Source organism: Streptomyces sp. XY431 (assembly GCF_001279805.1).
In the GTDB taxonomy this organism is placed as follows: Bacteria; Actinomycetota; Actinomycetes; order Streptomycetales; family Streptomycetaceae; genus Kitasatospora; species Kitasatospora purpeofusca.
This window is the reverse complement of the sequence record NZ_LGDO01000117.1, coordinates 1-57,671: the sequence shown is the minus strand read 5'-3', so window position 1 is coordinate 57,671 and position 57,671 is coordinate 1. Positions and strand designations below refer to the sequence as shown.

The window sequence follows — 57,671 nt, the reverse complement described above, 5'->3', positions numbered from 1 at the left end:
CGCCGTACTTGCCCCGGGTCTTCTCGTCGACGAAGTCTCCGGCCTTGTCGATGCCCTGTCCGGCCTGGTCCTCGTGTCCCTTGGGCATGTGCGCCATGTTGTCCAGAATCCCCATGGGGTCTCCTTCCGTTGGTTCCGGACGCCCGCGAGGGACAGAGGGATGTCTTCGCCACCTGGTCGGGTGGCGCGCGGAGTGCGGCCAACCGCTCCGCACGGTGGGTCTGCCCGGTCACCGCCCGGGGCCCATCGGGCAGGGGCGGCCCCTTCATCCGGTGGGTGAAGGGGCCACCCTGGTCAGGCTCCCAGCTGCTCGGAGGCGAGCGCGGTGCCCTGTACGCGGGCGCGGATCTTGGCGAACGCGGTGTCCCGGGAGGTGGAGGTGTCGTCGGCGAACGGTGCGAAGCCGGCGTCGTCGCAGGTGCCGAGCTGGTCGAGCGGGATGTGGCGGGCGGCTTGCAGGACGCGGTCGCGGACCTCCTCGGCCGTCTCCACGCGGGGGTCGATCGGGTCGGTCACGCCGACGAAGACGCGGATGCCCGGCCGCAGTTGGTCGGCGACGATGCCCAGGACCCGGTCCGGGTCGGCCTCACTGGCCAGCTGGAGGTAGAAGTTGCCCACGGTGAGCTTGAACAGGTGCGGCAGCAGCTCGGCGTAGTCGACGTCGAGGCTGTGGGTGGAGTCCAGGTCGGCCCCGGGGCCGGTGTGGACGCCGATCCGGGCGCGCTCGGCCTCGGTGAAACGGGACAGCACCGTGTTGTTCAGCTCGACGAGGTCGCGCAGCAGCTGACCGCTCGGGTCGAGCTTGAGTGACAGGCGGCCTTCCTCGAAGTCCAGTTGGACGACGTGCGCGCCCGCGTCCAGGCAGCCGCGGATGTCCGTCTCCGCCTCGCTCGCCAAGTCGTCGAGGAACTGTTCGCGCGGGTAGCCGGCGATCCCGTCGGGCGGGTAGAGCAGGCTCAGGGTGGAGGGGGCGACGACGGCCTGCTTCACCGGGAGATCCGTGTGCTGCTTCGCGGCCCGCAGGTACTCCTGCGCGTACGTCTTGTAGCGGAAGGGTCCGGAGGTCAGCCGGGGCAGCTGCCGGGTGTGGCCGTCGGCGAACGGGATGACGGCGCCGTCGGGGTCCAGGTCGGACAGCCCTTGGAGCGGGTAGGTGAGGAAGCTGGGCTTGGCCTGCTCGCCGTCGGTGAGCACCGGCGACCCGGTGGCCGCCAGCTTCTCCAGGGTCTCGCGAACGGCCTGGCTCCGGTTCGCGGCCAACTCGGTGTCGCTGCCGTGCCCGGCCCGGAGGTCCGAGGCCGCGACCTGTAGCGCCGGGGGACGGGGGATGCTGCCGATGAGTTCGGTAGGGATCACGGCGGCAGAGTAGAGGGATCGGAGGTGCAGGGCTCCGCCGACACGTGCGAGATGACCAGGTGAGCCACTTTCAGGGCATCGCGTACCGCTTGGTTGACGGCAGCGGATGCCTTCGTCGCGGATGGCGTCGCCCTGGACGGCGACCCTGACACCCCGCCGTGCGCAGGAGGTCGACCCCGCCGACTTCCTGCGCACGGTGTGCCCGCACCCGGAGGAACCCCAGCCGACGCACGACCGGGGTTCCTCTTCACACGGCGGGCGGCGGCCGGTGGCCTGCAGGCGAAGACGCGTGTGCCGCCGACCGGTCGTCCGGCAATGTGGCGCGGGTGTTGCGGATCGGGAAGGTCAGCGCTGCAGCGTGAGGAGCCCCGGTCGCCACGGCAACTGGTCGTAGGGGCCGCTCGCGGCGGGGGACTTGCCCTGGTAGAGGAGTTGCAGGTGGCAGGGGTCGACGGTCATGGTCTGGTCGGGGTTGTCGCGGACCAGGTCGCCGTGGCTGATGTCGTTGGTCCAGGTGGCGCCGCTGTTGGCCTTGCCGGCGAAGGGGCTGCTCTCGCTGCCGGCCTGCGGGGTCCAGGAACCGTTCAGGCCGGTGGCCGTGAAGGAGCGGAAGTAGCGCCCGTTCGCCCCCATCGCCTCGACGATCATGAGGTACTGGTTCCGGTCCTTGACCTTGTAGACCTGCGGGGCCTCGAACAGGTTGGCCGTCGAGTCGCTCATGACGGTCGTGTACGAGGAGCCGAAGTTGCCCGGGAAGTTCCCGATCGGCATGCTCGCCCGGTAGATGCTGCCGTTGTCACCGGCGAAGAACAGGTACATGTTCTGGCCGTCGGCGATCAGGGTCTGGTCGATCGGACCGGTGCCGGAGTTGGGGATGCTGCCGGTGAACAGCGGCTGCGGGGAGGACCAGCCGTTGGGGTTGGCGGGGTCGCTCGACGTGCGGTAGACGAAGGGCCACGCACCCCACTGGTAGGCCAGCACCCAGATGTTCCTGGGTGCGAAGTAGAACAGCGTGGGCGCCACCGCGGCCTGGCCCATCCCGGTCTGGCCGGTCGACGCCATGTCCGACCAGTTGGTGAAGGGGCTGAACATCATCGAGCCGTACGACGACCCGGAGACGTTCGAGGCGTAGACCAGGTGCTTGCCGTTGACCACGACGTCGGTGAAGTCCTTCACCGAGGCCCAGCCATTGGTGGGCTGCGCCAACTGACCCGTCGAGGACCAGCGGTACGTCGTCGGCAGGGGGCAGCTGCCGCCCGACGGGTCGCTCCCGGACAGGCCGGTCCACTGCTGGTTGCTGCGGCCGTTGCACGTCCAGATCTCCACGGCCGTGCCGTTGGCCGTGCCGGCGCCCGTGACGTCCAGGCACAGCCCGGACTCGACGCCGACGACCGTGCCGTCGGAGTTCACCCGCCACTGCTGGTTGGCGCCCCCGCTGCAGGTCCAGATCTGCACCCGGGTACCGGCCGTGGTGGCGTGGCCCGGTACGTCCAGGCACTTGTTGCCGTACACGGTCAGCCGGTTGTCGGACGTCGACGTCCACTGCTGGTTGGCGCCGCCCGAGCAGTCGTGGATCTGCAGGAACGCGCCGTCGTTCCGGTCGGCATTCGTCACGTCGAGGCACCGGCCGGAACCGGTGCCGTGCAAGGCGCCGCTGGTGGCCGCCCGGGCGGGGGCGGCGACGAGCATCGCCGCCAGTGCCGCCACCGCCGCGACCAGGGTGGTGAGCACCGTCGACAGCTTCCTGCGGCGGGAATTTCGTCTGCGCATGGGGACCTCCTCGGTGAACGGACAGAGCTGTCACACGGTTTCGGCGGCGCTCACACACGCGGGCCGCGGTGAGCGCGCGCCCCGCGGCTCAGCTCACTTGAAGTTCCAGTGCTGGTTGGCGCCGCCGTTGGAGTCCCAGATCTGGACGGGAGTGCCGTTGGCGGTCCGACCGCCGGGGATCTCCAGGGCCCGGCCGCTGGCGACGTTGGTCAGCGTGTAGGAGCCGTCGCTGTTCCGGCCGGCCCGCCAGTGCTGGTTGGCGCCGCCGCTGGAGTCCCAGACCTGCATCCGCGTCCCGTTGCCCGGCTGGTCGGCAGGCGCGTCCAGGGCCCGGCCGCTGGCGATGTTGGTCAGGGTGTAGGAGCCGTCGCTGTTCCGGGTGGCCCGCCACTGCTGGTTGGCGGCGCCGCCGGCGTCCCACACCTGGAGCGGGGTGCCGTTGCCGTTCTGCCCCGCGGGCTCGTCGAGGACGCGTCCGGCGGCCACGTCGGAGAGCGTGTAGACGGTGCCGGAGACGATGTCCCCGCTCGGCGTGCCGTTGCCGCTGCCCCCCAGGGCGGTGAGGGTCGCGCTGTAGGCGGGCTTCCTGTTGCCGTTGTTGTCGAACAGCAGGGGGTTCTCGCCGCCGCGCCAGGAGTCGCTGTCCCGGATGCCCCACACCGTGATGCCGGTGCAGCGGGCGACGTCGAGGCAGGCCCGGACGGTGTTGGCGTACGCGGTGGTGGACGCCTGGGCGATGTCGAGCTCGGTGAGCTGGACGTCGACGCCGAGCGCGGCGAAGTTGGCCAGGGTGGTCCGGAAGTCGGCCGGTGGGCCGCCGGCGCCGAAGTGGCTCTGGAGGCCGACGCAGTCGATGGGGACGCCGCGGGACTTGAAGTCCTTGACCATGGCGTAGACGCCCTGGGTCTTGGCGTCGGACCAGTTCTCGATGTTGTAGTCGTTGTAGCAGAGCTTGGCCGAGGGGTCGGCGGTCCGGGCGGTGCGGAACGCCTCCTCGATGAAGCCGTTGCCCAGCACGTTCTGGAACACGGAGCTGCGGTGCTGGCCGCTGCCGCCGTCGGCGAAGGCCTCGTTGACCACGTCCCAGGCGTAGATCCTGCCCTTGTAGTGGTTCATGGTCGTGGTGATGTGGTTGTTCATCACGCCGCGCAGGGTGGCGGCGTCGGTGATGGAGCCGACCCAGCCGGGCAGTTGGGAGTGCCAGACCAGGGTGTGGCCGCGCATGCGCTGGTTGTGCGAGGAGGCGTGGCCGACGATCGAGTCGGCGGGGGCGAAGTTGAAGTTGCCGCGCGAGGGTTCGACGGTGTCCCACTTCATCTCGTTCTCCGGGGTGATCACGGTGAACTCCCGGTCGAGAAGGGTGGAGTACGTCGCGTCACCGAGCCGGCCGGCGGCCACGGCGGTGCCGAAGTAGCGGCCGCTGTCGGCGGCGGCCGCGCCCAGCGTGGTCGCTCCGGCGGCATGGGCGGCGGGGCTCGCGGTGACGGCGGTGGCCGCACCGACGAGCACGCACGCGGCCGCCGTCAGGGCCTTGAAGGGGAGGGGGTTCCTGGTGAACCACGGCATGACGGATCGTTCTCCTCGGGTGGGGGGGAGGTCTGCGCGCCGGTGCGGGGCCGGCGCCCTGTGCTGACGGTGGTGCGAGCGGTCCTGCGGTCGGGCATCGTCCGCCGTACCTGTTAGCGTTAACAATCTTCGCGAACGCCAGCCCTGACGGCATATCAGGGCGGGATCGAGGGCGAAATCGAGGGTGGATCGAGGGGTGGGGCCAGGTCCGACGTCAACGCCCGGCGCGGTGTCGGGCCGTCGACATCGCCGCGCCCGAAGGCGGTTGGCGCGCGGGGGCCGGATCCAAGGCCGCTCGGACTTGTCGACGGCGCCAGTGTTGGCCGGAACCCGACAAGCTGTCAATGCTTTCGACAAGAACAGCGATACCTTCGCGGGGCATCGGAGTCCGCCCTGCCGGAGAAGCAGCTGGTCAGGGCCTGACGGTCGATGGGCGGCCCCGGGGCTCGACCATGGGCCACCCTGCGCCCTTCGAAAGTTTCGAAGACGGAGTGGGGCCGCTCCGTCAGGGACGGCCGGGGGCGACGGCGCTGGAGCGCACCACCAGGGTGGTCGACAGTTCGAGCCGGGTGGGGGCCGCCGGGGCCTCCTCGTTGCGGAGGGCGAGGATCAGGCGGGTCGCCTGTTCGGCCATCTCGCGCAGGGGCTGGCGGACGGTGGTCAGCGCGGGGCTGGTCCACTGCGCGATGTCCAGGTCGTCGTAGCCGACGACGGACAGGTCCTCGGGGACGCGCAGGCCGCGGACCCGGGCGGCCTCCATCACGCCGAGTGCCTGCAGGTCGCTGCCGGCGAAGATCGCGGTGGGCCGGTCGGGGAGGTCCAACAGCCGTTCGGCCCGGGCGAATCCGCCCTCGGCGTGGAAGTCGCCGAAGGCGGTCAGCGCGGGGTCGACCGCCAGGCCGGCCATCGACATCGCGGAGCGGTAGCCGTCCAGCCGGGCCAGTGAGCAGAGGGTGTCCTCGGGACCGGTGACGATGGCGATGCGCCGGTGGCCGAGCTCGATCAGGTGGCGGGTGGCGGCGAGGCCGCCGGCCCAGTTGGCCGAACCCACCGAGGGCACGTCAGGATCGGGGTTGCCCGCCGGATCGACGATCACGAACGGGATGGAGCGCGCGCGCAGTTGGCGCTTGAAATCGGGCGGCAGGCTGGAGAAGACCAGCACGACACCGAGGGGACGCCGCCGAAGCACCCCCTTGATCCACTCCGGCCCCGGGGCGCGGCGCGAACCGCTGTGGGTGACCACGACCGCCGCCCCGTGCTCGTTCGCCACGGCCTCGACGCCGCGCAGGAGTTCCATCGCCCAGAGGCTGTCGAGCTCGGGGAAGACGATTTCGACCAGGGGCGCCTCACCGCCGCTGCGCGCGGCGCGCCGGTAGTCGTGGTCGCGCAGGACCTGTTCGACCCGGACGCGGGTGGTCGGCGCGACATCGGTACGGCCGTTGAGGACCTTCGAAACCGTCGAAACGGAGACCTCGGCCTCACGCGCGATGTCCGCGAGGGTCACCCGTCCCAGTTCATCGACCTCTTCCATGGCTGCAGCATAGGGCACGGGCGGCGCAGGGCAGTTGGGGCAGCACGCCTCGGTGAATCTCGACCCGAGGGGTTGACCCGAAACATGTTCGCAACTTACCGTCCCCGCCATGCAGTTATTTCGAGAAGTAGATCGAAACTTTCGGAGAGCCTCGATGGGAAGGCGCACTGCAGCGGTCGCGCTCGGCCTGTCCGTGGTGATGGCAGGGGCGACCGCCTGCGGCAGCGGCGGTTCCTCCGCCGCCGGCGGGGGCTCGGGCACGATCCACGTGCTGGTCTACGGGGACGCCAGTAACAAGGTCGAGAAGCAGCTGGTCGAGACCTTCAACAGGACGTCGAAGGTCAAGGCCGTCCTGGACACCGTCCCCGGCGCGGACTACCAGGCCAAGCTCAACACCGTCATCAACACCCCGCAGGCGCCGGACGTCTTCTTCAACTGGGGCGGCGGCAGCATCCAGCCCTATGTGAAGTCGGACCTGCTGCTGCCGCTGGACGACATGATCGCCGCGGACCCGGGGCTGAGGAGCAACTTCCTGCCCTCGGTGTTCAACACCGCGGTGATCGACGGCAGGTCCTACGGCATCCCGATGCGCGGCACGCAGCCCGTGCTGCTGTTCCACAACAAGAAGGTGCTGGCCGAGGCCGGACTGGGCGTCCCGAGGACCTGGGACGACCTGCTGGACGCCGTCCGGGTGCTCAAGGCCAAGGGCATCACCCCGTTCGCCCTCGGCGGCGGCGACCAGTGGCCGACCCTGATGTGGTACGAGTACGTCTTCGACCGCGTCGCCGGTCCGGAGCTCTTCCGAAAGGCACTGTCCGGCGACCGGAGCGCCTGGCAGAGCGAGGACGCCAGGAAGGCGCTGGGCATGCTCAGGCAACTGGTCGACGCCGGGGCGTTCGGCTCGAACTTCGACTCGGTCAAGTTCACCGACGGCGGCTCCCCGGCCCTGCTGGCCAAGGGCAGGGCGGCCTTCGAGCTGATGGGGTCCTGGGAGTACGCCACCCAGCGGGACGCCGATCCCGACTTCGCCAAGGGCAAGCTCGGGTACAGCGAGTTCCCCGCCGTCGCCGGTGGCAAGGGCGATCCGGCCGACCTGGTCGGCAACACCAACAACTTCTACTCGGTGCTGAAGAAGAGCAAGCACCCCGAGGCGGCGGCCGCCTTCCTGAAGCTCATGTACTCCGACGAGTTCGTGAAGGCGCAGCTGGCGATCGGCAACCTGCCGACCACCACCAACACCGAGCAGTTCCTCGCCACCGCGGACGACCCCGCCTACTCGAAGTACCAGTACGACCTGGTCAAGTCCGCACCGTCGTTCCAGCTGTCCTGGGACCAGGCGTACCCGCCGGCCGCCAACACGCCGATCCACACCGCCGTCCAGCAGTTCTTCAACGGCAGGCTCGACGTGGACGGCTTCGTCAAGGCCATGCAGGCCCTGCCCGCCTCCTGAGACGGATCGCCATGAGTGCTTCCTCGTCCGTGCCCCGGTACCGTCGCCGCCTGCGGGCCGCAGGCCGCCGGACCGGCGTCGGGGTGACCCGCCCGGGCCTTCTCTGGGCGGTGCCCGCGACCGTGTTCTTCCTGGCGTTCGCGCTTCTGCCGCTGGTCCTGGTGGCGGTGCTCTCCTTCACCAGCTGGAACGGCGTCGACGCCCCCCGGTTCAACGGCCTCGGCAACTGGGCCGAGCTGCTGCACGATCCGGTGATGACGCAGAGCCTCGGTCTGACCCTGGTGCTGACCCTGGCCGGCGTGGTCGTGCAGACCCCGGTGAGCATCCTGCTGGGCGTGTGGGCGGCCGGTCGCCAACGCAACCGCGCCGTGCTGTCCGCGATCTTCTTCGTCCCGCTGCTGCTGTCCGCGACCGCGGTCTCGGTGGTCTGGCGTGCTCTCCTCGACCCCAACTTCGGCGTGCCCGCGCAGCTGGAAGGGGTCTTCGGCGACGGCAATCTGATGGGACATCAGGGCAGTGCCCTGGCGGTCCTCACCTTCGTCGGCATGTGGCAGTGGACGCCCATGCACGCCCTGCTCTACCAGGGCGGCGCCCGGGCGATCCCGCGGGTGCTCTACCAGGCCGCGTCGATCGACGGGGCGGGCAAGGTGCGGCAGTTCCTCCACATCACCCTGCCGCAACTGCGCAACACCATGATCACGTCGATGATCCTGATGGTGGTGGGCGGTCTCACCACCTTCGACACCGTCCTCGTCCTCACCCGGGGCGGACCGGGCACCGACACCACCAACAGCGCCTACTACATGTACCAACAGGCCTTCAAGAACTTCGACTTCGGCGCGGGATCGGCCATTGCCCTGGTCCTCGTGGTGGTCGCCACCCTGATCTCGCTCGTCGTCGTGCGCCTGTCCGGCTACGACCGGATGCGCAGCACCGCGGAGGGACTGTGACAAGACGGCGCCCCAACCACCTGGCCGGCTTCGGCGCCCTGATCTGGCTCGCCCTGGTCGGGTTCCCGCTGTACGTCCTGCTGATCTCGACGTTCCGGACCCGGTCCGACTACTCCTCGCGGGGGCCGCTGACCTTCCCCTCGCAGCTGACCCTGCGGAACTACGTCGACGACTTCTCCAACGGCTTCGGCCGGGACTTCCTCAACACGCTCCTCGTCACGGTGAGCGTGGTCGGGATCGTCCTGCTCGTGGTGCCCCCGCTCGCCTACGCGATCGTGCGGGCCCGGGGCAGGGTCATCGGCACGGTGTTCCGGATCTTCCTGCTGGGGCTGGCGATTCCGGCCCAGGCCGTGATCGTGCCGATGTTCTACGTCATCAGCAAGGCGGGCCTCTACGACAACCTGCTCGGCGTCATCCTGCCCACCGCGGCGTTCTGCCTGCCGGTCTGCACGCTGGTCCTCACCGGCGCCATGCGGGACATCACCGGCGAGCTCTACGAGGCCATGGCCATGGACGGCGCCACCCCCTGGCGGGTGTTCCGGCAACTGGTGCTGCCGCTGTCCAGGGGCGGCCTCTCGTCCGTCGTGGTCTTCGCCGCGCTGCAGGCGTGGAACGGCTTCCTGTTCCCCCTGATCCTCACCCAGTCGGAGAGCACCAAGGTCAGCACCGTCGGCCTGTACGACTTCCAGACCGAGCACGGCGTCGACGTGCCAGGTCTGCTCAGCGCCGTCGTGCTGTCGACGCTCCCCGTCCTCATCGTCTACCTGTTCGCCCGACGCGCCTTGGTCCAAGGCCTCATGGGCGTCGGAGGAAAGTGACCGGCAACATGAACCTGGCCCTCCCGCCCGCCGACCCGACCGCCCGCTGGCGCGACCGCGCGCTCAGCCCCGAGGAGCGCGCGGACGCCGTCCGCGCCGAAATGACGCTGCCGGAGAAGCTGGCCCAGCTCGTGGGCGTCTGGGTCGGCGCCTCCGAGGAGGGCGGTGAGGTCGCCCCGCACCAGCACGACATGGAGGATCCGCCCGTCCTCGACGATCTGCTCCCGTCCGGCCTGGGCCAGCTGACCCGGCCCTTCGGCACGCTGCCGGTCGACCCGGCGCTGGGCGCTCTCTCACTGGCCCGCAGCCAGCGGCGCATCGCCGCCGCGAACCGCTTCGGCATACCCGCCCTCGCGCACGAGGAGTGCCTGGCCGGCTTCGCCGCCTGGGGTGCCACCGCCTACCCGGTGCCGCTCTCCTGGGGTGCCACCTTCGACCCGGACCTGATCCGGCGGATGGCCGCGGCCATCGGCCGCGACATGCGGGCGGTCGGCGTCCACCAGGGCCTCGCCCCGGTCCTCGACGTCGTCCGCGACGCCCGCTGGGGCCGGGTCGAGGAGACCATCGGCGAGGACCCCTACCTGGTCGGCACGGTGGCCACCGCCTACGTGCAGGGCCTGGAGTCCGAGGGGATCGTCGCCACGCTCAAGCACTTCGCCGGGTACTCGGCCTCCCGCGCCGGACGCAACCTCGCCCCCGTGGGCATGGGCGCGCGGGAGCGCGCCGACGTGATCCTGCCGCCCTTCGAGATGGCGGTGCGCGAGGGCCGGCCCCGTTCGGTCATGCACGCCTACACCGACACCGACGGCGTCCCCTCGGCCGCCGACGAGGCGCTGCTGACCGGGCTGCTGCGCGACACCTGGGGCTTCGACGGGACGGTGGTCGCCGACTACTTCGGCATCGCCTTCCTCAAGGTGCTGCACGGCGTCGCCGGGGACTGGGCCGAGGCCGCCGCCCTCGCCCTGGCCAGCGGCGTGGACGTGGAACTGCCCACCGTCAAGACCTTCGGGGAGCCGCTGCTGCGCGCCGTCCAGGACGGCACCGTGCCCGAGGCACTGGTCGACCGGGCGCTGCGCCGGGTGCTGGTCCAGAAGGCCCGGCTCGGCCTGCTGGACCAGGACTGGGACGCCGTCCCGGCGGCACTCGCCGGTCGCCCGCTGGACGACCCGAACCGGCTGCGCGGCTCGGTCGACCTGGACCGCCCGGAGAACCGCGCCCTGGCCCGGGAGATCGCCGAGCAGGCCGTGGTGCTGCTGCGCAACGACGGCACCCTGCCGCTCCGCGGACCCCGCCGGATCGCGCTGATCGGCCCCAACGCGGACACGCCGACCGCGGTGCTGGGCTGCTACGCCTTCCCCGTGCACGTCGGCAGCCGGCATCCCGAAGTCCCGCTCGGCATCGAACTGCCCACACTCAGACAGGCGTTGGCGGCCGAACTCCCCGGCAGCGAGATCCGGACCGCGGCCGGGGCGAGCGTCGACGGGCTCGATACCTCCGGCTTCGCCGAGGCCGTCGAGGCGGCTCGGCAGGCCGATGTCGTGATCGTCGCCCTCGGTGACCGGGCCGGTCTGTTCGGGCGCGGCACCAGCGGCGAGGGCTGCGACGTCGAGACGCTGGAACTGCCCGGGGTCCAGCGGCAGTTGCTCGACGCGCTGCTGGACACCGGCAGGCCGGTCGTGCCGGTGCTGCTGGCCGGCCGCCCCTACGCGCTGGGACGCGCGGTGACCGAGGCGGCGGCCCTGGTGCAGACCTTCTTCCCCGGTGAGGCCGGGACCGAGGCGATCGCCGCGGTGCTCAGCGGCCGGACCAACCCCTCGGGCCGGCTGCCGGTCAGCATCCCGGCGCGGCCGGCCGTGCAGCCCTCCACCTACCTCGCCGCCCGTCTGGCCGGAGCCAGCGAGGTCTCCAGTACCGATCCGACCCCCGCGTTCGGATTCGGGCACGGCATCGGCTACACCACGTTCGCCTGGACCGATCTGGAGGTGGAACGGGCCGCGGCCACGACCGACGGCGGGTTCGGCCTCGCCTTCACCCTGCGCAACACCGGGGAGCGCAGCGGCACCGAGACCGTCCAGCTCTACCTGCACGACCCCGTCGCCTCGGTCGTCCAGCCGGTCCAGCGGCTGATCGGCTACCGGCGGATCACCCTCGACGCGGGCGAGCGGACCCGGGTCCGGATCGGCGTGCCCGCCGACCTCGCGTCCTTCACCGGACGCGACGGCCGACGCATCGTCGAGCCCGGCGCGCTGGAGCTGCGGGTCGCCGCCTCCAGCACCGACGTCCGGCTCACCGCCACCGTCCGACTGGACGGCCCGGTCCGAGTCCTGGACCACACCCGGCGCCTGCACGCGGACTTCCGCCGCACCTGACGCGTCACCGCGCCCGCCGCCGGAACCTTCCTCGCACTCCTCGCACTCCTCGCACTCCGAACCACCCGACGGAGAGGTCCCATGTTCCGATCCCGCTCGTTACCGTCCCGCCTCCTGGGCGTCGTCGCCGCGCTCGCCCTCGCGGTCGGCCTGAGCCTGCAGGCCGCCCCCCGGGCCGCCGCCGACCCGCCGGCCACCGCCGCGCTGCAGTCCGTCGCCACGCCGCCGGCCGCCGCCCCCCGGGCCGCCGCCTCGCTGACGCAGATCACGGACTTCGGCACCAACCCGACCGGTCTGCTGATGCACCTGTACGTGCCGACCGCCGTCAGGGCCGACCCCCCGATCCTGCTGGCGCTGCACGGGTGCCAGGGGACGGGGCCCTACATGTACTCCAGCACCGACTTCGGGTCGCTGGCCGACCGGTACGGCTTCCTCGTCGTCTACCCCTCGTCGAACCCCGCCAAGAGCTGCTGGGACGTCTCCTCCGACCAGGCGCTGACCCGCAACGGCGGCAGTGACCCGGTCGGGCTGATGTCGATGATCACCTACACGGAGCAGCACTACGGCGGCAACGCCGACGCCGTGTACGTGACCGGGGAGTCGTCGGGCGGGATGATGACGAACGTGCTGCTCGCCGAGTACCCCGAGGTGTTCAAGGCGGGCGCGGCATTCATGGGAGTCCCCTACTACTGCTTCCGCACCGGCTCCCCGCGCGGCTGGAACGGGGACTGCGCCCAGGGCAAGGTGGCCAGGACCCCGCAGCAGTGGGGCGGCCTGGTCCGCAACCCGGGGTATCCCGGCTACACCGGTCCCCGTCCGCGGGTACAGCTGTGGCACGGCACCGCCGACACCTCGGTGAGTCACAACAACCTCGGTGAAGAGATCAAGCAGTGGACGGACGTCCTCGGCGTGAGCCAGACGCCGTCGGCCACCGACACCCCCGTGGCGAACTGGAACCGCACGCGGTACAACAACGGCGCCGGAGTCACCCAGGTCGAGGCGTACAGCCTCGCCGGGGCCGGGCACGAACTCCCGGTCCAGGGTTCGGCGATGGCCGCCCACGCCGTCCGCTTCATGGGCCTGGACGCGGGGCCGTCCGGCGGCGGCACGACCGGCGCGCTGCACGCGGTGGCCGCGGGCAAGTGCCTGACCGACGCGAACAACGCGGGGGCGGGCACGCAGCAGCAGATCTTCGGGTGCAACGGCGGTGCGAACCAGACCTGGACCCGCACGGCGTCGAACCAGCTGACCGTGACCGTCGGCGGCAGCACCCTGTGCCTGGACGCCAACGCCAAGGGCACCACCGACGGCACCAAGGTGGTCGTCCGGTCCTGCAACGGCCAGACCAACCAGCAGTGGCGGCTGAACGGGAACGGGACCGTCACCGGGGTCCAGTCGGGGCTCTGCCTGGACGTGGCCGGCCTGGCCACCGCCGACGGAACGCCGGTCCAGCTGTGGAGCTGCAGCGGTGGCAGGAACCAGCAGTGGACGCTGGGGTGACGCGGGTGCGCGCCGGCCGCGCCGACCCGGCCCGGCCGTAACCGCGCGGGTCCGCCCGCCGCACCGTCAGGGTGCGGCGGGCGGACCCGCGCGGGCCGTGCTCAGGCGCAGTCGGCGCCGTTCAGGGTGAAGCGGGCCGGCGCCGGGTTGGCGCCGGAGTATGTCGCCTGGAAGCCGAGGCTCGTGCTCGCCCCGGCCGCCAGGCCGGCGTTCCAGCCGGCGTCCCGCGCGCTCACGGTGCGGCCGGACTGGGTCACCGTCGCGTTCCACCCCGTCGAGATCCGCTGGTCACCCGGGAAGCTCCAGCCGAGCGTCCAGCCGGAGACGGCCGCGGTGCCGGTGTTCCGCACGGTCACCGTCGCGGTGAAGCCGCCGCTCCAGGCGCTGTCGACCCGGTAGGACACCGAGCAGGACGCCGCGGGCTGCGTCGGTCCCGTCCGCCGTTCGGCGGCGAACGCGGCGAGCCAGGCCAGCGAGGCGTTCCAGTTGACCGCCACCTCGTTGGTCGAGTACGAGCCGATGTCGTCGACGTAGCAGGCCGCCGGTGCGCAGCCGGTCAGCCGTTCCTTCGCCACCGGATCCTCCAGGCCGGCGTCCGGGCCGCCCGCGAAGGAACCGGCCGGCGGGTGCGGCAGCGAGGCGTCGTTCTGGTGCGCCCAGAACCGGTGGTGCTGGTTCTCCGAGGCGCGCTCGCCGTAGCCGGTCACATAGGAGCGGTCCAGCGCGTTGCGGCCCAGCAGGTAGTCCAGCGCCTCCAGGGCGCCGGTCCGGTAGCGCGCGGCACCGGTCAGCTCGTGGGCGACGGCCAGCACCATCGCGTTGTTGGCGACCGAGCTGTTGGAGCCCCAGACGTAGCCGTCGGCGGCGATCGGCACCGCGTAGCCCTGTCCGGCCATGGTGGCCAGGTGGCGGTCGGCGGCCGTGGTCAGCAGGCCGCGCAGCCGCGTCACGTCGTCGCCGGGCAGGGCCACGCCGGGCACGGTGGCCAGGGTGATCCGGCCGAGCGTCGCGGTGCCGCCCCACCAGAACGCGTCGACCGGCTTGCTGTGGTGCGGCGAGGCGGTGACGGCGTCCCGGTACGTTGACTCGCCGGTGGTGGCGAGGAGTTCGGCCGCGGCCCAGTAGAACTCGTCGGAGACGTCGGCGTCCTCGTACGCGCCGCCGCCGGTGTTGTCGGTCGCCGGGGCGAGGAGGTTCGGGTTGGCCCTGGCCGCCGTCCAGGCGCGGCGGGCCGCGTCCAGGCAGCGGGTGGCGAAGGCAGCGTCGTACGGCGCGTACACCCGGGCGCACTGCGCGGCGGTGGCGGCCAGGTTGAGCGTGGCGGCGGTCGACGGCCGGTGCAGCTCACGCTCTGCGTCGTCGAGTTCGGGCCGGGTCGGCAGGCCGGTCCACTGCGCGTCATGCACCTTGTGGAAGGCCGTGCCGGCCAGCGGCCGGCCGTCCGGGACCTGCATCCGCAGCAGGAAGTCCAGCTCCCAGTGGGCCTCGTCCAGCACGTCCGGTACCCCGTTGCCGCGCTCGGGGACACGCAGGGTGGAGTCGCCGAGCGCCGCGTCACCGCCCGAACGGCGGGCCCGTTCGAAGGAGTTGACCAGCTCCCAGGTCGCGATGCCGCCGTTGACCACGTACTTGCCCTGGTCGCCCGCGTCGTACCAGCCGCCGCGGACGTCCGACCGGTAGTCGCAGACCCCGGCCTGGCACGGCACGCCGGTGTCGCCCTTGTTCGGCGCCACGCCCAGGTGGCCGGCGGGGCGCGCGTAGGCGCCGCCGACCAGGGCGGCGTCGATGGCGATGCCGCTGCGCTGCTGGTGGAAGAAGGACATGCTGTCGGCACGCAGCCCGTCGTACAGGGACGCCGAGATGTCGAACGGGTGGCTCGCCCGGCCGTCCACGACCAGGGTGTAGCCGGTGCCGGTGCCGGTGTACGCGCCGAAGTCCACCAGGTGCGTGGACTCGCCGGACGCCCGGTCGGCGCCGTGCACGGTGGTGGCGCCGGCGGCGGCCTGCGCGCCGGAGGCGTCGCGCAGCTGCCAGGTGAGCGGGGCGGTCGCGGAGCTGACCACGGTGGCCCGCTTGGGCCCGTCCGGCAGGTAGCCGAGCTGGTTCACGCGGACGGGGAAGTCGGCGGCGGGTCCGGCCGTGGCCGCCGCCGCGGTGGCGGTGGCCGGGGCGAACGCGGTGGCGGTCAGGCCGCCGGCGGCCAGGGCCAGGCCGGTCAGTACGGCGGCCGCGCGTCGGGGCAGGCTGCGGCCGGAGAGGTCGGGAGGCATGGGTGGGGGCCTTCCTTCGGGGGCGGGGAGTGGGAGCCCGGAATGTGGGAGCGCTCCCAGTGTCCCAATGAAGCCAGCCGTCCGTCAGGTGCGTCAAGGTGGGGTGAACAAGGAAGAGTTGACGTCGCATCAGGTCGGCCGCCGGTTTGGCGACGTGGGCCCCGTGGTCCTGGTCGGACTGGGAAGTCCTGGTGCGGCGAACGGCATTGACGGACTGTCGGACGGTGCCGGTGGGGCTGGTCAAGATTGGATAACGGGCTGTACCGAATCTTGTCGGGTCTGATTGTGAGCGCTAACAATCGAGCGATCGACGATCCCGAGAGGAAGTCCCGACATGTCCAAGAGAGCTGCGGCGGCCCTGGCTGCCGGCGCGATGGTCGCCGTCCTCACCTCCTGTGGCTCCGGTGGCGGAGGCTCTGCCGACAAGGGCTCCGGCCACCGGATCGTGGTGGGCTTCTCGCAGGTCGGTGCGGAGAGCGGCTGGCGCACCGCCAACACCAAGTCGGTCCAGGAGGCCGCGAAGAAGGCCGGCATCGAGCTGAAGTTCTCCGACGCGCAGCAGAAGCAGGAGAACCAGATCAAGGCGATCCGCTCGTTCATCCAGCAGAAGGTCGACGTGATCGCCTTCTCGCCGGTGGTGGAGTCGGGGTGGGACACCGTCCTGAAGGAGGCCAAGGACGCGCGCATCCCGGTCGTCCTGACCGACCGCGCGGTGGACTCCAAGGACGAGTCGCTCTACGTCTCCTTCCTCGGCTCGGACTTCGTCGAGGAGGGCAGGGCGGCCGGCGACTGGCTGGTCAAGGAGTACTCGGCCGGCGGCGGTGACGTGAACGTCGTCCAGCTGGAGGGCACCACCGGCTCGGCGCCGGCCAACGACCGCAAGTCCGGCTTCGCGGACGCCATCAAGGGGCAGCCCAAGTTCAAGGTCGTCGCCTCGCAGACCGGCGATTTCACCCGCGCCAAGGGCAAGGAGGTCATGCAGGCCTTCCTGAAGTCCCAGCCGAAGATCGACGTGCTGTACGCGCACAACGACGACATGGCGCTGGGGGCGATCCAGGCGATCGAGGAGGCCGGCAGGAAGCCCGGCACCGACATCAGGATCGTGTCCGTGGACGGCGTCAAGGACGCCTTCGTCGCGATGAGCCAGGGCAAGATCAACTTCGATGTCGAGTGCAACCCGCTCCTCGGCGACCAGCTGATGGACCTGGTGAAGAAGGTCGAGGCAGGTGAGCAGGTGCCCCGGCGGATCAAGACCGAGGAGGGCACCTTCACCCCCGAGCAGGCCGCCGCGGCCCTCCCGAACCGCCAGTACTGACCCACCCCGATCGTGCGGGGCCGCTCCTGCGGGCCGGCCCCGCACAGCCCGGACCGAACCGCCCGAGGGCGGGACGCGTCCGGGAGAGACGAGAGGAGAGCCCGGGTGCAACCGGTCCTGGAAGTCCGGGGGATCCGCAAGGAGTTCCCCGGGGTGGTGGCGCTGGACGGGGTCGACTTCCGGCTCTTCCCCGGCGAGGTGCACGCCCTGATGGGGGAGAACGGCGCCGGCAAGTCCACCCTGATCAAGGTGCTCACCGGTGTCCACCCGGTGGACGGCGGCGAGGTGGTGCTCGCCGGCCGGCCGGTGCGGATCGCCGGACCGGCACAGGCCCGACAGGTCGGCATCAGCACGGTCTACCAGGAGGTGAACCTCTGTCCGAACCTGTCGGTCGCGGAGAACGTCCTCATCGGGCGGGAGCCCCGCCGGTTCGGCCTGATCGACTGGGCCGCGGTGCGCCGCCGGGCCGCCGAGCTGGTCCGCGAACTGGAACTGGACATCGACGTCGGCGCGCCGCTGAGCAGCTGCTCCATCGCCGTCCAGCAGCTCGTGGCCATCGTCCGCGCGGTCGACGCCTCCGCCAAGGTGCTGATCCTGGACGAACCCACCTCCAGTCTCGACCGCGACGAGGTCCGTCAGCTCTTCACCGTGATGCGCCGGTTGCGGGACCAGGGGGTCGCCATCCTGTTCGTGTCGCACTTCCTCGACCAGGTCTACGAGATCTGCGACCGGATGACCGTGCTGCGCAACGGCCGGCTCGAAGGCGAGTACCTGACCGGCGAGCTGAACCGGACCGGACTGGTCTCCCGGATGATCGGTGCCGAGCTCGCCGGACTCGACGAGCTCGGTGGCGGCAAGCGGCGCGAACGCACCGGACCGGACACCGGCCCGGACACCGGCCCGGACACCGGAGCGGTGTTCCTCCAGGCCGACGGGCTGACCCGGCGGGGCGCCGTCGAACCGTACGACCTTGCAATCCGGTCGGGCGAGGTGATCGGACTGGCCGGGCTGCTGGGCTCCGGACGGACCGAGGCCGCCCGGCTGCTGTTCGGCGCCGACCGGAGCGACGGCGGCACGCTGCGGATCGAGGGCGCCGAGACCGCACTGCGCGGACCGCGCGACGCGATCGCCCACGGCATCGCGTTCTGCTCGGAGAACCGCAGGACCGAGGGCCTGGTCGGCGAGCTGACCGTCCGGGAGAACATCGTGCTGGCGCTGCAGGCGGCCCGGGGCTGGACCCGTCCGCTGTCCCGTGCCACGCAGGACGAGCTGGCGCTGCGCTGGACACGTGCCCTGGACATCCGCCCGGCCGACCCCGGGACGCCGGTGCGCAACCTCAGCGGCGGCAACCAGCAGAAGGTCCTGCTCGCCCGCTGGCTGATCACCGACCCCAAGCTGCTGATCCTGGACGAGCCGACCCGCGGCATCGACATCGGGGCGAAGGCCGAGATCCAGAAGCTGGTGGCCAGCCTCGCGGAGGACGGTACGGCGGTGCTCTTCGTCTCCGCCGAACTGGAGGAGGTGCTGCGGCTCAGCCACCGGGTCGGCGTACTGCGCGACCGCCGGATGGTCGCCCAGCTGGACAACGACGGCGAGCTCACCCCGGAGCGCGTCATGGCCGCCATCGCGAGCGGAGCGGAGCAATGAGCACGGCAACGGCGGAGCGCCCGGTGAAGGTGATGAAGGCGGTGACCCGGTACCGGCTGTTCTGGCCGGCCGCGGTGCTGGCCGTGCTCCTGCTCGCCAACCTCGCCTTCACCCCCGACTTCTTCGCCGTCCACCTCCGGGGCGGCCACCTCTACGGCTCCCTGATCGACATCCTGCACTTCGGCGCCCCGCTGATCCTGGTCTCCCTGGGCATGACCCTGGTGATCGCCACCGGCGGCATCGACCTGTCGGTCGGTTCGACCGTCGCGATCTCCGGCGCCACGGCCTGCCTGCACATCAGCAGTTCCGCCGACCCGGGCGGCGTCGGCACCGTGCTGACCGCCCTCGGTTACGCCCTCGGCACCGCCCTGGTGCTCGGCCTCGTCAACGGCGTCCTGGTGGCCGGGGCAGGCGTCCAGCCGATCGTCGCCACCCTGATCCTGATGGTCGCCGGGCGGGGCCTGGCCCAGCTGATCACCGACGGCCAGATCATCACCGTCACCAGCGAGCCCTACCGGCTGATCGGCGGAGGCTACTGGCTGACGGTGCCGTTCGCGATCCTGCTCAGCGGCCTGATCGCGTTGCTCGCCGCGCTGCTCACCCGTTCCACCGCGCTCGGCCTGCTGCTGGAGTCGGTCGGCGGCAATCCGGTGGCCAGCCGGCTGGTCGGCATCCGGGCGATGCGCCTGGTCGGCCTGGTGTACGTGTTCAGCGCGCTGTGCGCGGCGGTCGCCGGACTGATGGTCTCCTCCAACGTCTCGGCGGCGGACGGGAACAACGCCGGCCTGTGGATCGAACTCGACGCCGTCCTCGCGGTGGTGCTCGGCGGGACCTCGCTCAACGGCGGCCGGTTCTCGATCGGCGGCACCGTCCTCGGCGCGCTGATCATCCAGACCCTCTCCACCACCGTCTACACCGTCGGCATCCCGCCGGAGACCACCCTGGTGTTCAAGGCGTTCGTGGTGATCGCGGTGTGCCTGGTCCAGTCGCCCGCCTTTCGCGCCGAGCTCGCCGGCCGCGGCGCCCGGGTCCGGCGCGCCGCCCGGTCCCGGACCGCGGCCCCCACTCACCGAGAGGTCGGCGAATGAACGCCAACGCCCTGTCGGCCCGCCTGCGCGGGCAGATCCCGCTGCTGGTCACCGCGGTCCTGCTGGTGTCGATGTTCGGCGTCGGCTCGGTGGAGTACGAGGGCTTCCTCTCCGGCCAGGTCGTGCTCAATCTGCTGATCGACAACGCCTTCCTGCTGGTCGTCGCGGTCGGGACGACCTTCGTCGTGCTGACCGGCGGCATCGACCTGTCGGTCGGTGCGGTGGTCGCCCTGTCCACCGTGGTCTCCGCCTGGCTGGTCGAACAGCACGGCTGGCCGCCGCTGCTGGTGATCCCGCTGGTCCTGCTGACGGGCACCGCGGGCGGCTGGCTGATGGGCTGGGTCATCCACGTCCTGGAGATCCAGCCGTTCATCGTCACGCTGGCCGGCATGTTCCTGGCCCGCGGCCTGTGCTACACGATCAGCATCGATTCGATCTCCATCACCGACCCGCAGTACACCGCCATGGCGCAGACCCGGATCCCGCTCGGCAGTCTGTTCGTCTCGCCGAGCGTGGTGATCGCGCTGCTGGTGGTCGCGGCCGGATTCGTGGTCCTCCACCGCACCCGGCTCGGCCGCAACGTCTACGCGCTCGGCGGCAGCGAGCAGTCCGCGCTGCTGATGGGGCTGCCGGTCCGGCGGACCAGGATCACCGTGTACGCGATCAGCGGCTTCTGCTCCGCACTCGGCGGCGTCCTGCTCACCTTCTACATGCTCTCCGGCTACGGCCTGCACGCGGTCGGCCTGGAACTCGACGCGATCGCCGCGGTCGTCATCGGCGGCACCCTGCTGACCGGCGGCTCCGGTTACCTCCTCGGTACCGTGCTGGGCGTGCTGGTGCTCGGACTGATCCAGACCGTGATCAGCTTCCAGGGCACCCTCAGCTCCTGGTGGACCCGGATCGTCATCGGCGCCCTGCTGTTCGTCTTCATCGTCCTGCAGCGCCTGCTCACCGCCCGCCGGCGCTGACCGCCGGGCACGTCCACCCGAACCTCCGTCCGCCGCGCGGCCCCGCCCGCACGGCGGTACCCCCAACCGACCGGAGGACGCGTCCCGTCCCCACCCTCACCCCCCACCCCGATGAGGAGTCCCCGTGCGCCACTCGCTCCGTTCGCGTTCCCTGCTCATGGCCCCGATCCTGAGCGCCGCCCTGCTCACGCTCCACCCCGGGACCGCCCACGCCGCCGATCCCACCACCATGACCAACGGCTTCTACCTCGACCCCGACTCCTCCGCGCGGCGGTGGGTCAACGCCAACCCGGGCGACGGCCGCGCCCCCGCCGTCCGGTCGTCGATCGCCGACGTGCCGGCGGCGCGCTGGTTCGGCAACTGGAGCGGCGCCGTCGGGACGGCGACCGGCTCCTTCGTCGGCGCGGCCGCCGCCCAGGGCAAGCTGCCGCTCCTGGTGGCCTACAACATCCCCGACCGCGACATCTGCGCCGGCCAGTCCGGCGGCGGGGCGGGCAGCGCCGCCGACTACCGGACCTGGATCGCCGCCTTCGCCTCCGGCATCGGCAACCGGCCCGCGGTGGTCGTCCTCGAACCCGACTCGCTCGGCGACGAGAGCTGCATGACCCAGGCCCGGATCACCGAGCGCAACGCCCTGTTGACCAACGCCGTCGCGCAGTTCAACACCAAGGCCCCGAACACCTGGGTCTACCTCGACGCCGGCAACCCCGCCTGGCTGAGTGCCGGCACCATGGCCCAGCACCTGGCCGCGGCCGGGGTGGGCGGAGCGCACGGGTTCTCGCTGAACGTGTCGAACTACCTCGCCACCGCGGAGAACACCGCTTACGGCAACGCCGTCAACGCGGCCCTGAAGTCCGCGAAGGGCTTCACCAAGCCGTATGTCATCGACACCAGCCGCAACGGCAACGGCTCCAACGGCGCGTGGTGCAACCCGGCGGGGCGGCGGATCGGCCGGCCCTCGCAGCTCGGCGGTGGCGCCGAGATGCTGCTGTGGATCAAGGCGCCCGGCGAGTCCGACGGCAACTGCGGCGTCGGCGCCGGATCCACCGCCGGTCAGTTCCTGCCCGAGGTCGCCTACAGGATGGTCTACGGCTACTGACCCCAAACGACGGCCGGCCCCGCAGCAGTGGTCCGGGGCCCCGGGGCCGCCGTGGAACCCGCGTGGCGGGTGCCCTCCGGCACCCGCCACGTCCGCTCCGGTCCCCGCGGCGGCCCTACCCGCCGACCGGCGGGTGCAGCTCACCGCTCCGGGCCACCCCGGCGTACCAGCGGGCGCTGGACTTCGGGGTGCGGGTCTGGGTGGCGTAGTCGACGTGCACCAGTCCGAAGCGCTTGTCGTAGCCGTACGCCCACTCGAAGTTGTCCAACAGGGACCAGGCGAAGTAGCCGCGCACGTCCGCCCCGTCGGCCGCCGCCCGGTGGATCGCCGCCAGGTGGGCATGGAGGTAGGCGGTGCGCTCCGGGTCGTCGACCGTGCCGTCCGCGCCGACCCGGTCGTCGTAGGCCGCGCCGTTCTCGGTGACCATCAGCGGCAGCTCCGGGTGGCGGTGGGCCAGGCCGGTCAGCAGCTGGTGCAGGCCCGTGGGGTCGACGGCCCAACCCATCGCGGTCCGCTCGCCCGGCGCCGGACGGAAGCCGACCCGGTCCGCCCCCGGCCAGGGAGAGGCCGTGCCGCCGCCGTGGCCGTCCTCCCGGGCGGGGTCGGCGCCCTCGGCCGTCGCCGAGACGACGGTGGGCGTGTAGTAGTTGACGCCCAGCCAGTCCAGCGGCTGGTGGATCTGCTTGGGGTCCCCGGGGCGGACGAAGGCCCAGTCGGTGAGGTGGGCCGTGTCGGCCAGCAGGTCCTCCGGGTAGGCGCCCTCCAGGATCGGGCCGAGGAAGACCCGGTTGCCGACGGCGTCGATCCGGCGCACGGCGTCCTGGTCGGCGGCGGACGGGGTGAAGGGACGCAGTGCGTGCAGGTTGAGCGAGACCGACAGCTGTGCGGCGGCGGGCAGCAGGTCGCGCAGTGCCGTGACGGCCAGGCCGTGGCCGAGGTTGAGGTGGTGGGCGGCCCGCAGCGCGGCCACCGGGTCGGTGCGGCCGGGCGCGTGGACGCCGGAGCCGTAGCCGAGGAAGGCGCTGCACCAGGGCTCGTTGAGGGTGGTCCAGTGGCCGATCCGGTCGCCGAGGGCCTCGCCCACCAGCGCGGCGTAGTCGGCGAAGCGCTCGGCGGTCACGCGCTCGGGCCACCCGCCGGCGGACTCCAGCTCCTGGGGGAGGTCCCAGTGGTAGAGCGTGGCGACGGGGGTGATTCCGTGGGAGAGCAGCTCGTCGGTGAGGCGGCGGTAGAAGTCCAGGCCCTGCTGGACGGCCGGGCCGCGGCCGGTGGGCTGGACGCGGGGCCAGGAGACCGAGAAGCGGTAGGCGGTCAGCCCGAGCTCGGCCATCAGCCGGACGTCCCCGCGGAAGCGGTGGTAGTGGTCGACGGCGATCTCGCCGCTGTGGCCCTGGAAGACCTTGCCGGGGGTGCGGCAGAAGGTGTCCCAGATCGAGGGGGTGCGGCCGTCCTCCGCGGTGGCGCCCTCCACCTGGTAGGCGGAGGTGGCCGCGCCCCAGAGGAAGCCGGTCGGGAACCGGGGCGGTGCGGCGGTGGCGGGAGGGAGAGGGCCGGAGGGGGGAAGGGGCATGGGTTCGCTCCCGAGGGTGAGGGGTTCAGCTCTTGACGGCGCCGGCGGTGATGCCGCCCACGATGTGTTTGCCCAGCAGGGCGAAGACCAGCAGCAGCGGCACCGTGGAGATGAGCGCGCCGGTCAGCACGATCGCCTGGTCGACGCTGTGGTTGCCCGACCCGAGACCGGCCAGCGCGACCTGGAGGGTGGGGTTGCCGTCCGGGGTGAGGGCGATGAAGGGCCAGAAGAAGTCGTTCCAGGCCTGGACGAAGACCAGCATGCCGAGGACGGCCATGGCGGGCCGCGCCACCGGGAAGACCACGTGCCAGACGATCCGCAGACTGTGCGCGCCGTCCACCCGGGCGGCCTCGACCAGCTCCACCGGCAGGGCTTCGACCAGGTACTGCCGCATGAAGAAGACCCCGAACGCGGCGACCAGCGAGGGCAGCACCACCGACTGGAGCTGGTCCACCCAGCCCAGGTCCGTGATGATCCGGTAGAGCGGGATGACGCTGAGCTGGGGCGGGACGGTCATGGTGGCGACCACGAGGGCGAGCAGTGCGTTGCGGCCCCGGAAGGTCAGCTTGGCGAAGGCGAACCCGGCCAGGGTGGCGAACAGCACGGTGGACAGGGCCACCAGGCCGGCCACCACCGTGGTGTTGACCAGCGCCCGGCCCATGTCGACCTGGTTCCAGGCGAAGGTGAGGTTGTCGAGCAGGTGCGGGCCCGGCAGCAGCGGCGCCGGGGCCTCGACCACCCGCTCGCCCGTGTGCGAGGCGGCGACCAGGTTCCAGTACAGCGGGAAGAGCGAGACCAGGGCGGCGATCCCGAGCAGGACGTAGGTCAGCGGGCCGGCGTGGTGCTGACGCCCGGCGGACGGCCGCAGGCGGGTGCGGAGTACGGAGGTGGTGCGCACGGGTTCAGACCCTCCTTCGGCGGGCGCGGACGACGAGCCCCTGCACGGCCCCCGCGGACAGCAGCAACAGCAGCATCACCCAGGCGATCGCGGAGGCCTGGCCGAGCGCCCCGGTCACCCAGCCCTTCTCGTACATCAGCAGGCTGAGCGTCTGGAACTGGTTGCCGCTGCCGCCGCTGACCCCCAGGCTGCCGCCGAACAGCATCGGCTCGCCGAAGAGCTGGGTGGCGCCGATGGTGGACACCACGACGGTGAACAGGATGGTCGGGCGGATCGACGGGACGGTGACGCTGAGGAACTGCCGGGCCCTGGAGGCTCCGTCGATCGCCGCCGCCTCGTACAGCTCCTGGGGGACGGCCTGCATCGCGGCGAGGTAGATCAGCGCGTTGTAGCCCGTCCAGCGCCAGGTGACGATCGCCGAAATGGCGATCTGCGCGGGCCACTTGGAGGATTCCCAGTCCACCGGGTGGAAGCCGGCCCAGCCGATCACGGTGTTGATCAGCCCGTAGTCGCTGTTGAACAGCTGGGCGAACACCAGGGTGGCGGCGGCGATCGAGGTCGCGTACGGCGCGAGCACCGCGACCCGCAGGAAACCCCGGCCGCGCATCCGGTAGTTGAGCAGATGGGCCAGGCCCAGGGCCAGCAGCAGCTGGGGCACGGTGGAGACCACGCCGATGGTGAAGGTGTTGCCGAGGGCGTTCCAGAAGAAGTCGCTGTCCCACAGGCCGGTGTAGTTGCGCAGGCCGAGCCACTCGGCCTCGCCGCCGAGCTCGACCCGGTGCAGCGAGAGCCAGCCGGTGTAGACCAAGGGGAAGAGGCCGAAGGCCGCGAAGCAGAGGAAGAACGGTGCGACGAACGCGTACGGCGCGGCCCGGACGTCCCAGCGGTACAGTCTGCTGCGCCAACGTGGCCTGAGCGGCGGGGCGTTGGAGGCGATGAGGTCCACCGTGGCTACTTCTGGATCTTGTCGTCGACCAGCTTGTCGACATTGCTCCACGCCTGCGCGGGATCGGTGCCGCGTTGCTCGATGTCGAGGATGCCGTTGTCGGTGAGGAAGGTCTTCACCTGGCCGTCCCAGCGGCTGATCGGTACGGCCTTGATGCCGGCGGCGGCCTCCGAGTAGATCCGGCCGACCGGGGTGTCGCCGAAGAACGGCAGGGTGGCGTCCCGGACGGCGGGGGAGGAGAGGGTCTCCTTGGTGGAGGGGATGTTCCCGTTGACGGCGAAGACCTTCGCGTGCTGGGCGGGAGCTGTCAGCCAGGCGGCGAGCTCGGCGGCCTCCTTGACGTGCCCGCCGGACTTCGGGACGGCGAGGAAGGAGCCGCCCCAGTTGCCCGCGACCGGGGCCGGGGCGATGTCCCACTTGCCCTGGTTCTCCGGGCCGGCCTGGTCCTTGATGATCCCGGTCATCCAGCTCGGGCAGGCGACGGTGGCGAACCTGTTGTTCTTGAAGCCCGCGTTCCAGGTGCCCTTCTCGTCGAACTGCCGCAGCTTGGCGGTGATCCCGCCGGTGGCCGCGGTGGTGGCGATGGACCAGGCCTTCTTCACACCGGGGCTGTTCCGGTAGTCCAACTCGCCCTTGGCGTCGGCGTACTGGATCGGCTCACTGGCGACGACGGCGTTGAACAGTCCGCTGGCGGAGTCGTGGAAGGCGGTGCCCTCGGGCGCCTTCGCCTGGTAGCCGCGACCGGCTTCGAGGAACCTGTCCCAGCTGCCGGCCCAGAGCGCGCCGACCTGGGCGCGGTCGGTCGGCAACCCGGCCTTGGCGAAGAGGTCCTTGTTGTAGCAGATCGCCATCGGGCCGATGTCGGTGCCGAGACCGATCACCTTGCCGTCCGCCGTGGTGGCCTGCTTGGTCTTCCAGTCCAGGTAGGCGCCGAGGTCCGCGCCGCCGGTGCTGCCGAGGTCCACCCACTTGCCCGCCAGCCCGGGCCCGGTGGCCTCGGCGACGTAGCCGACCTCGACGGCCTGGATGTCGGCGAGGCCGCTGTCCCGGGAGAGCCGCAGCTTGAGCGTGTCCCAGTACTTCTGGCCGTCGGCCACGTTGGACTCGACGATCTTGATGCCGGGGTGCAGCTTCTCGTACTCGGCGTAGAGCTTGGCGCCGGTGTCGTTGTCGTAGCCGAAGGAGCCGAAGGTGCCGATCCGCAGCGTGACGGTGCCGCTGCCGCCGTCGGCCTTGGTGCTGCTTCCGCCGCTGCCGCTTCCGCTGCTGCTGCAGGCGGCCAGCAGGGCGGTGCTCGCGGCCAGGGCGGTGAGCGCGGTGAGGCGTCGGCCTCTGGCGGTGGTGGCGGTGGTGGCTGTGGTGGTGGTGGTGGTGGTGCGCATTCCACTCTCCTCGTCCGGGGGTGGTGCGGGGCTCGCGGGTGGCGGCCCCCAGCGGCGTGGGAGCGCTCCCACGCCGTAGTCGGAAGGTTCCTGCCTCGGCTGATCCGGTGTCAAGAGATGAAGCCGAATTGCTCTCCGGCGTAACGACGTTGGCCCACCACCGCCATTTCCTGAACGCGGCCGTGGCGGCGCCGCGCTCCGGTGACCTACGATCCTCTGCCAGGCGCCCCTCCCGGGGACGCGAGACCGAAGGCGGCGACGGAAGGCGCGTGGGCAGTGGGCGGACGGCAGACCGGAAGGCCGACCCTGGAGCAGGTCGCGGCCCGGGCCGGGGTCGGGCGCGGCACGGTGTCCCGGGTGATCAACGGCTCGTCGAGGGTGAGCGAACAGGCGAAGGAGGCGGTCGGCCGGGCCATCGCGGAGCTGGGCTACGTGCCCGACCGGGCGGCCCGGGCGCTGGCCGGAAGCCGGACGGACGCGGTCGCGCTGGTGGTGCCGGAGACCGAGGCCCGGTTGTTCGCGGAGCCGTACTTCCTGGACATCATCCGCGGTGTGAGCGCCGAACTCGGCACGGCGGACAAGCAGTTGCTGCTCACACTGATCCGCACCGAGCAGGAGCGGCAGCGCTTCGAGCAGTACCTCGCCGCGCAGCGGGTGGACGGCGTGCTGCTGGTCTCGGTCCACCGGGACGACCCGCTGCCCGACCAGGTGCGCGCACTGGGCCTGCCGGTCGTGCTGAACGGGCGCCGTTCGCCGCAGGAGCCGGTGGCGTACGTGGACTCCGACAACGTGGGGGCCGGCCGCTCGGCGGTGCGGCACCTGGCCGGGCGCGGCCGGCGTCGCATCGCCACCATCACCGGCCCGGCGGACATGGACGCCGCGCACGGCCGACTGGCCGGCTACCGCCAGGGGCTGGCCGCGGCCGGCCTGCCGGCCGACGAACGCCTCGTCGCCACCGGGGACTTCACGGAGGACGGCGGCCGGCGGGCGATGCGGGAGCTGTTGGAGCGCTGCCCCGACGTGGACGCGGTGTTCGCCGCCTCCGACCTGATGGCCGTCGGGGCGCTCGCCGTCCTGCGGGCCAGGGGACTGGACGTGCCCGGTGACGTCGCGCTGGTGGGCGTCGACGACTCGCCGGTGGCCCGCCACCTCGACCCCCCGCTGACCACCGTCCGCCAGCCGATCGAGGAGATGGGTCGCACGATGGCCGGGCTGCTGCTGCGGCAGATCGCGGGCGAGGCCGCGGAGCCGTCCCGCCTGGTGCTGCCGACGGAGCTGGTGGTGCGCGGGTCGTCCTGAACCGCCGGCCGTCCTGAACCGCCGGCCGTCCTGAACCACCGGCCGTCCTGAACCGCGAGTCGTCCTGAACAGCCGGCCGTCCGGAGCTCCGCGGGGCTCCGGACGGCCGGGGTGTTCAGCGCCGCGTCACAGTGCCGGATAGGCGTTCTTCAGCAGCTCCCGGAACTGGGCGGAGAACCAGTCGCCGGACAGCGGCGCGTCCGGCAGCGCACCGGACATGTGGTTGTTGTTCCTCGGGTTGCCGGTGTAGGCCGGGTCGCACATCCCGTCGACGCCCTTGCCGTCGTTGTTCGGGAGCGGCTTGCTGGCCCCGTCCGACTCGCCCGGCGGCTTCATCCAGACGTAGGCGTCGATCCCCGGCGTCGGGGCCGCCTGCGGCCGTTCGCCGAGGCCCGCGCCGGCCTGGTTGCACCAGTTCCCGGTGTTCAGCCGCCGGTCGTAGCGCCCGCCGTCGACATAGGCGTCGACGCTCGTCCGCGGTCCGGGGCCGGCCGGCCGGGCGGCACCGCCCCAGCCGTTGCGCGAGGTGTCGATCAGCATGCCGAGCCCGGGGTCGAAGCCCAGCGAGACCAGCTTGGTCCGCAGCCCCTGGGCGTAGGAGAGCTCGTCGACGTACCGGTTCCAGTCGACCCACTTGGACTGGCGGACGGAGGCGCCGTTGACGCTGTCGTCGATGGTGAAGTTGCTCTCCTTGAGCGCGCTGTAGTTCGCGGTGTTGACGATGAAGCCGAGGATGTTGGCGAGGGTGGAGCCCTCGGAGGTCGCCGCCTGCTTGAACAGCTCGGCGGACGGGCCGAGGTTGTCGTCCCAGCCCAGCCAGCCGTGGTGGCCGGCGTCGGCGTAGTTGTACACGTTGGGGACGGCGCCGAGCTTCTTGAGCGCGTAGCCGATGCCCTTGATGTAGTTGCCGTTGGCCTTCATCACGTCGCAGGCGGGGGTGGCGGTGGCGCGCGGCGTGGTGTTGGTGACCAGGTTCGGCAGCGAGTCGAGCTCGACCGTGGTGACGATCCGCAGGCCGGCGTACTTGGGGTCGGCGAGGACGGCCGCGATCGGGTCGATGAACTCCGTCCGGTACCGGTCGATCTCGGTCGGGCCGAGTTCGCCGTTGGAGGAGAGGGCGGCGCAGTCCCGGCCGGGCAGGTCGTAGACCACCAGCTGGACGACGAGTTCGCCGCTGCCCTTCTGGCGCAGCGCCTCGTCGAGGTGGGCGCGCAGCCCCATCCTGCCGTTGGCCCCGGCGATCGCGGCGATCCGGTCCAGCCAGACGCCGGTGGGCTGGTTGGCGACCTTGGTGCCGCCGGGTTCGGCGGCGGCGTTCGCGGACCACTCGGGGTTCACATAGACCTTGGCGCCGACGTACGGGTTGTCGACGCGGGTGCCGGGCGGGGTGGTGGGCGTACCGGTGGGGGTGCTCGTCGGGGTTCCGGTGGGGGTGCCCGTGGGCGTGGGGGTGGGGCTCGTGGTGGAGCCGTTGCAGGGCACCCCGTTGAGCTTGAAGGCGGCGGGCACCGGATTGGTGCCGCCGTAGGAGCCGTTGAACCCGAAGGAGGTGGAACCGCCGGTCGCCAGGCTGCCGTTGTACGAGACGTTCCGGGCGGTGACGGCGGCCCCGGACTGGGTGAAGGTCGCGTTCCAGCCCTGGGTGACCTGCTGGTTGCCGGCGAAGGTCCACTCCAGGGTCCAGGAGCTCAGCGGGTCGCCGGTGTTGGTGACGGCGACGTTGGCGCCGAAGCCGGTGTCCCACTGGTTGGTGACCTGGTAGTCGACCCGGCAGCCGGCCGCGGCGGCACCCGCGGAGGTGGACAGCACGGTGGCGGTGGCACCGGTCGCGGTGAGCAGGCCGAGAGCGGTGAGCAGGGCGGTCCGACTGCTGCGCAGTCGGCCGACGGTGGGTCGGGTGGGGGTGGTGGGGCTCATGGTGGGGTCCCTCTCAGTGTCCGTCGAAGGCGCGAAGGTGGTCGCGCAGTCCGAGGCCGAATGCGGTGGGGGTGCCGTCGTAGGCGCTGATCAGGGCGGGGCCGGAGGAGCAGTCCCAGGTGTTCCAGGTCCAGCCCAGGTACGAGAGCCCGTGGTCGTCGGACCACTTCATGACGCGGTCGACGAACGCGTGCCCGCAGGTGTTCTCGCCGATCTCGCCCGCCACGAGCGGGGCACGGGCGGCGACCGGGGCCAGGGTGGAGTTCCAGCAGGCCTCGTCGGCACAGGAGTTGAAGTTGTAGACGTGCCAGGCGGCGGCCGTATTGCCGGTCGGGTCCGAGGGTGCGTGGGCGAGCCAGCCGCTCAGGTCGTTCGCGTAGGCGACCCCCGGGACCAGGACGACATTGCGGGAGCCGGTGGCGCGGACGGCGTCCACCAGGTCCTGCATGCCGGCCACCTCGTACCCGATGCCCGGGCAGGTGCCGCCGTCGCGCCAGCAGGTCCAGGCCTGTTCGGCGGTGGCGGTCGCCCGGTCCGGGTAGGGCTCGTTGAACAGGTCGAACACCACCCGGGGGTCGTCCTTGAAGGTGTTCGCCACCGAGGTCCAGAAGGCCGGCGCGTACCGGGCGTCCGGCATCGGCTTCTGGCAGGAGGCGTGCACGTCCGTGCAGCCCGCCGAGTTGCCGGTGTACTGGCCGAACGTCCAGTGGAGTTCGACCACGGGGGTCATGCCGTGCGCGAGGACGCGGGCCACCAGCTGTTCGACGGCACCGATGTAGGCGTCGCCCCGGTACTCGGGCCGGATGTTGTCCAGGCCGAGCCAGCACTCCTCGTTGAGCGGGATGCGGACGGTGTTGGCCTTCCAGTCCGCGATGGCCCGGACGGCGGCGTCGTCGACCGGGCCGTCGAAGACGCCGTGGCCCTGGACGCACATGAACTCGCCGCCGGAGCGGTTGACGCCGAGCAGACGGCGGGTGGCGCCGCTCCGGTCGGTGAGTCGGTTTCCGCTGACGCCGAGCTCGGGTGCGCCGGCGGGCGGGGTGGGGGTGGTGGTCGGGCCGCTGGTCGGGGTAGGGGTGGCGGTCGGTGTCGGGGTGGCGGTCGGGCTGGGCGACGGTGCCGAACCGGTCGAGCAGGGAAGGCCGTTGAGGGTGAACCCGGTCGGGTCGGGGTTGGCGCCGGACCAGGAGGCGATGATGCCGAGGGTGACGCTCGCACCGGTCCCGAGCGAGCCGTTCCAGCTCTCGTTCGCGGCCGTGACACCGGTGCCGGACTGGGACCAGGCGGCGCCCCAGCCCTGGTTGAGGTGCTGGCCGCCGGTGAACCGGAAGCCGAAGCTCCAACTGTTCGTCGGTGCGCCGTGGTTGGTGATGACGACGGAGGCCTGGAAGCCGCCGGCCCACTGGTTGACCGTGGAGTAGTCCACGGAGCAGCCGAGCGGAGCGGCGGTGCCCGGGCCGGCGCCCGCCGCGGCGGAAACGGCGCTCACCATGGCGAGGACCGCGCCGCCGAACAGCGCTGTGAGGGGTGGGGGATGTCGCATGAGCGACTCCTTGCAGCGAGGACACGCCGCTCCCGGCGCGTCGACTGACGGAATCGCTCCCACTGGTGGGCACCGACCGTAGCGCCAACTGCCGCCAAGGAAAAGAGGAGTTGCAGGGATTGCTGAGCAGAGGTGTTCGACTCTTCAAGCCTCTTGACCCGCTCGCGGGGATCCCGCACAGTGGGAGCGCTCCCACTGGTCAAGCACTGTCGTACAACGCCGTGCGGCTGCCCGCACACGGTGAAGCGGGCGGGGAACGGCACGGTGCCCACAATTCACCGTGCCGTTCCCCGCCCGCGCTCGGGGGCGGGCCGGGTCAGGACCCGGCCTTGCGCTTGTTGTAGACGTCGAAGCCGACGGCGGCGAGCAGCACCAGTCCCTTGATGACCTGCTGGTAGTCGGTGCCGATGCCGACCAGCGACATGCCGTTGTTGAGGACGCCCAGGACCAGACCGCCGATGATCGCGCCGAGCACGGTGCCGACGCCGCCGCTCGCGGAGGCGCCGCCGATGAACGCGGCGGCGATCGCCTCCAGCTCGAAGTTGATGCCCGCCTGCGGGGTGCCGGCGTTGAGACGGGCGGCGAAGACCAGCCCGGCCAGGGCGGCCAGGACGCCCATGTTGACGAAGGCGAGGAAGACGACCCGCTTGCTCTTCACGCCGGACAGCTTGGCGGCCGCCTCGTTGCCGCCGATCGCGTAGGTGTGCCGGCCGAGGATCGAGTTGCGCATCAGGTAGCCGAAGCCGACCAGCAGCGCGCCGAGGATCAGCAGGACGACCGGGGCGCCGTGGTAACTGGCCAGCAGCAGTGTGAAGGTCACCACCGCGGCCGCGATCGCGCCGAGCTTCGCCAGGAACAGCCCGGTGGGGAGCGGTTCCAGCCCGTACGAGGTGGCCCGGCGCCGTCCGCGCAGCTCCTGGAGGACGGCGACGGCCAGCACCGCGAGGCCCAGCAGCAGGGTGAGGTTGTGGTAGTTCGTGTGCGGGCCGACCTCGGGGAGGAAGCCGCTGCTGATGTTCTGGAAGCCCTTGGGGAACGGTGCCACCGACTGGCCCTGGAGCAGGATCTGGGTCCCGCCGCGGAAGAGCAGCATGCCGGCCAGGGTGACGATGAACGAGGGAATGCCGAGGTGGGCGATCCAGAAGCCCTGCCAGGCGCCGGCCGCCGCGCCGATCAGCAGCGCGGCCACCAGGGCCACGGGCCAGGGGAGGTGGTGCTTGACCATCATCACCGCGGCGGCCGCGCCGACGAAGGCGGCGAGCGAGCCGACCGAGAGGTCGATGTGGCCGGCGATGATGACGATCATCATGCCGATGGCCAGGATGAGGATGTAGCCGTTCTGCTGGATCAGGTTGGTGATGTTGAGCGGCTGGAGCAGGATGCCGTCGGTCCAGATCTGGAACAGCAGGACGATCAGGGCGAGCGCGACCAGCATGCCGTACTGGCGCATGTTGCCGCGCAGCGCGCGGACCACGGCGTCGGCGGCGGACGGGCGTGGGCCGGTCCGCGCGTCGGGCGCGGTCTCTGGGGTGGTCTGGATCTGGGCCATGCCTCACACCTGCTTGTCGGGTCGTGCCGCGCTCATGGTCATGAGCCGCATGAGGGATTCCTGGGTGGCGTCGGCGCGGAGCACCTCACCGGTGATCCGGCCCTCGGCCATGGTGTAGATCCGGTCGCACAGGCCCAGGAGTTCGGGGAGTTCGGAGGAGATGACGAGAACGGCCTTGCCCTGGGCGGCGAGTTCGGCGATGACGGTGTAGATCTCCGCCTTGGCGCCGATGTCGATGCCACGGGTGGGTTCGTCGAGGATCAGCACCTCGGGCTCGGCGAAGATCCACTTGCTGAGGACGACCTTCTGCTGGTTGCCGCCGCTGAGGGTGCCGGTCCGGGTGAACACCGACGGAGCCTTGATGTTCATGGTCTTCCGGAAGGACTCGGCGACCCGGGTCTCGGCGTGCTCGTCGACCCAGCCCCGGCGGGCGACCTTGCCGAGGGCGCTGAGCGAGATGTTCCGGCTGATGTCGTCGATGAGGTTGAGGCCGAGCTGCTTGCGGTCCTCGGTGACGTAGGCGAGGCCGTGGCCGATCGCTTCCGGCACCGTCCGGGTGCGGATCTCCCGGCCGTGCAGCCGGACCCGGCCGCCGGTCCACTGCCCGTACGAGCGGCCGAAGACACTCATGGCCAGCTCGGTGCGGCCGGCGCCCATCAGGCCGGCGATGCCGACGATCTCGCCGCGGCGCACGGTCAGCGAGGCGCCGTCCACCACGGTGCGCTGGTGGTCGATCGGGTGCCGGACGCTCCAGTCCTCGATTTCGAGGGCGACCTCGCCGATCTCCGGGGAGCGCTCGGGGTAGCGGTGTTCGAGGTCGCGGCCGACCATGCCGCGGATGATCCGGTCCTCGGAGATGCCCTCGGGACCGATCGCGATGGTCTCGATGGTCCGCCCGTCGCGCAGGACGGTGACCGCGTCGGCGACCCGGGTGATCTCGTTCAGCTTGTGCGAGATGATGATGCAGGAGATGCCCCGGGCCTTGAGGTCGAGGATCAGGTCGAGGAGTTTGCGGCTGTCCTCGTCGTTCAGTGCCGCCGTCGGCTCGTCCAGGATGAGCAGTTTGACGTCCTTGGCGAGCGCCTTGGCGATCTCGACCAGCTGCTGCTTGCCCACGCCGAGGTCGGCGATCCGGGTGTGCGGGCTCTCGTCGAGGCCGACCTGGCGCAGCAGATCGGCGGCGTGGGTCAGTGTCCGGTGCCAGTCGATGACGCCCCGCCTGGCGTGCTCGTTGCCGAGGAAGACGTTCTCGGCGATGGACAGGTACGGCACCAGTGCGAGCTCCTGGTGGATGATGGCGATGCCGCGCTGCTCGCTGGCCCGGATGTCCTTGAACCGGCAGGGTTCGCCCTCGAAGTGGATCTCGCCCTGGTAGCTGCCGTGCGGGTACACGCCGCTGAGCACCTTCATCAGGGTGGACTTGCCGGCGCCGTTCTCACCGCAGACGGCGTGCACCTCGCCGGCGGCGACCGTGAGGTTGACCTCGGAGAGGGCCTTGACGCCGGGGAAGGTCTTGCTGATCGACCGCATCTCCAGCACGGGTCGGGCCATGGGTGTGCTTCCGTATCGTTCGGGGCGGTGCGGTCCGGCCGGGTCTGCCGGGCACCGCACCGCCGGTTGGGCTCCGGGCCCGTCGGCCGGACCCCGGGGGCTACTTGAGCTGGTCGGCGGTGTACTGGCCGCTGTCGACCAGGACCTTCTGGTAGTTGTCCTTGTCGACGCTGACCGGCTGGAGCAGCTGGGCCGGGACGGTCTTGGCGCCGTTGTCGTACTGGGTGGTGTCGTTGACCTCGGGCTTGCCGCCGGTCAGCAGTGCGTCGCCCATCTGGACGGCGGCCCTGGCCAGCTGGCGGGTGTCCTTGTAGACGGTCTGGGTCTGCTCGCCGGCGATGATCGACTTCACCGAGGCCAGCTCGCCGTCCTGGCCGGTGACGACCGGCAGTGACTTGCCGGAGCCGTAGCCGACGCCCTTGAGCGAGGAGATGATGCCGATCGAGATGCCGTCGTAGGGCGAGAGCACGGCGTCGACCCGGGCGGCGGTGTAGGACTTGCTCAGCAGGTTGTCCATCCGGGACTGGGCGAGGCCGCCGTCCCAGCGCAGCGTGGCGGCCTGGTTGAAGGCGGTCTGGCCGCTCTGCACGACCAGCTTCTTCTCGTCGAGGTACGGCTTGAGCACGCTCATCGCGCCGTTGAAGAAGAAGGTGGCGTTGTTGTCGTCCGGCGAGCCGGCGAACAGCTCGATGTTGAACGGGCCCCTGCCGTCCTTGAGGCCGAGCTTGTCGGCGATGTAACTGCCTTGCAGGACACCGACCTTGTAGTTGTCGAAGGTCGCGTAGTAGTCGACGTTCCCGGTGCCGCGGATCAGGCGGTCGTAGGAGATGACGGGGATGTGCGCGTCGGCGGCACGCTGCAGCACATTGGTGAGCGAGGAGCCGTCGATGGCGGCGATCACCAGGAGCCTGGCCCCCTTGGTGATCATGTTCTCGACCTGGGAGACCTGGTTCTCCACGACGTTGTCGCCGTACTGGAGGTCGGTCCGGTAGCCCTTGGCCTGGAACTCCTTGACCATGTTGGTGCCGTCGTTGATCCAGCGCTCCGAGGATTTGGTGGGCATCGCGATGCCGACCAGTCCGCCCTTGGCGTCGCCCTTGGCCGACCCGTCGCCGGCGCCGTCGGCGCTCTGGCCGCAGGCCGCCAGCGAGAGCGACAGGCCCACCGCGACGAGGCCAGCTGAAAGCTTCCGCACAGTTCCTCCAGTGATGATGTTCCGCGACCGGCGCAGAGCGACCCTGGCGGGCGACCGGGAGCGGTCGGTCGGGGTCGTCGGCCGCTCTCGGCCCCCCGCGCTGTGGAGCGGTGGGACCGGGATGGCCCTGGCCTGGCGTGACATGAGTGTTAACGCTCACAAGAGCGGCGTCAAGAGGCGTGGGAGCACCGTCGGACCCTCCGGGGCACCGAGTGCTGGTCCGGCCCCGGTTGTGCACCACCGGAGCGCGAAGGCCCTGGTGGCTCCGGCGTGAAGAATCGGCGAACCATGGGGAGATGTCCGGGTCGAGCGGTGACGTACCCCCTTCCTCGCGGCAGGGCGCCCCCGCGGCCCCGCGGCCCCGCGTCCCCGCGGCCCCGTCGCGGTGCCGGTGGTCCGGGTCCTCGCCGCCGTGGAAGGGACGGGAGGGAGAACTCGGCGGAACCGGCACCCGCCGCCGGCCCGAAGTGCTGGTATCAAGAGAAACCGCTGGTTGGAACCGAGGGTGACGGATTGGCCTGGACCTGGTCGCGTACTGTGGTCCCAGCCGAGGATGGGGACTGCGCGTGGGAACCGAGAGCACTGGGGCGGAGCATCGCCAGCCCGTGATGGCGGACGTGGCGAAGCTGGCGGGGGTGTCCCACCAGACGGTCTCCCGGGTGCTCAACGGAGCCCCGCACGTCCGGCCCGACACCCGGGACCGGGTGCTGGCGGCCATACGGGAGCTGGACTACCGGCCCAACTCCGCCGCCCGCGCGCTGGTCACCCGGCGCTCGCAGACCCTCGGGGTGGTGAGCTTCGACTCCACCCTGTACGGCCCCGCGTCGATGCTGGACGGCATCGAGCGGGCCGCGCGCAGCGCCGGGTACTTCGTCAGCGTGACGAGCCTGCGCTCCCTGGACGGCCGTTCGGTCCAGGAGGCCGTCGACAGGCTGCGCGACCAGGGGGTGGAAGGCGTCGTTGTGATCGCGCCGCAGATCTCCGCCGTCAGCGCGGTCGCCAGGCTCTCCAGCTCCGTGCCGCTGGTCGCGGTCGGTTCGGGCAACCAGACCCAGGTGCCGATGGTGTCGGTGGGCAACCGCGCGGGCGCCGAGGCGGCCACCGGGTACCTGCTCGACCTGGGGCACCGGACCGTGCACCACCTGGCGGGACCGGCCAACTGGCTGGAGAGCCAGGACCGTGAGGACGGCTGGCGCCGAACGCTGGAGTCGGCCGGCGCGTCGGTGCCGGTGGTGGAGCGCGGTGACTGGAGTGCCCGCTCGGGCTACCAGGCGGGGCTGCGGATGGCCGAACTGCGTGACGTCACGGCGGTCTTCTGTGCCAACGACCACATGGCCCTCGGGGTGCTGCGCGCCCTGCACGAGCTCGGCCGGTCGGTGCCGGGGGACATCAGTGTGGTCGGCTTCGACGACATCCCGGAGGCCGCCTACTTCATCCCGCCGCTGACCACGGTGCGGCAGGATTTCGGCGAACTCGGGCGCAGAGCCCTGGAACTGCTCGTCGAGGAGCTGGCGGGCGTGGCGCACGCCAGTGCCCATGTGCGGATCTCCCCGGAGATGGTGCTGCGGCGCAGCGCGGGACCGGCCGTCCGCCGTTGAGCCGGTAGTCGCTCCGCGGGATCCCCGGGGTCCGGTCCGGGTTCCGCCCGGTCCGGACCCCGCGCAGTTGTCTTGACATGGTGATTGTGAGCGCTAACAATCAATGTGAGCGTTAACAAGAACGCCCTTTCCGCTCCGTCGGCCGGGCCACCGAATCCCGCTTCCGTGTGCCCGGCCGACGGCTTCGCGTTCCGCCATTCTTGAGGGAGAAGCAGCGGAGCGAAGTCTGTCGCCGGTGCGCTCCGCCCTGCCCCGGCCGAGGACCGCACCGGCGACAGCGAGAACGCGGGCCTCCCGTACGAAGGATGAGCAAGTGACAGTGACCCCTGCCGCCCACGACACCGACCGGTACGTCATCGGCGTCGACTTCGGCACCCTCTCCGGCCGCGCCGTGGTGGTCCGGGTCCGGGACGGCGAGGAGCTGGGCACCGCCGTCCACGACTACCCGCACGCCGTGATCGAGCGCGAGCTCCCCGGCACCGGCCGGCCGCTCCCGCCGGACTGGGCGCTCCAGCACCCGGCGGACTGGCGCGAGGTGCTGAGCGTGGCCGTCCCGGCCGCGCTCGCCGCCGCCGGCGTCGATCCCGCCCGGGTCATCGGCATCGCCACCGACTTCACCGCCTGCACCGTCCTGCCGGTGCGCGCCGACGGCACCCCGCTGGCCGAGACGACCGCCTGGTCGTCCCGGCCGCACGCCTGGCCCAAGCTGTGGAAGCACCACGCGGCGCAGCCCCAGGCGGACCGGATCAACGCCCTGGCCCACGCCCGCGGCGAGAAGTGGATCGCGCGCTACGGCGGGCGGATCTCCGCCGAGTGGCAGTACGCCAAGGCGCTCCAGGTCCTGGAGGAGGACCCGGCTGTCTACGCGGCCTGCGAGCGCTGGATCGAGGCCGCCGACTGGATCGTCTGGCAGCTCACCGGCGCCGAGTCCCGCAACGCCTGCACCGCCGGCTACAAGGGCATCCACCAGGACGGCGCCTACCCGACCGAGGGCTACCTCGCGGCGCTCCACCCGGAGTTCGCCGACTTCGCCCGCACCCGCCTGGAGCACCCGCTCGCCCCGCTCGGCTCCCGGGTCGGCTCACTGACCGCCGAGGCCGCCGCCCGGACCGGCCTGCCGGAGGGCATCGCGGTGGCCGCCGGCAACGTCGACGCGCACGTCGCCGCACCGGCCGCCCGGGCCGTCGACAACGGCCGGCTCCTCGCCATCATGGGCACCTCCACCTGCCACGTGGTCAACGGCGCTGTGCTCGCCGAGGTCCCCGGCATCTGCGGCGTCGTCGACGGCGGCATCGTCGACGGCGCGTACGGCTACGAGGCCGGCCAGAGCGCCGTCGGCGACATCTTCGCCTGGTGGCTGCGCCAGGGCGTCCCCGCCGACTACCTGGCCGAGGCCGAGGCGAACGGCGAGGACCTGCACGGGCTGCTCACCCGCAAGGCCGCCGCCCAACCCGTCGGCGCCCACGGCCTGGTGGCGCTCGACTGGATGAACGGCAACCGCTCCACCCTGGTCGACCACCACCTGTCCGGCGTCATCGCCGGCCTCACCCTCGCCACCCGCCCCGAGGAGATCTACCGGGCCCTGCTGGAGGCCACGGCCTTCGGCACCAGGGTCATCGTCGAGGCGCTGGAGCAGGGCGGCGTTCCCGTCACCGAGTTCATCGTCACCGGTGGGCTGAAGAAGAACGCCCTGCTGATGCAGATCCACGCCGACGTGCTGCGCCGACCGGTCTCGGTCGCCGAGTCCGAGCAGGGCCCGGCGCTGGGCTCGGCCATCCACGCCGCCGTCGCCGCCGGGGCCCACCCGGACGTCCGGACCGCGGCAGCCGCCATGGGCCGGGTGCACCGCGGTGCCTACCGGCCGGACCGGGCCGCCGCCGACACCTACGACCGGCTGTTCGCCGAGTACCGGGCCCTGCACGACCACTTCGGCCGCGGCGCCGACAAGCTCCTGCACCGTCTGCGCGACATCCGCAACGCCGCCCTCACCGCACCGAGCGAGGCATCGTGACAACGACCGTCGACCTGATCCGCCGGCAGGTCAGCGACCTCCACCAGGAACTCGTCCGCTACGACCTGGTGGTGTGGACGGCGGGCAACGTCTCCGCCCGCGTCCCCGGCGAGGACCTGCTCGTCATCAAGCCGAGCGGCGTCTCCTACGAGGAGCTGTCGCCCCAGAAGATGATCCTCTGCGACCTCGACGGGAACGTCGTCGAGGGCGACCACGCGCCCTCCTCCGACACCGCCGCGCACGCCTACGTCTACCGCCACCTGCCCGAGGTCGGGGGAGTGGTGCACACCCACTCCACCTATGCCTGTGCCTGGGCCGCGCGCGGTGAGGCCGTCCCCTGCGTCCTCACCGCGATGGCCGACGAGTTCGGCGCCGAGATCCCGGTCGGCCCGTTCGCGCTGATCGGCGACGACTCCATCGGCCGGGGCATCGTGGACACTCTCACGGGCCACCGCTCACCGGCCGTCCTGATGCAGAACCACGGTGTCTTCACCATCGGCAAGGACGCCCGGGCCGCCGTGAAGGCCGCCGTGATGTGCGAGGACGTGGCCCGCACCGTCCACCTCTCCCGTCAGCTCGGTGAGCCCCTGCCGATCGCGCAGGCGGACATCGACAGTCTCAACTTCCGCTACCAGAACGTCTACGGCCAGCCCCAGGCCCGGTGAGGAGCCACCCCATGAAGAAGCCACTGGAGGGCCGTCAGGTCTGGTTCCTGACCGGCAGCCAGGGTCTCTACGGAGAGGAGACGCTGCGCCAGGTGGCCGAGCAGTCCAGGCGGATCGCCGAAACCCTGGACCGCGACTGCGCCGTACCGGTCGAGATCGTCTGGAAGCCCGTCCTCACCGACGCGAGCGCCATCCGCCGGATCTGCCTGGACGCCAACGCCGCGGACGACTGCCTCGGGCTGATCGCCTGGATGCACACCTTCTCCCCGGCGAAGATGTGGATCGCCGGCCTGGACGCGCTGCGCAAGCCGTTGCTCCACCTGCACACCCAGGCCGACGTCGACCTGCCGTGGAGCTCCATCGACATGGACTTCATGAACCTGAACCAGGCGGCCCACGGCGACCGCGAGTTCGGCTACATCCAGTCGCGCCTCGGCATCGCCCGCAAGACCGTCGCCGGACACGCCGCCGACCCGTCCGTGGCCGCCCGGATCGGCACCTGGGCGCGCGCCGCCGCCGGCCGCGCCGAACTGAGCGACCTGAAGCTCGCCCGCTTCGGCGACAACATGCGCGACGTCGCCGTCACCGAGGGCGACAAGGTCGAGGCCCAGCTCCGCTTCGGGGTCTCCGTCAACACCTACGGCGTCAACGACCTGGTCGCCGCGGTGGACGCGGCGGACGAGGCGGACGTCACCGAGCTGGTCGAGGAGTACGAGGACAGCTACCGCCTCGCGCCCGCGCTGCGGACCGGAGCGGAGCGCCATGCGTCGCTGCGGTACGCGGCACGCATCGAGCTCGGCCTCCGAGGCTTCCTCGAACAGGGCGGCTTCAAGGCCTTCACCACCAACTTCGAGGACCTCGGCGGTCTGCGCCAGCTGCCCGGCCTCGCGGTGCAGCGGCTGATGGCCGACGGCTACGGATTCGGCGGCGAGGGCGACTGGAAGACCGCCGCCCTGCTGCGCACCCTCAAGGTCACCGCCGGCGGGCTTCCCGGCGGCACCTCCTTCATGGAGGACTACACCTACCACCTGGAGTTCGGCAGCGAGCTGATCCTCGGCGCGCACATGCTGGAGGTCTGCCCGAGCATCGCCGCCGGTACCCCCTCCTGCGAGATCCATCCGCTCGCCATCGGCGGGCGGGAGGACCCGGTCCGCCTGGTCTTCGACGCCGAGCCCGGTCCGGCCGTGGTGGTGGGCCTCGCGGACCTGGGCGACCGCTTCCGGCTGGTGGCCAACGAGATCGATGTCGTCCCCGCACCGGAGCCGCTGCCCAACCTGCCCGTCGCCCGCGCGGTCTGGACGCCGCGCCCGGACCTGCACACCTCCGCCGAGGCCTGGCTGACGGCCGGCGGGCCGCACCACACCGTGCTCTCCGGCGCGGTCGGCAGCGAGGAACTGGACGACCTCGCCGAGATGCTCGGGGTGGAGCTCCTGGTGATCGACGACGACACGACCATCCGCCGGTTCACCAAGGAGCTGCGCTGGAACCAGGCCTACCACCGCCTGGCCCAGAGGCTGTGACCCCGCGCGAGAGCGCCCGCTTCCGCCTGCGCCGCACCGGCGACCACCTGCGGGTGAGCACCGACAGCCCGCACCCGTGGCAGCTGCGGATCGGCGGCCCGGACGGCGCCCTGCACCTCAGCCCGGCCGGTACCCACGAGGCCGAGCTGCCCTGCCCGGCCTGAGCGGGAGCGGGAGCGGGAGCGAGCGGGCCGGGCCGTGCGATCCGCACGGCCCGGCCGTGGCACCGTCAGCGGGCGCCGAGGAGGTGTTCGAGGGCCAGCTGGTCGAGCTGCTCGAAGGCCATGCCGCGGCGGGCGGCGGCTTCGACGTCGAACTCCTCGAAGGCGGAGGGGTCCGCGAGCAGTCCGGTGAGCCCGTCCGACGCCGTGGGGAGGGCGAGCTCGGGCAGGCGGGAGGCGGCGAGCGCGGCCCGCACCTCGGGGTCGGCCCGGAAGGCGCGGGAACGCTCGGCCAGCAGCAGGTAGTTGCGCATGCAGCCGGCGGCGGAGGCCCAGACGCCGTCGGAGTCCTCGGTGCGCGGCGGCTTGAAGTCGAAGTGCTTCGGGCCGTCGTAGCCGGCCGACTCCAGGAGGTCGACCAGCCAGAAGGCCTGCCGGAGGTCTCCCGCGCCGAAGCGCAGGTCCTGGTCGTACTTGATGCCGGACTGGCCGTTGAGGTCGATGTGGAACAGCTTGCCGTGCCACAGGGCCTGGGCGATGCCGTGCGGGAAGTTGAGGCCGGCCATCTGCTCGTGGCCGACCTCCGGGTTGACGCCGACCCGCTCGGGGCGCTCCAGGGCGTTGATGAACGCCAGGGCGTGGCCGACCGTGGGCAGCAGGATGTCGCCGCGCGGCTCGTTGGGCTTGGGCTCGATCGCGAACCGCAGGTCGTAGCCCTGCTGTTCGACGTACTCGCCCAGCAGGTCGAAGGCCTCCTTCAGCCGGTCGAGCGCGGTGCGCACGTCCTTGGCCGCGCCGGACTCGGCGCCCTCGCGCCCGCCCCAGGCGACGTAGACCGAGGCACCGAGCTCGGCCGCCAGGTCGATGTTGCGGATCGTCTTGCGCAGCGCGTAGCGGCGTACGTCGCGGTCGTTGGCGGTGAAGGCGCCGTCCTTGAAGACCGGGTGGGTGAAGAGGTTGGTGGTCGCCATCGGGACCTTCAGCCCGGCGTCGTCCAGTGCGGCGCGGAAGCGCTTGACGGTCTGCTCGCGCGTGGCGTCGCCCGCGCCGAAGGGGATCAGGTCGTCGTCGTGGAAGGTGACGCCGTAGGCGCCGAGTTCGGCCAGTCGCCGCACGGTCCCGACCGGGTCGAGGGCGGGGCGGGTCGCGTCGCCGAAGGGGTCGCGCCCCTGCCAGCCGACGGTCCACAGGCCGAAGGTGAACTTGTGCGCGGGGGTGGGGGAGAGGGTGTCGCTGGACATGGAGCGGCTCCGGATCGGTGCGGAGGGGTGTTTGTCATGACTCTCAACAAATTAGTATGCCGGGACGTCAGAAGGAACCCCATCGGAGGAACGCATGGCTGAACAGCGCGTGGTGATCGGCGTCGACAGCTCGACCCAGGCCACCAAGGCCCTCGCCGTCGACATCGACTCGGGCACGGTCCTGGGCGAGGGCCGCGCCCCGCACACCGTCAGCGAGGGAGCCGGCCGGGAGAGCGACCCCGAGCAGTGGTGGCGGGCGTTCGAGGAGGCCGTCACGCGGACGGGCTGGGCCGAACGCGCGGCCGCCGTCTCGATCGGCGGCCAGCAGCACGGCCTGGTCACCCTGGACGAGGCCGGCGAGCCGGTCCGCCCGGCGCTGCTGTGGAACGACGTCCGGTCCGCCCCCCAGGCCGCCGAGCTGCGGGCCGGGATCGGTCCGGCGGAGATCGCCCGGCGCACCGGCAGCCTGCCGACCGCCGCCTTCACCGCCCCCAAGTGGGCCTGGCTGCGCGCCCACGAGCCCGCCGCGGCCGAACGCGTGGCCGCAGTCCGCCTCCCGCACGACTTCCTGACCGAGCGGCTGACCGGGGAGGCGGTGACCGACCGCGGTGATGCCTCGGGCACCGGCTGGTGGGGACCGGACGGCTACGACAAGGACGTCCTCGACCGCATCGGCCTCGACGAGGCCCTGCTGCCGCAGGTCCTCGCGCCGGGCGCGCGGGCGGGCACGGTCCGCCCGGGGACGGCACTGCGCGAGGGGGCACTGGTCGCCGCCGGAACCGGCGACAACATGGCCGCCGCCCTCGGCCTGGGCCTGCGGCCCGGGCAACCCGTGCTCAGCCTCGGCACCTCCGGGACGGTCTACGCCGTCGGCCGGATCCGGCCGGTCGACCCGAGCGGAACGGTCGCGGGCTTCGCCGACGCCCTCGGCGGCTGGCTGCCGCTCGCCTGCACGCTGAACTGCACCCTCGCCGTCGACCGCTTCGCCGCGCTCCTCGGACGCGGGCGCGAGGAGGTCGAGCACGGCGGCTCCGTGGTGGTGCTGCCCTACCTGGACGGCGAGCGCACCCCCGACCTCCCCGGTGCCTCCGGTCTGGTCCACGGGCTGCGCCACGACACCACTCCGGGGCAGCTGCTCCAGGCCGCCTACGACGGCGCCGCCCATGCCCTGCTCACCGCCCTGGACGACGTGCTGCGTGCCGGCGGCACGGACCGGGCGAGTGAGGAGCCGCTGCTGCTGATCGGCGGCGGCGCCCGGGGCCGGGCCTGGCAGCGGACCGTGCTGCGCCTCTCGGGCCGGGCGGTCCGGGTGCCCGAGGCGCGGGAGCTGGTCGCGCTGGGTGCCGCCGCCCAGGCCGCCGCGCTGCTCACCGGCGAGTCGGCCGACGCAGTCGCACGCCGCTGGCGGACGGCCGAGGGCCGGACGCTGGAGCCCGTGGCGAAGGACGGCGACGCGCTCGAACGGATCAGCGATACCCTGCGTCGGGCCGGAGCGTTGCAGGGCGCCCCGGCCGGGGACCGGTAGGAGGAGCGGCGCGTGACGGCGGTCGGCAGTGCGATCAGGAGCCAGGACAACGGGCCCGCTTCGCTGCAGGACATGCGTCGGCGCAACCTCGCGCTCGTCCTCGGTGCGGCCGCCGAGCACAGCCCGCTCTCCCGCGCGGACGTCGCCGGGCGTGTCGGGCTGACCAGGGCGGCCGTCTCCTCCCTGGTCGACGAGCTGATCGGCCGGGGTGCGCTGACCGAGGCGGCGGCCACCGCCAGCGGGCGGGTCGGCCGGCCCGGACGGGCGCTGACCGTCAGTGACCACGGCCCGGCGGGGCTCGGTCTGGAGATCGGCGTCACCCACCTCGGCGCCTGCGTGGCGGACCTGCGTGGCGAGCCGCGGGTGTGGCGCAGGGTGGACCAGGCCAACGCGGGCCGGCCCGCCGGGCAGGTGCTCGCGGAGGCCGCCGCGCTGGCCGCCGAGGCGCAGGCCGAGGCCGAGGCCCTCGGGCTGCGGGTCGAGGGCCGCGTGCTGGCCGTGCCCGGGGTGGTGCCGAACGGACCGGCCGGGCTGGTGGAGCGCGCGCCCAACCTCGGCTGGTGCGGCGTCCGGCTCGCCGACCACTGGCCCGACCCGGAGACCGTGCCCGAGCCGGAGAACGAGGCCGACCTCGGCGCGCTGGCCGAGCTCTGGAACGCCGAACCGGCCGAGACCTTCGTGCACGTCTCGGCCGAAGCCGGCATCGGGGCCGCCCTGGTGATCGAGGGGCGGCTGTTCCGGGGTGCCCGCGGCTTCGCCGGCGAACTCGGCCACATCCCCGTCCACCCGGACGGTCCCGAGTGCGTCTGCGGCGCCCGGGGCTGCCTGGAGCAGTACGCGGGCCAGGAGGCCGTGCTGCGCGCGGCCGGTCTCGTTCAGCCCGGCGCGGGCGGTCCCGCTCAGCCCGGCGCGGGCGACGCGGTCGCCCTGCTGGCCGAGCGGGCGGCGGCCGGGCACGCGCCCACGCTGGCGGCACTGGACCGCGCGGGGCGGGCCCTGGGTCTCGCCCTCACGTCGGCCGTGCAGCTCGTCGATCCGGACGGTCTGGTCCTCGGTGGCGCCTACGCCGAGCTCGCCGACTGGCTGCTCCCGTCCGTACGCGCCGAGTTGGCGGCCCGGGTCACCGTGCGGCCCTGGGACCCGGAGGCGCTGCGTCCGTCCGGCCTGGGGCGGCGCGGACCGCTGCTGGGCGCGGCGCTGACGACGGTCCGTCGGATCATGGCGGACCCGACCCTGCTGCCCGTCGGCTGACCCGGGACCGGGCTGCGACGCCGGGGCACCGCCCCCCGGACCCGAGGCGACGGGCGCGGGGGCCGGAGGCCGGGGCCCGCGTCAGTTGTGCTCGACCACGACCGTCGCGTGCCCGTCCCCGGTGGTGACCCGTACGGGCCGCCGCGGGTGCGGTGGAGCGCCTCCCGGGCGGCGCCGTCGACCCGCTCGGCGACGACACCTTCCTCGACCCGGCCCGCCGCGCCCTGGACCGCCGCCTGGAACACGGCGGAGGCGGCACCGGCTGGAGCCTCGCCTGGGTCGCCGCGCTCGCCGCCCGCCTGGGCGACGGCCCGCTCGCCGGACACGCCGTCGAGCGTCTGCTCGCCACCTCGATCGCGCCCAACCTGCTCGACCTGCACCCTCCGCGGCTCTTCCAGATCGACGGCAACTTCGGCATCACCGCCGCCATCGCCGAGACCCTGCTGCAGAGCCACAAGGGCATCCTGCGCCTGCTGCCCGCACTGCCGCCGTCCTGGCCGGACGGCGACCGTGGCCTGCTGCGCTGCGCCGCCGGGCTCCCGCGCCGACCGCACCGACGGGCCGCACCGACGGGCCGCACCGACAGGCCGCGCGAGACCCTTCGCGAAGCCGTCCGCCCGTGCACCGCCGGTCAGAAGATGGACCAGCCGGTGTGGGTGGTGAGGGCGTCGAGCGCGGTGATGCCCGCGATCGAGTTGCCGTGGCCGTCGAGAGCCGGCCCCCAGGTGCAGAGCGTTCCGCGCCCCGGGATGACGGCCAGGATGCCCCCGCCGATGCCGCTCTTGGCGGGCAGGCCGACGCGGTGGGCGAACTCGCCCGCGGCGTCGTAGGTACCGCCGATCAGCATGACGGCGTTGACGCGCTTCGCCTCGCTGCGGGTGAGCAGCCGGGTGCCGTCGGCCCGTAGGCCGTGCCGGGCAAGGAACCCCGCGGCCAGGGCGAGGTCCCGGCAGCTCATGCTGAGGGCGCACTGCCAGAAGTAGTGGTCGAGGACGTCCGGGACGGGGTTGTCGAGGCGGCCGTGGTCGGCCAGCAGGTGGGCGAGGGCCGCGTTGCGGTGTCCGTGGTGGCTCTCGCTCCAGGCGACCTGGGCGTCGAAGTCGATGCGGGGATTGCCGCTCTCGGTGCGGAGGAACTCGCGCAGGGTTCCCCGGGAGTCCCCGGTGAGGGTGAGCAGCCGGTCGGTGATCACCAGCGCGCCGGCGTTGACGAAGGGGTTGCGCGGGATCGCGTTCTCCCGCTCCAGCTGGGCGAGGGAGTTGAAGGGCGACCCGGAGGGCTCCTTCCCCACCCGGGTCCACAGCGAGTCGCCGTCGGCGGCCAGGACCAGGGCAAGGGTGAACACTTTGGAGATGGACTGGATGGAGAACGGGACCTGCCAGTCCCCGGTGCCGCGCGACGGTTTGCGGGTGGCGGTGTCCGCGATCGCGAGGCCGAACCGGCGGGGGTCGACGGCGGCGAGAGCCGGGATGTACTGGGCGACGGTTCCCTCGGCCAGGACGGGGCGGACCGCGCGGTTGATGTGTTCGAACAGGTTCTCGTAGTCCATGCCGGCCCCCCCTCCGCGGGCGGGACGCCGTTGTCCGGCCCGGCATCAGCATGCGCCGGGGTGAGCGCGAGCGGAAGAGCACGGCCAGGAGGGCGGCCGGGCCACGGAGGGGCGTGACCCGGCCCGCACGGCCGGTTGCCTCGCCGGCGGGTGTCAGCCGAGGGCCGGGTAGTCGGTGTAGCCGGTCTCGCCGCCGACGTACATCAGGTGTGCGTCCCGGATCGGGTTGAGCGGTGCGCCGGTCTGCAGCCGGGTGACCAGGTCGGGGTTGGCCAGGAAGGCGCGGCCGAGGGAGACGAGGTCGGCACCCGCGTCCAGCAGGCGCTCGGCGGCGGCCCGGCCGCCGTCGGCGGGCAGGGGACCGGGCCAGGGGAGGGCCGGGTTCGCGATCAGCGGGCCGGACCAGGCGTCGCGCAGGGTGCGGAAGAGCGGCTGGTCCGGGTCGGCGAAGACGACGTGCAGATAGGCCGGACGGAGGTCGTCGAGGGCGTGGAGGAGCGCCGGGTAGACCTCGTCGACATCGTCCTCCGTCATGGAGTTGGCGGTGACGCCGGGGGCGATCCGCACGCCGACCCGTTCGGCGCCGATCGCCTCGGCGACCGCGCGGACCACCTCGACGGTGAGCCGGATCCGGTTGGCGACCGACCCGCCGTAGCCGTCGGTGCGGTGGTTGGTGTGGCGGGAGAGGAACTGGTGGAGCAGGTACCCGTTCGCGGCGTGGACCTCGACGCCCGCGAAGCCGGCGGCCACCGCCCGGCGCGCGGCGGCGGCGAAGTCGGCCACGGTGTCCCGGATCTCCTGCTCGGCCATCTCGCGCGGCACGACGTTCTCGCGGTGGCCGGACGGGGTGACGATCGTGCCGGGCAGCGGCACCGGCGACGGGGCGACCGGGTGGTGCCCGCTGGTCTCGGGGTGGCCGACCCGGCCGCCGTGCTGCAGCTGGAGGAACATCTGCCCACCCGCCGCCCGGACGGCGTCGGTCACGCGGCGCCACCCGGCCACGTGCGACTGGTCGTGGATCGCCGGGATGTTGGGGTAGGTGGCGCCCACCGCATTGGGGGTGGTGGCCTCCGCGATGATCAGTCCGGCCGACGCGCGCTGGGCGTAGTACGTGGCCATGATCGGGTCCGGTACGCCGTCGGCGCCCGCGCGGTTGCGGGTCATCGGTGCCATCACCAGGCGGTTGGCCAGCGGCAGGGTGCCGAGGCGGGTGGGCCGGAACAGCGGGGAGTCCGTGCCGGTGGCCTCGGTGGCCTCGGTGGCCTGGGACGGGCGGGCTGCGGTGTCCGTGCTCATGAGGGTGCTCCTTCGTGCTCGGTTGGTGCTGCCGACCGGTTCCTCCTGCCGACTGATCGAACGATCCCTCGACCCGCTTCGGGTCCGCTGACGGTTCGCTGACGGTCGTCCGGAAGCAGGTCCGCGGCGGGGTCGGAAGCGGGTCGGCGGCAGGGGCGGAAGCGGTCCGGCGGCCGACCGGGCCGATCGGCTGATGATCAACTCTGTGTAGGGTGCTGCCATGAGGTTCGGGGTGCTCGGCCCGTTGGCCGTGTGGGACGACGACGGTGTGCCCGTCCGGGTGCCCGAGACCAAAGTGCGCGCCCTGCTGGCCGACCTGTTGCTGCACGAGGGGCGGCCGGTGCCGGCTGACCTCCTGGTCGACGACATCTGGGGCGAGGCCGTGCCCGCCAACCCGGCCAACGCGCTCCAGGCCAAGGTCTCCCAGCTGCGCCGGGCGATCGGCCGCGACCGGGTGACCCACCAGCCGGCCGGATACCGGCTCCGGCTCGACGGGGGCGCCGCCGAGGTCGACGCCGACGGCTTCCGGGAGCTGGCCGGGCAGGCCCGCGGCGAGACCGACGCACGCGCCCGGGCGGCGGTGCTCACCCGGGCGCTGGCCCTGTGGCGCGGAGAGCCGTACGCCGACTTCGCCGACGAGGAGTTCGTCCGCCCGGCCGCCCAGCGCCTGGCCGAGGAGCGGCTCGCCGTCGTCGAGGAGCTGGCGGAGGCCCGGCTGGACTTCGGCGATCCGCTGCTGTTCGGCGAGGTGGCCGAGCTGGTGGACCGTCATCCCTTGCGCGAGCGCCTGCGAGCCGTACAGATGCGGGCCCTGTACCGGGCCGGCCGGCAGAGCGAGGCGGTCGCCGCCTACGGCGAGCTGCGGGCGCTGCTGGCCGAGGAGCTGGGGCTCGACCCGACGCCCGAGGTGGCGGCGCTGTACGAGGCGATCCTGCGGCAGGACGCCGTCCTCCGGCCTGCCGCCGTGGCGGAGCTCCGGCCCGCTCCGGCCCGCCCGCCGGTCGACTCCCCGAACAGCGGGACTGGGACTGGGACTGGGGCCGGGACCGACAGTGCTGTCGGAGGGGAGGCGGACCAGTGGGCCTTCCACGGTGCGGACCTGCCCGCCCCGCGGACCGCACTGGTCGGGCGCGGCCCCGCGCTGGAGGCCCTCGCCCGACTCGTCCGCACCGAGCGACTGGTCACGCTGACCGGCCCCGGGGGAGTGGGCAAGACGCGGCTCGCGCTGGCCCTCGCGCACCGCCTCGCGGAAGGTCCGGAGGCCGGTGCACCGGACGGGGTCCGGTTCGTCGAACTCGCGGCCCTGCCCGCCGATGCCGCCGACCTCGCCCAGGCGGTGGCCGCTGCGCTCGGTCTCCGCCAGGTCGCCGGACCGGCCGCGCACCGGGCCGGCCCCGTCCCGGCCTTGGCCGCTGTCCTGCGTGGCCGCCGGGTCCTGCTCGTCCTGGACAACTGCGAGCACGTCGTCGAGCCGGCCGCGGACCTCGTGGCGAGCCTGCTGGACGGCGCGCCGGGGCTGACCGTCCTGGCCACCAGCCGGGAGTCGCTGCGGCTGCCCGGCGAGGCGGTGTTCCCGGTGACCCCGCTCGATCCGGCCGCCGCCGCCCAGCTGTTCGTCGAACGCGCCGCGGCGGCCGCGCCCGGGTTCGTCACGCCCGCGGGGAACAACGGGGACGACGGGAACGACGGGGACAGCGGGAACGCCGGGCCGCGGGACGAGCGGCCGGGCGGCGAGGGGCCGGGCGGCGAGGGGCCGGCGGAGGACGGGGACGGGACGCGGGCCGCCGTGGCCGAGATCTGCCACCGCCTGGACGGCATCCCGCTCGCCCTGGAACTCGCGGCCACCCGGGTGCGGGCCATGGGAGTGCGGGAGCTGGCGGCCCGCCTCGGCGACCGGTTCCGGATCCTCGGCTCCGGGCAGCGCGGGCTCCCGGCCCGGCAGCAGACCCTGCGCGCGGTGATCGACTGGAGCTGGGACCTCCTCACCCCGCCCGAGCGCACCGTCCTGCGGCGGCTGGCCGTTCCCGTCGGGGGATGCACCCTGCCATCGGCCGAGGCGGTGTGCACGGGGTCCGGCATCGACGGTGACGACGTCCTCGACCTGGTCGGCCGGTTGGTCGACCGCTCGCTCGTCGAGGCCGTGCACGCCGGCGACGGTCCGCGCTACGACCTGCTCGAATCCGTCGCCGCCTACGCCCGCGACCGGCTCCACGAGTCGGGCGAGTTCCCGGACACCGCGGCGCGCCACGCCGGGTACTTCCGGGAGCTGGCCGCACAGGCCGGAGCCGGGCTGCGCGGACCTGGGCAACGGCTCCAACTCGCGCGGCTGGACGCGGAGTCCGCCAACATCCGGGCCGCCCTCGACCACCTCGTGCGGGTCGGCGACCAGGACGGCGCCGCCCGGACGGCCGCCGCCCTGTGCCCCTGGTGGCTGCTGCGCGGCCGCCTCCACGAGGCCCGGCGCACGCTCGCCGCCGTCCTGGCGGCCCTCGACGGTCCCACGGCCACGCCCACGCTCACGGCCACGCCCGCGCCCACCGCTCCCGCCTCCGCCGCGGCCCTCGCCGAACTGCGCCTGCTGCACGACGCGTTCGCCATGCTCACCGGCCACCGGCCGCCCGAGCGGGACTGCCCCGAGGCGGAGATCGACGACCCGCTGCGGCGCGGCCGGGCACTCTGGCTGTTCGCCTACGGCCTGCACCACGCGGGTGACCCGGACGCGGCGGAAGCGGTCGGAACCCGTGCCCTGGACCACTGCGCCGCCGCCGGCGACCGCTGGGGCACCGCCGCTGCGCGCGCCCTGCTGGCCCGCACCGCGCTGGCCGCCGGGGACCTCGTGGCGGCCCGCCGCAACGGCCGCGCCGCCGCCGAGGAGTTCCATGAACTCGGCGACTCCTGGGGCGAGTTGCAGTCCGTGCCGCCGCTCGCCGCACTCGCCGAGATCGAGGGTGACTACGCCGCCGCCGAGGCCCGCCACGCCGCCGGGCTGCGCCTCGCGGAAGAGCTCGGCCTGGCTGTGGAAGCCTCCGCCTGCCTCGCCGGCCTGGGCCGCCTCGCACTTCTCACCGGCGACTGGGAACGGGCCCGACTGCTCCACGAACGGGCCCGCCGTGCGGCGGCCGAGCAGGGACACGTCTTCGGCGAGGTCTTCGCGATCATGGGACTCGCACTCGGCGCACGCCGCGCCGGCGACCTCGACGACGCGGAACGCCACCTCAGGGCGATGCGGGACGACTACCCGTCGTCGACCGCGGGACGGCACATGATCGAGGTGGAACTCGGTTTCGTCGCCGAACTGCGCGGCCTGCCCGCGGAGGCCGCGGCCCACCAGGCGCGCGGCCTGGCGCACGCCCGGCAGTTGGCCGAGCCGCGCGCCCTCGCCCTCTCCCTGGAGGGCACCGCCGGCGCGGCCGCGGCCGCCGGTGGCACCGAGGGGTTCACCCGGGCGGCGCTGCTCCTCGGTGCCGCCGACGTCGCCCGCCGCAGCGCCGGCGGCCCGCTTCCGTCCGGCGAGCGCGCGGACGTGGACCGGATCACCTCGGCGGTCCGCACAGCCCTCGGCGCGGCAGGCTTCGCCGCCGGCTTCGACGAGGGCACGTCCCTCTCCCTCCAGGCTGCCGTCCGGACCGCCACCGGGGCCTGAACGGTCCGCCGTCCCCCCGTCGGCCCGGCGAGGCGTCAGGCGCGGTCGGCGGCGGGTCGGTGGCAGGTCGGTGACGGGTCGGTGACGGGTCGGTGACGGGTCGTTCGGGTGGGAGGCCGCTTCTCCCACGGGGTGTCGTGCTCGCGGCATGTTCCTGACGATCACAACCCTGGACCCCGCCGGAGGCGGGCCAGTACGGTGGGCGCGCCGCTGGGAGCCCGCCCCTGAACGCGCCTTCGGGCTGTCCCTTCTCGGGCTGCTCGACCGTGCGCGCAGCAGCGACGGCGAGAGCTGACCAGCGCTCGAAGTCGGATTGCACCGGGACGCCCGACAGGGCCGGTTCCGGTGTCGTGGCAGGTTCGGAGGGGGATCGACAATGGCGTCGGCGGGCACGTTCGGGATCGGCCTGGTTCATCGGGCGTTCGAGGAGACGGCGAGACGGGCTCCGGACGACATCGCCGTGGTGGCGGGGGCGGTCCGGACCACCTACGGGGAACTCGACCGGCGGGCCGGTGCGGTGGCCCGCGAGCTGCGCCGGTCGGGGGTCCGGCGGGGTTCGCTGGTGGGCGTGTGCCTGGAGCGGGACGAGTGGTTGGTCCCCGCGCTGCTGGGAGTCTGGAAGGCCGGTGCGGCGTACGTGCCGCTGGATCCGGCGTACCCGGCGAGCCGGTTGGAGTTCATCGCCGCGGACGCCGGGATCTCCCGTCTGGTCTCCTCGGCGGCCGTCCTCCGGCGCTGCGGCGACGTCCTCCGGGCCACCGGCGTCGGCGTGCTGGACGTCGGGACGGTGGGTTCGGGCGGCGACGAGCAGGCCGACGGCGCGGACGGCGAGGGCGAGCCGACGGACGCCGCGTACGTGATGTACACCTCGGGCTCGACCGGTCGGCCCAAGGGGGTGGTGGTCGAGCACCGCAATGTGGCGGCCCTGCTGCAGTGGGAGTCGTCCGTGTACTCGGCCGACGAGCTCCGCGGGATGCTGGCCGCGACCTCGGTCTGCTTCGACCCGTCGGTGACGCAGCTGTTCCTCCCGCTGCTCTGCGGCGGGACGGTGATCCTGGCCGAGAACCTGCTCGCGCTGTCCGCCCTTCCCGCGCGGGACCGGGTCACGATGGTCTACGGGACGCCGTCCGCGCTGGCCGCGCTGGTACGTGAGCCGCTGCCGGCGGGCGTGCGCACCGTCCGCGCGGGCGGCGAACCGCTCACCCGGGCCCTGGCGGACCGGATCCACGCCAACGCCGGTGTACGACGGGTCGTCCAGAGCTACGGCCCGACCGAGTGCACCGTGAGCTGCGTGACGCACGAGGTGCCCGCGGCCGGACGGGCGGAGCCGCCGATCGGGTCGCCCTACGCGCGGAGCGGACTCTCGGTGCGCGACGACGCCGGAAACCCGCTGGGAGACGGCGAGACCGGGGAACTCTGGGTGTCCGGTCCGCTGGTCGGCAGGGGCTATCTGGCCAGGCCGGAGCTGACGGCCGAACGGTTCGTCACGGACGCCGCCGGAGTCCGGCACTACCGGACCGGTGACCTGGTGCGGCGGGTCGACGGGCTGCACCACTTCGCCGGGCGGATCGACGACCAGGTGAAGGTCCGCGGCTTCCGGATCGAGCTGGGCGAGGTCGAGGCGACGCTCGCGGGGCATCCGGCCGTCCAGCACGCCGTGGCCCTGGCACCGGCCGACGAGGACGGCACCCGGCTCCTCCTGGCCTACGCGGAGTCGGCCGACCGGACGCTCACCGAGGCGGGGCTCCGGTCCTGGCTGCGGGACAGGCTGCCGGACCACCTGGTCCCCTCCCGGATCGCCGTCCTCGACCGGCTGCCCGTCGGACCGACCGGCAAGACCGATCGCGCCGCGCTGGCCGCGCTGGCGTTCGGCCGCGCCGTCGACACCGAGTACGCCGCCCCGCGCACCGGCACCGAGCAGCGGATCGCGGAGACCGTCGCCGGTGTCCTCGGCCTGGGTGCGGCGGAGGTCGGCATCCACGACGATTTCGGGGCGCTCGGCGGGCACTCGCTGGCGGCCGCCCGCGTCTGCGCCGTCCTGGGCCGCGAGTTCGGCACGGCCGTCTCGCTGACGGACTTCCTCGCCGCGCCCACCGTCGCCGGACTCGCCTCACTGTTGCGGGCCGGGTCGGCCGACCGCCCGGGCAGCGCACCGGAACCCGCGCTGGTCCGTCACACCGGGCGGGACAGCTACCCGCTGACGGCCGCGCAGCAGGGGATGTGGCTGCTGCGGCAGATCGGCTCCGGCGAGCGCGCCACCACCATCGCCTTCCGGCTGCGCCTGCGCGGACTGCCGGGCACGGCGCGGCTGCGGGCCGCGTTGGACGCGGTGGTCGAGCGGCACGAGGTGCTGCGCAGCGTCGTGCTGGCGGGTGGTGCGGTAACTGGTGGCGTGGTGCCCGGTGCCGTGGTGGATGCCTCCGGTCGGGCGGTCGACGAGGAACCGGTCGCCTCGGTCCGCCCGCCCGCCCCGGTGCCGTTCGAGGAGCACGATCTCCGGGGAGTGTCCGGGGCGGAGCAGGTGAAGCAGGCGGCCGAGCTGACGCGCGCGGCCGCGAGCCACGCGTTCGACCTCGCCACCGAGACACCGCTCCTGCGGGCCGCGCTGCTCCGGCTCGACGAGGACGAGGCCGAACTGGTCGTCGTGACCGACCATGTGGCGTTCGACGGCTGGTCGATCGGTGTGCTGATGTCCGAGCTGGTCGACAGCCTGGCGGGGAGGGCGGACGACCGGTCCGGCAACGGTGCGGGCCTCGCGCCGCCGCCCGTCCAGGTCGGCGACATCGCGCTGCACGAGCGCGCGCTCGCCGCCGGGCCCGACCGGGTCGAGGAGCTGCGGGCCTTCTGGGCCCGGGAGCTGGCGGACGCCGTCCCGCCGCACGACCTCCTCCCCGCTGAGTCTGCGGGCCCCGGTCGCCCGGGCGGCGAACGGCTGGCCCGTCCCCTCGGCGCCGGGACGGCGGCCCTGCTGCGCGAGCTCGCCGCCGACTGCGGATCCACTCCGTTCGCGACCTTCCTGACCGCGCTCGGCGTGCTGGTCGCCGGTCTCACCGGCCGGTCCGACGTCGTCCTCGGCGCAGCGGTGGCGCACCGGGCGCACCCCGAGCTGGAGGCGGTGGTCGGGCCACTGGTCGGGATCAGCCCGATCAGGCTGAGGCTGGCGGAGGGGGAGTCCTTCCGGAGCGCCGTCGGCCGCGCGGCTGCCACCACCGCCCGGGTCATGGACCACCCGGGGTTCACCGTGCAGGACGCCTTCGAGGCGGCCGGCATCGAGCACCCCCGGGGCACGATGGGCACGCCGGTCGTGCTCTCGCTCCAGCCGGCCGGCCTTCCGGTGGCGGTGGAGCACGAGGGCGTCCGGCTGGAACTGCTCGGTGAGGCGACCGGCGGCGGGACGCAGGCACCGCTGACCGTGTTCGTCAACGAGACGGTGCAGGGGCCCGAGCTCCGGATCGCCTACGACGCGGACCGGTTCGGCCCGGCCGATGCCGAGGCGTTCGCCGACCGGCTGCTGCGGATCCTGTGCGCCGCGGCGGCCGATCCGGACCTTCCGCTGTCGGCCCTGGAGTTGGTGAGCGCGGCGGAGCGGGCCGAGCTGCTCGCCGCCGGCACCGGGGTGCCGCTGCCGACCGACGGTCCGCCGACCGTGGTGGCGGCCGTGCTCGAACAGGCCGCCCGGCGGCCGACGGCGGTGGCCACCTCCGACTCGGCGGGCGAAGTCGGTTACGCGGAACTGGCCGAACGGTCCCGGCGCGTGGCCGAGGCCCTGCTCGCGGCGGCGCCGTTCGAGTCCGAGGTGGGGCCGGCGGCCGGACCCGAGGCAGAACCGGCGACGTCGTTCACCGTCGGGGTCTGCCTTCCCCGCGACCGCTACCTGCCCGCGGCCCTGCTCGGCGTCCTGCGAGCCGGTGCGGCCTACGTCCCCCTGGAGCCGGACCAGCCCGTGGAACGGCTGCGCGCCCAACTCGCCGACTCCGGCGCGACCGTCGTCATCGCCGCCGGGGAGACCCTCGCGCTCGCCGGTGAACTGGCCGGGACGATCGGTGCCGGCGTCCTCGATCTGGGCGGCCCGGGCAGCCCCGGGCCCGTGTGGGTGCACTTTGCAAAGTGCGCAGCGCACTTTGCAAAGTGTTCGGGGACTTTGCAAAGTCCACCCGCGGGGCCGGTGACGCTGCCCGAGACGGCGCCCGAGGGGCTGGCCTATGTGCTGTACACCTCCGGTTCGACCGGCCTGCCCAAGGGCGTGGAGGTCACCCACGCGAACCTGGCGGCCTTCGTGGCCGCGATGCGGATCACGCCGGGCGTCCGGCCCGACGATGTGATGCTCGGGCTCACCTCACCGGCCTTCGACGTGTTCGGGTTCGAACTCTGGGTCGGCCTGGCCTGCGGGCTCCGGCTGGCGATGCTGGACCGGGAGGCCGCGGTGGACGGGTATGCCGTCGCGCGGTTCATCGACCGGGCCGGGGTGACGCTGATGACCGCCACACCGACGACGCTTCGGATGCTGGTCGCCGCCCAGTGGTCCGGGCCGGGGGTGCGCGTCGTCAGCATCGGCGAGCCGATGGACCCCGGGCTGGCGGGCGAACTCCTGGCACGGACGGGCGAGTTGTGGAACGCCTACGGGCCCACCGAGAGCACGGTCTACTCGACCCTGGCACAGGTGGGGACTCCCGTCGGCGAGGCGGTGCCGATCGGCCGCCCGCTGGCCGGTGAGACGGCCTATGTGCTGGACGCCATGGGCCGGTTGGTGCCACCGGGAGTGACCGGCGAGCTGTGGATCGGCGGTGCGGGCGTCGCCAGGGGCTACCGCAACCGGCCCGACGCGACCGCGACGGCGTTCGCCGCGGACCCGTTCGCACCCGGCGGGAGGCGCTACCGAACCGGCGACCTGGCCCGCTGGCGGCCCTGGGGGTCCCCCCGGCCGGAGGCTGGGGGAGGGTCCCCCCGGCCGGAGACCGGGGGAGCCACCCTCGAATTCCGGGGCCGCCGCGACCAGCAGGTGAAGCTGCGCGGCCACCGGGTCGAACTCGGCGAGATCGAGACCGCCCTGCGCACCGAACCGGCGGTGCTGGACGCGGCCGTCGTGCTCCTCGGCGCCGGGGCGGACGCCCACCTGGTCGGCTACCTCGCGCTGGGCCCCTCGGCGGCGACCGCCTTCAGCACGCTCGCGGTCGAGGAGCGCCTGCGCGCCCGCGTCCCGGACCACATGGTGCCCCGGCGGTGGGTCGTGCTCGACGCCCTGCCCCTGACGGCCTCGGGCAAGGTGAACCGGGGTGCCCTCCCCGCGCCCGGGCTCGAATCAGGTCGCGAATCCGGCCGTGAACCCGGTCGCGACCGGATCGCCCCGCGCACCGATGCCGAGCTGCTGGCGGCCGAGGTGTGGGAGGCCGTGCTCGGTGTCGCCGAAGTCGGCGCCCACGACGACTTCTTCGCGCTCGGCGGGCACTCGCTGGCGGCCACCCGGGTCGCGGGCCGGCTGATGGCGGCGCTGGACCTCGCCGTGCCGGTGCGGCTGCTGTTCGAGCACCCGGTCCTGGCCGACTTCGCCGCCGGTCTGGAGGCGCTGCTGCTGGCCGACCTCGTCGCATCGCCCGACCTCGTCGCATCGCCCGGTCCCGTCGACTCGCCCGCATCGCCCGACCTCGCCACCCCCGCCTCCCACCC

37 protein-coding genes and 2 pseudogenes (1 of these 39 running past the window's edge) are annotated in these 57,671 nt (G+C 72.7%); 21 read left to right on the top strand and 18 right to left on the bottom strand.

Features of this window, described 5'->3' with window-relative positions; all coding sequences use genetic code 11:
- From ADK60_RS15350 to ADK60_RS15330, 5 genes and pseudogenes are all read right to left on the bottom strand, one after another.
- Window positions 1–115, bottom strand: the 5' portion of a protein-coding gene (locus ADK60_RS15350) for an antitoxin (RefSeq protein WP_053646496.1). The gene continues 125 nt to the left of window position 1, outside the view; 115 of the gene's 240 nt are visible here — the first part of the coding sequence; its start codon is at window positions 113–115; its stop codon lies beyond the left edge, outside the window.
- A gap of 179 nt (window positions 116–294) precedes the next feature.
- Window positions 295–1,356, bottom strand: coding sequence for a uroporphyrinogen decarboxylase/cobalamine-independent methonine synthase family protein (locus ADK60_RS15345; protein ID WP_053646494.1), 1,062 nt, complete (start codon window positions 1,354–1,356; stop codon window positions 295–297).
- Window positions 1,357–1,701: 345 nt separating this feature from the next.
- Window positions 1,702–3,126 carry a non-reducing end alpha-L-arabinofuranosidase family hydrolase gene (locus tag ADK60_RS15340; protein WP_053646492.1) on the bottom strand — a complete coding sequence of 475 codons (1,425 nt, stop codon included), beginning with the start codon at window positions 3,124–3,126 and terminating at the stop codon, window positions 1,702–1,704.
- 96 nt (window positions 3,127–3,222) lie between these two features.
- Window positions 3,223–4,692, bottom strand: a pseudogene (locus ADK60_RS15335) (glycoside hydrolase family 10 protein); the annotation flags it as partial.
- Window positions 4,693–5,197: 505 nt separating this feature from the next.
- A complete protein-coding gene (locus tag ADK60_RS15330; RefSeq protein WP_053646487.1) occupies window positions 5,198–6,223 on the bottom strand; it encodes a LacI family DNA-binding transcriptional regulator in 1,026 nt (341 codons plus the stop codon).
- Window positions 6,224–6,422: 199 nt separating this feature from the next.
- Between ADK60_RS15330 and ADK60_RS15325 the strand changes: the two genes are divergently transcribed.
- The 5 genes from ADK60_RS15325 (at window position 6,423) to ADK60_RS15305 (ending at window position 13,310) form a co-directional block, all read left to right on the top strand.
- Window positions 6,423–7,673, top strand: coding sequence for an ABC transporter substrate-binding protein (locus ADK60_RS15325; protein ID WP_234371098.1), 1,251 nt, complete (start codon window positions 6,423–6,425; stop codon window positions 7,671–7,673).
- An 11-nt stretch (window positions 7,674–7,684) separates the two neighbouring features.
- Entirely contained in the window at window positions 7,685–8,623 is a 939-nt protein-coding gene (locus ADK60_RS15320) for a carbohydrate ABC transporter permease (RefSeq protein WP_053646483.1), read from the top strand.
- Window positions 8,620–9,441: a carbohydrate ABC transporter permease gene (locus ADK60_RS15315; protein WP_045942492.1), complete on the top strand. Its 822-nt coding sequence runs from the start codon at window positions 8,620–8,622 to the stop codon at window positions 9,439–9,441. Before ADK60_RS15320 ends, ADK60_RS15315 begins: the two co-directional genes overlap by 4 nt.
- The gene (locus ADK60_RS15310; RefSeq protein ID WP_053646481.1) at window positions 9,438–11,810 is read left to right on the top strand and encodes a beta-xylosidase/alpha-l-arabinosidase; all 2,373 of its coding nucleotides are present in this window, start codon (window positions 9,438–9,440) and stop codon (window positions 11,808–11,810) included. The genes ADK60_RS15315 and ADK60_RS15310 overlap by 4 nt, the downstream gene beginning before the upstream one ends.
- An 81-nt stretch (window positions 11,811–11,891) precedes the next feature.
- Window positions 11,892–13,310 carry an extracellular catalytic domain type 1 short-chain-length polyhydroxyalkanoate depolymerase gene (locus ADK60_RS15305; protein WP_053646479.1) on the top strand — a complete coding sequence of 473 codons (1,419 nt, stop codon included), beginning with the start codon at window positions 11,892–11,894 and terminating at the stop codon, window positions 13,308–13,310.
- 101 nt (window positions 13,311–13,411) lie between these two features.
- Here the strand turns inward: ADK60_RS15305 and ADK60_RS15300 are convergent, their stop codons facing one another.
- Window positions 13,412–15,580 carry a glycoside hydrolase family 9 protein gene (locus tag ADK60_RS15300; protein ID WP_053646477.1) on the bottom strand — a complete coding sequence of 723 codons (2,169 nt, stop codon included), beginning with the start codon at window positions 15,578–15,580 and terminating at the stop codon, window positions 13,412–13,414.
- Window positions 15,581–15,914: 334 nt separating this feature from the next.
- On the opposite strand from ADK60_RS15300, the gene ADK60_RS15295 reads away from it, so the two are divergent.
- The 5 genes from ADK60_RS15295 (at window position 15,915) to ADK60_RS15275 (ending at window position 21,697) form a co-directional block, all read left to right on the top strand.
- Entirely contained in the window at window positions 15,915–16,895 is a 981-nt protein-coding gene (locus ADK60_RS15295; RefSeq protein WP_053646475.1) for an ABC transporter substrate-binding protein, read from the top strand.
- A 105-nt stretch (window positions 16,896–17,000) separates the two neighbouring features.
- The gene (locus ADK60_RS15290; protein WP_053646473.1) at window positions 17,001–18,542 is read left to right on the top strand and encodes a sugar ABC transporter ATP-binding protein; all 1,542 of its coding nucleotides are present in this window, start codon (window positions 17,001–17,003) and stop codon (window positions 18,540–18,542) included.
- A complete protein-coding gene (locus tag ADK60_RS15285) occupies window positions 18,539–19,630 on the top strand; it encodes an ABC transporter permease (RefSeq protein ID WP_053646471.1) in 1,092 nt (363 codons plus the stop codon). Before ADK60_RS15290 ends, ADK60_RS15285 begins: the two co-directional genes overlap by 4 nt.
- Window positions 19,627–20,598: a galactofuranose ABC transporter, permease protein YjfF gene (gene yjfF / locus ADK60_RS15280; protein ID WP_053646469.1), complete on the top strand. Its 972-nt coding sequence runs from the start codon at window positions 19,627–19,629 to the stop codon at window positions 20,596–20,598. Before ADK60_RS15285 ends, yjfF begins: the two co-directional genes overlap by 4 nt.
- Before the next feature lie 157 nt (window positions 20,599–20,755).
- A complete protein-coding gene (locus ADK60_RS15275; protein ID WP_107094616.1) occupies window positions 20,756–21,697 on the top strand; it encodes a glycoside hydrolase family 6 protein in 942 nt (313 codons plus the stop codon).
- Window positions 21,698–21,812: 115 nt separating this feature from the next.
- Here ADK60_RS15275 and ADK60_RS15270 read toward each other — a convergent pair whose 3' ends face one another.
- The 4 genes from ADK60_RS15270 to ADK60_RS15255 are packed head-to-tail and all read right to left on the bottom strand — an operon-like array spanning window position 21,813 to window position 26,493.
- Window positions 21,813–23,267, bottom strand: a complete 1,455-nt coding sequence (locus ADK60_RS15270; protein ID WP_053646465.1) for a GH1 family beta-glucosidase — start codon at window positions 23,265–23,267, stop codon at window positions 21,813–21,815.
- A gap of 25 nt (window positions 23,268–23,292) precedes the next feature.
- Window positions 23,293–24,165 carry a carbohydrate ABC transporter permease gene (locus ADK60_RS15265; protein ID WP_053646462.1) on the bottom strand — a complete coding sequence of 291 codons (873 nt, stop codon included), beginning with the start codon at window positions 24,163–24,165 and terminating at the stop codon, window positions 23,293–23,295.
- A gap of 4 nt (window positions 24,166–24,169) precedes the next feature.
- Window positions 24,170–25,111 (bottom strand): carbohydrate ABC transporter permease, encoded by a 942-nt coding sequence (locus ADK60_RS15260; protein WP_053646460.1) that lies wholly within the window; start codon window positions 25,109–25,111, stop codon window positions 24,170–24,172.
- Between the two features lie 5 nt (window positions 25,112–25,116).
- Window positions 25,117–26,493, bottom strand: a complete 1,377-nt coding sequence (locus ADK60_RS15255) for an ABC transporter substrate-binding protein (RefSeq protein WP_053646458.1) — start codon at window positions 26,491–26,493, stop codon at window positions 25,117–25,119.
- Between the two features lie 276 nt (window positions 26,494–26,769).
- Here ADK60_RS15255 and ADK60_RS15250 point away from each other — a divergent pair, with 276 nt between their 5' ends.
- Window positions 26,770–27,792 (top strand): LacI family DNA-binding transcriptional regulator, encoded by a 1,023-nt coding sequence (locus ADK60_RS15250; RefSeq protein ID WP_053646456.1) that lies wholly within the window; start codon window positions 26,770–26,772, stop codon window positions 27,790–27,792.
- 126 nt (window positions 27,793–27,918) lie between these two features.
- Here ADK60_RS15250 and ADK60_RS15245 read toward each other — a convergent pair whose 3' ends face one another.
- The 5 genes from ADK60_RS15245 to chvE all read right to left on the bottom strand — a co-directional run bounded on the left by ADK60_RS15245 (window position 27,919) and on the right by chvE (window position 35,547).
- A complete protein-coding gene (locus tag ADK60_RS15245) occupies window positions 27,919–29,709 on the bottom strand; it encodes a glycoside hydrolase family 6 protein (protein ID WP_053646455.1) in 1,791 nt (596 codons plus the stop codon).
- 13 nt (window positions 29,710–29,722) lie between these two features.
- Window positions 29,723–31,252: a cellulase family glycosylhydrolase gene (locus ADK60_RS15240; protein ID WP_502687424.1), complete on the bottom strand. Its 1,530-nt coding sequence runs from the start codon at window positions 31,250–31,252 to the stop codon at window positions 29,723–29,725.
- Window positions 31,253–31,568: 316 nt separating this feature from the next.
- Window positions 31,569–32,801: a multiple monosaccharide ABC transporter permease gene (mmsB, locus tag ADK60_RS15235; RefSeq protein WP_199839671.1), complete on the bottom strand. Its 1,233-nt coding sequence runs from the start codon at window positions 32,799–32,801 to the stop codon at window positions 31,569–31,571.
- A 3-nt stretch (window positions 32,802–32,804) separates the two neighbouring features.
- Complete coding sequence (gene mmsA, locus ADK60_RS15230) at window positions 32,805–34,352, bottom strand: multiple monosaccharide ABC transporter ATP-binding protein (protein ID WP_053646453.1); 1,548 nt, start codon at window positions 34,350–34,352, stop codon at window positions 32,805–32,807.
- A gap of 100 nt (window positions 34,353–34,452) precedes the next feature.
- Complete coding sequence (gene chvE / locus ADK60_RS15225) at window positions 34,453–35,547, bottom strand: multiple monosaccharide ABC transporter substrate-binding protein (RefSeq protein WP_053646451.1); 1,095 nt, start codon at window positions 35,545–35,547, stop codon at window positions 34,453–34,455.
- Between the two features lie 566 nt (window positions 35,548–36,113).
- Between chvE and ADK60_RS15220 the strand changes: the two genes are divergently transcribed.
- From ADK60_RS15220 to ADK60_RS44815, 5 genes are all read left to right on the top strand, one after another.
- Window positions 36,114–37,145, top strand: a complete 1,032-nt coding sequence (locus ADK60_RS15220; protein ID WP_234371093.1) for a LacI family DNA-binding transcriptional regulator — start codon at window positions 36,114–36,116, stop codon at window positions 37,143–37,145.
- Window positions 37,146–37,458: 313 nt separating this feature from the next.
- On the top strand, window positions 37,459–39,156 hold the full coding sequence (locus ADK60_RS15215) for a ribulokinase (RefSeq protein WP_053646442.1): 1,698 nt from the start codon (window positions 37,459–37,461) through the stop codon (window positions 39,154–39,156).
- Window positions 39,153–39,821 carry an L-ribulose-5-phosphate 4-epimerase gene (locus tag ADK60_RS15210; RefSeq protein ID WP_045942467.1) on the top strand — a complete coding sequence of 223 codons (669 nt, stop codon included), beginning with the start codon at window positions 39,153–39,155 and terminating at the stop codon, window positions 39,819–39,821. Before ADK60_RS15215 ends, ADK60_RS15210 begins: the two co-directional genes overlap by 4 nt.
- An 11-nt stretch (window positions 39,822–39,832) precedes the next feature.
- Window positions 39,833–41,341 (top strand): L-arabinose isomerase, encoded by a 1,509-nt coding sequence (gene araA / locus ADK60_RS15205; protein ID WP_053646440.1) that lies wholly within the window; start codon window positions 39,833–39,835, stop codon window positions 41,339–41,341.
- Complete coding sequence (locus ADK60_RS44815) at window positions 41,338–41,505, top strand: hypothetical protein (RefSeq protein WP_159400448.1); 168 nt, start codon at window positions 41,338–41,340, stop codon at window positions 41,503–41,505. Before araA ends, ADK60_RS44815 begins: the two co-directional genes overlap by 4 nt.
- Window positions 41,506–41,570: 65 nt before the next feature.
- Here the strand turns inward: ADK60_RS44815 and xylA are convergent, their stop codons facing one another.
- Window positions 41,571–42,743, bottom strand: a complete 1,173-nt coding sequence (gene xylA / locus ADK60_RS15200; RefSeq protein WP_053646438.1) for a xylose isomerase — start codon at window positions 42,741–42,743, stop codon at window positions 41,571–41,573.
- A gap of 94 nt (window positions 42,744–42,837) precedes the next feature.
- Here xylA and xylB point away from each other — a divergent pair, with 94 nt between their 5' ends.
- From xylB to ADK60_RS48405, 3 genes and pseudogenes are all read left to right on the top strand, one after another.
- Window positions 42,838–44,268: a xylulokinase gene (gene xylB, locus ADK60_RS15195; protein ID WP_053646436.1), complete on the top strand. Its 1,431-nt coding sequence runs from the start codon at window positions 42,838–42,840 to the stop codon at window positions 44,266–44,268.
- Between the two features lie 72 nt (window positions 44,269–44,340).
- Window positions 44,341–45,519, top strand: a complete 1,179-nt coding sequence (locus ADK60_RS15190; RefSeq protein ID WP_053646540.1) for an ROK family transcriptional regulator — start codon at window positions 44,341–44,343, stop codon at window positions 45,517–45,519.
- 152 nt (window positions 45,520–45,671) lie between these two features.
- A pseudogene (locus ADK60_RS48405) lies at window positions 45,672–45,950 on the top strand (glycosyl hydrolase family 95 catalytic domain-containing protein); the annotation flags it as partial.
- A gap of 200 nt (window positions 45,951–46,150) precedes the next feature.
- Here ADK60_RS48405 and ADK60_RS15185 read toward each other — a convergent pair.
- Entirely contained in the window at window positions 46,151–47,068 is a 918-nt protein-coding gene (locus ADK60_RS15185; protein ID WP_045942463.1) for a glutaminase, read from the bottom strand.
- Window positions 47,069–47,221: 153 nt separating this feature from the next.
- Window positions 47,222–48,364 (bottom strand): alkene reductase, encoded by a 1,143-nt coding sequence (locus ADK60_RS15180; protein ID WP_079008380.1) that lies wholly within the window; start codon window positions 48,362–48,364, stop codon window positions 47,222–47,224.
- Between the two features lie 220 nt (window positions 48,365–48,584).
- On the opposite strand from ADK60_RS15180, the gene ADK60_RS15175 reads away from it, so the two are divergent.
- Complete coding sequence (locus ADK60_RS15175; protein WP_053646433.1) at window positions 48,585–52,007, top strand: AfsR/SARP family transcriptional regulator; 3,423 nt, start codon at window positions 48,585–48,587, stop codon at window positions 52,005–52,007.
- Window positions 52,008–52,383: 376 nt separating this feature from the next.
- Window positions 52,384–57,671, top strand: a 5,288-nt coding sequence (locus tag ADK60_RS15170; RefSeq protein ID WP_053646432.1) for a non-ribosomal peptide synthetase, incomplete at its 3' end; no start/stop codon positions are given.

Bases quoted from the DNA above. Each gene is read 5' to 3' on its own strand.
- ADK60_RS15275 (WP_107094616.1), top strand. From the start codon at position 20,756: ATGGCCCCGATCCTGAGCGCCGCCCTGCTCACGCTCCACCCCGGGACC.
- ADK60_RS15330 (WP_053646487.1), bottom strand. From the start codon at position 6,223: ATGGAAGAGGTCGATGAACTGGGACGGGTGACCCTCGCGGACATCGCG.
- ADK60_RS15325 (WP_234371098.1), top strand. From the start codon at position 6,423: ATGGCAGGGGCGACCGCCTGCGGCAGCGGCGGTTCCTCCGCCGCCGGC.
- ADK60_RS15240 (WP_502687424.1), bottom strand. From the start codon at position 31,252: ATGCGACATCCCCCACCCCTCACAGCGCTGTTCGGCGGCGCGGTCCTC.
- ADK60_RS15185 (WP_045942463.1), bottom strand. From the start codon at position 47,068: ATGGACTACGAGAACCTGTTCGAACACATCAACCGCGCGGTCCGCCCC.
- xylA (WP_053646438.1), bottom strand. From the start codon at position 42,743: ATGTCCAGCGACACCCTCTCCCCCACCCCCGCGCACAAGTTCACCTTC.
- ADK60_RS15180 (WP_079008380.1), bottom strand. From the start codon at position 48,364: ATGAGCACGGACACCGCAGCCCGCCCGTCCCAGGCCACCGAGGCCACC.
- xylB (WP_053646436.1), top strand. From the start codon at position 42,838: ATGGCTGAACAGCGCGTGGTGATCGGCGTCGACAGCTCGACCCAGGCC.
- ADK60_RS15175 (WP_053646433.1), top strand. From the start codon at position 48,585: ATGAGGTTCGGGGTGCTCGGCCCGTTGGCCGTGTGGGACGACGACGGT.
- ADK60_RS15295 (WP_053646475.1), top strand. From the start codon at position 15,915: ATGTCCAAGAGAGCTGCGGCGGCCCTGGCTGCCGGCGCGATGGTCGCC.
- mmsA (WP_053646453.1), bottom strand. From the start codon at position 34,352: ATGGCCCGACCCGTGCTGGAGATGCGGTCGATCAGCAAGACCTTCCCC.
- ADK60_RS15255 (WP_053646458.1), bottom strand. From the start codon at position 26,493: ATGCGCACCACCACCACCACCACCACAGCCACCACCGCCACCACCGCC.
- mmsB (WP_199839671.1), bottom strand. From the start codon at position 32,801: ATGGCCCAGATCCAGACCACCCCAGAGACCGCGCCCGACGCGCGGACC.
- ADK60_RS15270 (WP_053646465.1), bottom strand. From the start codon at position 23,267: ATGCCCCTTCCCCCCTCCGGCCCTCTCCCTCCCGCCACCGCCGCACCG.
- ADK60_RS15305 (WP_053646479.1), top strand. From the start codon at position 11,892: ATGTTCCGATCCCGCTCGTTACCGTCCCGCCTCCTGGGCGTCGTCGCC.
- ADK60_RS15245 (WP_053646455.1), bottom strand. From the start codon at position 29,709: ATGAGCCCCACCACCCCCACCCGACCCACCGTCGGCCGACTGCGCAGC.
- ADK60_RS15300 (WP_053646477.1), bottom strand. From the start codon at position 15,580: ATGCCTCCCGACCTCTCCGGCCGCAGCCTGCCCCGACGCGCGGCCGCC.
- yjfF (WP_053646469.1), top strand. From the start codon at position 19,627: ATGAACGCCAACGCCCTGTCGGCCCGCCTGCGCGGGCAGATCCCGCTG.
- ADK60_RS15320 (WP_053646483.1), top strand. From the start codon at position 7,685: ATGAGTGCTTCCTCGTCCGTGCCCCGGTACCGTCGCCGCCTGCGGGCC.
- ADK60_RS15340 (WP_053646492.1), bottom strand. From the start codon at position 3,126: ATGCGCAGACGAAATTCCCGCCGCAGGAAGCTGTCGACGGTGCTCACC.
- ADK60_RS15285 (WP_053646471.1), top strand. From the start codon at position 18,539: ATGAGCACGGCAACGGCGGAGCGCCCGGTGAAGGTGATGAAGGCGGTG.
- ADK60_RS15190 (WP_053646540.1), top strand. From the start codon at position 44,341: ATGCGTCGGCGCAACCTCGCGCTCGTCCTCGGTGCGGCCGCCGAGCAC.
- araA (WP_053646440.1), top strand. From the start codon at position 39,833: ATGAAGAAGCCACTGGAGGGCCGTCAGGTCTGGTTCCTGACCGGCAGC.